The sequence below is a fragment of the Povalibacter uvarum genome (genome assembly GCF_014202975.1).
GTDB lineage: Bacteria > Pseudomonadota > Gammaproteobacteria > Steroidobacterales > Steroidobacteraceae > Steroidobacter > Steroidobacter uvarum.
This window is the reverse complement of sequence record NZ_JACHHZ010000001.1, coordinates 1,322,907-1,380,577: the sequence shown is the minus strand read 5'-3', so window position 1 is coordinate 1,380,577 and position 57,671 is coordinate 1,322,907. Positions and strand designations below refer to the sequence as shown.

Below are 57,671 nucleotides of genomic sequence, written 5' to 3'. Positions count from 1 at the left end.
GGCGTCAACGCCAGCGCGATCGACATCACGCTCGATCAGGGCGTGCTGACGATCACCGGTGAGCGTCCTGCGGAAGCCGTCGGCAACGATGTCGAGCGCAGCCGCCGCGAGCGTCCCAACGGCCGCTTCCATCGGCGCTTTACGCTGCCGGATACGGTCGATGCCGCTGCGGTGAATGCCAAGGGACGCGACGGCATTCTCGAAGTGACGATTCCGAAGCAGGCGAAGGCCAAGCCGCGTCGCATCGAAGTCGTGACGAACTGATTCGCGCCAGACAGGCGTGATGCGAGACAGGCCCGCCGGACGAGTGATCGTCCGACGGGCTTTTTTCATGGGCAATCCCTCATGACCCCTCCACGACCCTTCGTGGAGTTGGACCCGCAATCCCGGTACGATGCGCCGCAACTTTGCGAGCCCACGATCGACTTTAGGGGAGTGGTCATGAGCGAACCGACTGCCGGCTTCAAGCCGAAGAAATCCGTTGCTTTGTCGGGTGTGACGGCGGGGAACACCGCGCTGTGCACCGTAGGACGCAGCGGCAACGATCTTCACTACCGTGGCTACGACATCCTCGATATCGCCACGACTTCCGAGTTCGAGGAAATCGCCTTCCTTCTGATTCACGGCAAGCTGCCGAACCACGCCGAGCTGGCCGGGTACAAGGCGAAGCTCAAAGCATTGCGTTCGTTGCCGGCCGCGGTGAAAGCCGTGCTCGAGCAGCTACCGCCGGCGAGTCACCCGATGGATGTGATGCGAACGGGCGTATCCGCTCTCGGCTGCCTGCTGCCCGAAAAGGACGATCACAACATCGCCGGAGCGCGCGACATCGCCGACCGGCTGATCGCCAGCCTCGGTTCGATGCTCATCTACTGGTATCACTTCAGCCACGCCGGTCGTCGCATCGAGGTGGAAACCGACGACGATTCGATCGGCGGGCATTTCCTGCATCTGCTCCACCAGGAGCGGCCGTCGATGGACTGGGTGCATGCGATGCACACGTCGCTCATTCTTTACGCGGAGCATGAGTTCAACGCGTCGACGTTCACCGGGCGCGTGATCGCGGGCACAGGTTCGGATATCTACTCCGCGATCACAGGCGCGATCGGTGCGCTTCGCGGGCCGAAGCACGGCGGAGCCAACGAGGTCGCCTTCGACATCCAGCAGCGCTACGAGACGCCTGATGAAGCCGAGAAGGACATCCGCGCGCGCGTCGCGAACAAGGAAGTCGTGATCGGTTTCGGTCATCCCGTCTACACGATTTCCGATCCGCGCAACCAGGTCATCAAGGAAGTCGCCCGCAAGCTCGCGCAGGAAAGCGGCGACATGAAGATGTTCAGCATCGCCGAGCGCCTGGAAGCCGTGATGAAGGACGCGAAGAACATGTTCCCGAATCTCGACTGGTTCTCCGCGGTCTCGTACTACCAGATGGGGGTGCCGACCGCGATGTTCACGCCGCTGTTCGTGATTGCGCGAACCACCGGATGGTCGGCCCATGTGATCGAACAGCGCATCGACGGCAAGATCATCCGCCCGAGTGCAAATTACACGGGGCCGGAGAACCTGAAGTTCGTGCCGCTCGATCAGAGGAAGTGATGCGCTGATGTCCCACGACATCAAATCCGCTCATCGGCCGCCGCCCGACCAGGTGCTGGTCGATATCGCCGAGTACGCGCTGTCCTATCGCGTCGAGAGCGAGCTGGCCTACGAGACCGCGTTCTATTGCCTGATGGATACGCTCGCCTGCGGATTCCAGGCGTTGAAGTATCCGGCCTGCACGAAGTTGCTCGGCCCGGTGGTGCCCGGCGCGACCATGCCTGGCGGTGCGCGCGTGCCGGGGACTTCGTATGAGCTCGATCCCGTGCAGGCAGCGTTCAACATCGGCGCGATGGTCCGCTGGCTGGATTTCAACGATACGTGGCTGGCGGCGGAGTGGGGCCATCCTTCCGACAATCTCGGCGGCATTCTTTCGGTGGCCGACTACCTGTCGCGCCGCAACGTCACGCTCGGGCAGAAGTCGCTGACCGTGCGCGATCTCCTCACCGCGATGATCAAGGCACACGAGATCCAGGGCGTGACCGCGCTCGAGAACAGTTTCAATCGCGTCGGCCTGGATCATGTCCTGCTCGTGCGGGTCGCTTCGACCGCGGTAACGACAGCAATGCTGAGCGGCACGCGCGAGCAGATCATCAATGCGGTTTCCAATGCGTGGGTCGACGGTGGCGCGTTGCGGACCTATCGGCACGCGCCGAACACGGGGTCGCGCAAGAGCTGGGCAGCGGGCGATGCGACCAGCCGTGCCGTCCGCCATGCATTGATGGCGATGGCGGGCGAGATGGGTTATCCGTCCGCGCTGACTGCGAAGACCTGGGGATTTCAGGACGTTCTGTTCGATGGCAAGGCGCTGGCGTACCCGCAGCGGTTCGGCAGCTACGTGATGGAGAACATCCTGTTCAAGATCTCGTATCCGGCCGAGTTTCACGGACAGACCGCGGTCGAAGCGGCCATCGCGCTGCACCCTCTCGTCCAGGACCGGCTCGACCACATCGACCGGGTCGTCATCGAAACGCAGGAATCGGGCGTCCGCATCATCGACAAGACGGGTCCGCTCGCCAATCCGGCCGATCGCGACCATTGCATCCAGTACATGGTCGCAGTCGCGCTCCTCTTCGGCCGGCTCACAGCGGAGGACTACGAAGACTCTGTCGCGGCGGATCTGCGCATCGACGGTCTTCGCGTCAGGACTCAGGTGTTGGAAAACACCACGTTCACTCAGGAGTACTACGCACCGGACAAGCGGTATATCGGTAACGCCGTGCAGGTATTCTTCAACGACGGCTCATCGACGCCCCGCATCGCCATCGACTATCCGATCGGGCATAGCAAGCGGCGCGAGGAAGGAATTCCGGTCCTGCGGAAGAAATTCGAGCAGTCGGTCACCGCGCATTTCTCCCCGAAGCAGGCCGAATCGATCAAAACGCTCTTCGCCGACCGTGCAAGACTCGAATCTCTGCCCGTGCAGGAGTTTGTAGCCGGTCTGGTAAAGAATTAAGCTCTCTCCTCGCGACGGCGCAGAAGTCCACAAAGAAATGGATCGTCGCCGGTTGCGGGAGGTTGGATGCGAGGCTCCTTCAGAGCGTTGTTCGTCGGCGAGCGCGCCGAAAGCCATGCGCTCTTGATCCGAATGCTGGAAGGCTCCGACATCGTCATCGACGACGTCGTGTCTCCGGACCAGGTCATCGGCAGTGTTGCGGCGCGGATGCCCGACCTGATCGTGGTCGCGATCGACGGCGAGTCGAAAGCACTCGCCGACATGTGCCGCGGCCTCAAGGTCAACCCGGCCACGGTCTCCCTCCCGATCCTCGCGCTGTCCCGAACGTCGAAGTCGCGGCTCGCCGCCTTCGACGCCGGTGTCGACGACTTCCTCACCCAGCAGATCCGGCGTGACGAGTTCCTGGTTCGCGTCCATGGCTTGCTGCGCGCCGCAGCTTCCCGCAGGCAGCTGGCCGCGGAACAGCTCGCCGAAGAAGTGAAGCGGCGCGAAGCGATTCGTGCTGCGTTCCGCCGTTACATTTCCCCGAAGGTGGCGGACCGGATTCTGGAGAACCCGGATCTGCGCGATTCCATGCTGACGGGCGCGAACACGCGAAGCGCTGCTGCGGTCATGTTCGCCGACATGCGTGGGTTCACTGCGCTGTCCGAGCGCCTGGCGCCCACGGAAGTCGTCTCGCTCCTGAATGAATTCTTCAGCCTGCTGACGGACGTCGCGTTCGAGTACGACGGTACGATCTTCAGCATGGCGGGCGACAGCCTGCTGATCGGATTCGGCGTGCCGGTCGAACAGGCGGATGGGCCGCAGCGTGCGATCGCCGCCGCGCGCCAGATGCTGCTGCGCTTCGGCGAGCTGGCGGGTCGATGGAAAATATCGCACGACATCGAAACCGGTCTCGGGATCGGCATCAACGTCGGCGAAGTCATTGCCGGCAACGTCGGCTCGGCCTCCTACATGAACTACACGATCATCGGCGACACCGTGAACGTCGCCGCTCGTCTGGCGCAGCGGGCACGGGCAGGGGAGATGCTGTTCTCCGAAGCCGTGCTGCGTTCCCTGGACGGATCCGGCATCGATATCGTTCCGCTCGCCCTGCCGCCGATGATCCTGCGCGGCCGCTCGAGCCCGATCGATATCTTCTGCGTGCCAAGCGATCACCGGATCGATTTCAGGCATTGAGCGGGTGGCGGCCGCTTGCCTCGGCCCCCGGTTCCCCGCTACATTCAAGCCATGCTTTCCGGCACGCACACCTTTCGATTTACCGGCCCCCGGCCTGTTTCAGGCGTCGGGCGTTCCGGTGTGTGCGGATCTGTTCACTAATCCTTCACTGATCCTTCCCTGAACGACTGACCGCCTGATCCTGGTGCGGGGGTTCGCTTCGTCTGCTGCTCGCGCAGCGCGTTCCCGAACTTCAACCGAATCCGAGGTGTGTCATGTCTCTTCTTGATGCTGCTGCTTACCGCCGTGCGCTGGATGTGCGCGATCTCACCGATGCGGCGTGGGGGCCGCATGCGATGCAGATTCTGGTGCAAGGGGCCATCAGTGCGCTCACGGCCTTGTGGCAATCCACCGCGATCGTCTATCGAGCGCCGGCGCTCGTGCCCGTAGCCGCGAACTACGACGAACTTCAGTATCCGACGGACGGTGTGGCGCGCGATGCGCGCTATACGCGGTATCTCACCGACCAGTTGCTGCTGCGGACACAGACGTCAGCCATGATCCCGGGTGCCCTGAAGATGCTCGCCGCCGCTCAGTACGATGATGTCCTCATCGCGTGCCCTGGCCTTACGTATCGGCGCGATGCCATCGACAGGCTTCATGTCGGCGAGCCGCATCAGCTCGACCTGTGGCGAGTCACCCGCGGCAAGATGCGTCGTGAGGATCTCGAAGGAATGATTCTGGCGGTGACGGGGGCCATGTTGCCCGGCGCGCCGGTTCGCCTCGATCCGGCGGTGCATCCATACACTCAGGACGGGCTCGAAGTGCATGCGCAGGTGAACGGCCGCTGGGTCGAGATCCTCGAATGCGGACTGGCGGCGTCAGCGGTGCTCGACGCCGCTGGTCTGCAGGATCATTCCGGGCTTGCGATGGGCATCGGGCTCGACCGCATGCTCATGCTCCGCAAAGGCATCGACGATATCCGCGTGCTGCGTTCCGACGATCCGCGTATCACAAAGCAGATGCTCGATCTCGATCCGTGGCATCCCGTGTCGTCGCAGCCGGCGATCCAGCGTGATCTCTCCATCGCTGTCGCGTCGACGGCGACCGCGGAAGAGCTGGGAGACAAAGTTCGCGGCGTGCTGGGAAGCCGCAGCAATGCGCTCGAGGAGATCAGCGTGATGAGCGAAACGTCGTGGTGGGATCTCTCGTTGGCGGCGCGCCGCAGATTGGGAATGAGCGCGGACCAGAAGAACGTGCTCCTGCGCCTCGTCATCCGCGATCTCAGTCGAACACTGACATCGGTCCAGGCCAACGAGCTGCGCGATGAGATCTACGCCGCGCTTCATGAAGGCAGCGTGAGCACATGGGCCGCGCGCGAATCGTTGTGACGCGAGGTGGCGACGGGCAGGCAAGCGGCGCGATCGCAGGCATACTTCGACCCGTTCGACGATGAGAAGGAACGTTTCGAATGCCCCGGTTCGCGCCACGCCTGTTTTCGCTGATCGTCATTGCCTGCCTGCTGCAGGCGTGCGTCACGACGCCTCCTGAACCGCCACCGCCAGCCAAGCCGCAGGTTCGCTACGAGCCTGTGGAGTGGGGGAAGGTCGATGGCTGGAACGGCGACTCGGTCCAGGATGCGTGGACTGCCTTCGAACGCAGTTGCCGCGCGATCGGCAGCCGTGCGGAATGGCAGACCGTTTGCGCGGCGGCGCAATCGAACCCGTCGCCGCGCAGCTTCTTCGAAACCCATTTCACGCCGTACCGCGTCGTGCAGACGGCCGGCCTGCATCAGGTCGTCGATAGCGGACTGATCACGGGTTACTACGAACCGCTGCTTCGCGGATCGCGCAAGCCAAGTCAGGCTTTCGCAGTGCCGCTGTATGCGCCGCCGGACGATCTGCTGACCGTCGATCTCACGGAGCTGTTTCCCGAGCTGAAGGGCAAGCGCGTGCGGGGACGTGTCGTCGGGAAAAAGGTCGTGCCTTACTTCACCCGCGGAGAGACCAGCAGTGCGCCGTCGTTGAAGGGCAAGGAACTGATCTGGGTCGACAACGCGGTGGATGCATTCTTTCTGGAGGTTCAGGGCTCGGGTCGCGTGCAGCTCGGCGACGGCACGATGATTCGCATCGCCTACGCGGATCAGAACGGTCATCCCTATCGGTCGATCGGCCGCTATCTCGTCGACCAGGGCGAGATGACGCTCGATCAGGCGTCGGCGCAGGAGATTCGTCGCTGGGTCGCCAAGCATCCGGAGCGCAAGGATGAAGTCCTGAACGCCAACCCGAGCGTCGTGTTCTTCCGCGAAGAACGTATCGACGATCCCACGCTCGGTCCGAAGGGCGCATTGGGCGTACCGCTGACCGCGGGGCGCTCGCTTGCGGTCGATCCCCAGTTCATTCCACTCGGCGCGCCCGTGTTCCTCGCGACGACTCAGCCGAATTCGGATCAGCCGCTCAAACGGCTCATGATTGCTCAGGATACGGGCGGTGCGATTCGCGGGATCAATCGAGGGGACTTCTTCTGGGGCTTTGGTCCCGCGGCAACGGAGTCCGCGGGTCGCATGAAGCAGCAGGGAAAGATGTGGCTGCTGTGGCCGAAGGGGAGTGTGCCGCCGCCGGTGAAGTAGAAGGCTCCGGCTCCGTCACTCCCGCGCACGCGGGAGTCCATCTTCGTCCGGATGGATTCCCGCTTTCGCGGGAATGACAACTGCAGTCACTGCGGCGCACGCGGGAGTCCATCTGCCTCAAAACAACCCAAACAGCTTCTTCGTCACATTCCGCCGGCGCGGATCCACCAGATCGTTGACGCGGTGTTCCAGCAGCCGCGTGAGCAGCGTCTCCATTCCTTCGTCGGCCCGGAGCTTGAGCTCCTCGCGATACAGCGGAATTGCGGCGTAGAACTCGATGTGCCGGCGGTCAACGTCCAGCTGATAGAAATCCTTCGGGACCAGCAGCGACGGGGCAATGATCACACCACAGAGCGCGGTGCCTTTTGCGTACGGGATCGGCGGTTCGCCATTGGCAACTGTGTCCCCCCAGCCAAGCGCAGTGCCGCGACGCAGAGGCTCGCGCGCCAATTGAGCGAGCACGCGGATGGGCCAGTATTCGGGATCTGCGGCGCCGAGACTGTCAAGCTTCCAGGTCTCCGGCAGCGTCATCATCAGCTCGATGTGCTGCGGCGCGTTCCTGCGGCCGCCGGTATTCATCGCGCGATCGCTCATGCCGGCCGTGAACAGCATGTGCACCGGCCGATCGATCGCGGCGGGCACCGAGAGGATATCGACGGTCAGGAGCGAGTCCTGCTCGTGGAAGACTTTGCCTACCGGTCCGATGTGGCGTTCGATGTGCGCCCGGATGTCGGTACGCGCTCCTTCGCCCGATGGATCGGCAAAGGTGTTTGAGGAATCGCTGGTCAACTCCGCACTCCGTTCGTCGGAGTGCGGATTCTACGACGACTTACAGAAGCGCCACACCCTTGGTCGTACGCACCACGAGCGTTCCGGCGATCTTGTCGTGCCATGCCTGACGATCCTTGTCGAAGGCGATCCAGATGAAGCCGAGGCCGGCGACCACGAGCGAGAGGAAGCAGCTAAGGGCACGCACGATGGACGTAGGCCAGTCGACCGGGCGGCCATCGGCGCGCACGATCTTCAGGTTGAACAGGATGCCGCCGACAGTCGTGCCCTTCAGCTTCCACATGATCGCGCCGTAGGCGGCGAGCACCGGCAGAAATGCATCATCGCCCCGGAGCATGCTGAATACCACGCCGACCAGGATCATGTCGACCAGCAACGCGCCCATGCGGATCCAGAAGCCGGCGCGAGGCAATGCGGTTTCCGGAATTGCGGGCTCAGCCGCCGCCGCGCTCGCCGATGCGGCCGGCTGTGCTGCGGCAGCTGCGCCTGCGCCTGCGTCGGCGCTCGAGCCCGCTGCTGACATTTCGGGTGTTGCACCTGAAGTGTCGACGCTGACTGCCGAAGGAGCGAGCGGAGCAGGAGCCGCTGCTGCTGCGAGCGCTTCGGACTCCTGGCGCTTCGCCTGGGCGGCGAGCAGCAAGGTGTATGCGATCGTGCCCAACCCCAGGATGCCGATGACTTTGTAGGCGATGAACCCGACCACCGGCACCATGTAGAGACCCAGCACGATGAGTCCGCCGACGACAACCGCGATGGCGACGTCCCCCTGCGGTGAACCACTGCCGAACGCGCGGGTGAGGCGACGGCCGAGCGCTGCAAGGATGACTGTCTTGCCGAAGAGTCCCGCGACGAAGAGTCCCACCCAGAAGAAGGGAATCAGCACCGCGCCGATGACCGTGACGGCCAGCAGCACCGTCAAGATCGGGCTCGCGAGGACGGTGAGGATAGACGCGACCAGTGTCTGACCCGGACGGGTCTCGATGGTGGTCACGCACTTCTCGACGGCGTTCGAGAACATCAGCGCCAGCAGGACGTAGAGCGTCAGGAATCCGAACGCGAGCGTCCAGGCCCAGCCCAGACCCGGTTCGAGTGCGAGCGGACGGGCGTAGAGGAAGCAGTGCTTGATCCACGGACGAAGCCATTCGAAGCGGCCGAAGTCGAAGGGCAGCGTCACCTGCTGGACGCCGCGATCGACCGTTGCAGCGGGATCACGGACGAGCGATCCGCTGACCACGACGAGCTCGCCGCCGATGCGCGCTTCAGGGCCCAGTTCGACGTTGCCGAAGATGGCGGCGACGTCGCCGCGAACTCTGCTGTTCACGTAGACGTCGCCGAAGATGGCCACTGCGCCGTCGCCGACGGGTCCGGTCACTCTCGTGTTGCCGAAGATCGAAACGACTGCTTCGCGGACCGTGCCGGCAACCGTCGATGATCCGCCGATGGAGACGACCGCATCGACAGTTTCGTGCTCCGCGACGTTCGCGTCGTCGAATTTGACGATGACGCTGTGATCGTGCGATCGCCGGTTGAAGGCTTCGTCGAAGTCCTTGTCGAAATCGTCGACTTCGACTTCCACTTTCACGCCGGAGTCATCGGCCTGCGGTTGAGGTGTTTCCACTTCGACCGAGGGGGAGGGTGGAGAAGGCGGAGTTTCCTGCGCCGCCAGTGCGGGCAGGGCCAGCGAACCGACCAGTGCCAGCAATGCGCCGCGCATCAGGTCGCCAAAAGGGAAGCTACGCAGGTTCATGATGGGGGTATTGAGAGTATTCATTCAGCGATTCGCGTGAAGGGTGCGATAGGCGGCAGCGCCGATGCCGAACAGGGCGAGATACATGACTGCCATCAGCGCCAGCCCGCTGTAGATCCAGAAGCTGGGGATGCTGTCGGCAACCGAGTGGAAGATGTGGAAGGTCGTCTTCACCGACGACGCAGCGGGACTCAGATTGGATTCGATACCGGACAGGGCGCTCGACGATTCGCCGAACAGCCAGGTCGAGCCGCGAACGGCCAGTACGCCGGTCACGATGCTGGCCAGCACGAAGAGGATGCGAACGAGCGCCGGCCATTCCATGAAACTGGACTGCCACCAGGGCTTAGCAGCACGGCGTTCGATTTCCGCGAATACGCGCGCCTCCAGCGTCCGCGGCGCGCGGCGAGCGGGAAGCTCGCGCAGCACGGCAGCGGTGAGCTGCTCGAGACGATCGTTGGGGTTGGTGTGTGTCATTGCGATGTCAGGGGTTCCGCGTGAAGCTCGCTAAGCGCGAGTGACTTGGCGAGCGCGCGTCGCGCCCGCAGGATGTCGACCTTCACCTTCGCGAGGGAGATCTGCAGCTTCGCCGCGATCTCCTCGTAAGGCATCTCTTCGAAGTGATAGAGCACCAGGGGCAGCCGATGATGGTCGGGCAGCTTCTGCAATGCGCGTTCGATCACTTCGCGTCTTTGCTCCGCATCGAGCCCCGGCAACAGTTCCTCGGGAGCGGCGAAGTCGATTTCCGGCGCATCGTCGCCGTCGCTTTCGTCGCGCATCTCCGAGAAGAACCGCCAGCGCTTGCGGTAACGGGACAGGTGATTCAGCGTGAGATTCGTGGCTACCGTCTTCAGCCAGCCGCCCGCCGTCGGGCTCTCACGAAGCTGGTCGAAGTTCTCGTACGCCTTGAGAAAGACTTCCTGCGCAATGTCTTCGGCCTGCGCGTCGTTACCGGTCATCCGCGCGGCCGTCGAAAACACCATGTCCTGATATGCACGCATGAAGCCTGCAAAGTCTCCTGAACGCCCTTTGTCCCAAGTTGGTTTAGCCACTGTACTGTCGTCGTTTAAGACGAAAACCCAACCGGAGCGCGGAAAGTTACACGCGTGTGAAAGGGGCCGATTCGTTCAGGGCGAGGCCCTGATAAATCAGTGACTTGCGATGGTCTGTCCTGGCCCTTACACATGCCGGTGCATCCGTCGGCCAGCTCAGGGACGACCGTCCGGCGCCATCACGGTTGGCCGGCTTTGGCAAGTCTTGTTGGCCGCTGAGGGCTTCTGCATAGTTCGCGCCCCTTTATTCTGATTGTGATCCGCCGAAGCGTTCATGCTCCCGTCCATCGAATCGCGCATTGCCGCAGAGCTTGCAGTCAAACCCATCCAGGTCGCCGCCACCGTCGCTCTGATCGACGAGGGTGCCACGGTCCCCTTCATCGCGCGTTACCGCAAGGAGGCGACCGGCGGGCTCGACGACACTCAGCTTCGTACGCTGAGCGAGCGGCTCGTGTATCTGCGCGAGCTCGAAGAGCGTCGCACGGCCATTCTGAAGAGTATCGAGGAACAGAACAAACTGACGCCGGCGTTGCGGGCCAGCATCGAAGCGGCCGACAGCAAGCAGCGTCTGGAAGATCTGTACCTGCCGTACAAACCAAAGCGGCGCACCAAGGCGCAGATCGCTCGCGAGGCGGGTCTCGAACCGCTGGCGGACGCGTTGCTGGGCAATCCGACCCTGACGCCCGCCGTCGAAGCAGCGAAATACCTGCGCGAACCCTTCAAGACCGAGAATGGCGACAATCCGGGCGTGCCCGACGCGAAGGCCGCGCTGGATGGCGCCCGGCAGATCCTCACCGAGAAGTTCGCCGAGGACGCCGAACTGATCGGATCGCTGCGCACCTGGCTCCACGACAACGCCGTGATGGTTTCGGCGGTCGCTGAAGGCAAGGAAGAGGCGGGCGCGAAGTTCCGCGACTACTTCGATTACAAAGAGCCGATCAAGGCGATCCCGTCGCACCGCGCGCTGGCGCTCTTCCGCGGCCGCACGGAGGAAATGCTCAAGCTTGCGCTCAAGCTTCCCGAGGAACTCGTTCCGGCGGAGAAGGCCGCCTTGCCGCCGCTCAACGCCTGCGAGCTGAAGATAGCCGCGCGCTATTCAGTAGCCGACCAGGGTCGCCCCGGGGATGCCTGGCTGAAGGAAACGGTGCGCTGGACCTGGCAGGTGAAGGTTGCCTGGCAGCTCGAAGCCGAGCTGTTCACGGCGCTGCGTGAGCTGGCGGAAGAAGAGGCCATCCGCGTCTTCGGCAGCAACCTGAAGGATCTGTTGCTCGCTGCACCGGCCGGTGCACGAGTGACGATGGGCCTCGATCCCGGCATTCGCACCGGCGTCAAAGTGGCGCTCGTCGATCGCACGGGCAAAGTGCTGGACACCTCGACGGTCTATCCATTCCCGCCGCGCAACGATCTCGAAGGCACGCTGCATGCGCTTGCGGTGCTCGTGAAGAAGCACAAGGTCGAACTGATCGGCATCGGCAACGGGACGGCATCGCGCGAGACGGATCGGCTCACCGCTGAGCTCATCAAACGGCTCGGCGACGCGAAACTGACGAAGGTCGTCGTTTCCGAGGCCGGCGCATCCGTCTACTCAGCGTCCGAACTGGCATCGAAGGAACTGCCGGATCTCGATGTCAGCCTGCGTGGCGCCGTTTCGATTGCGCGTCGATTGCAGGACCCGCTGGCAGAGCTCGTGAAGATCGACCCTAAGTCGATCGGTGTCGGCCAGTACCAGCACGACGTGAATCAGTCGCGGCTCGCGCGTTCGCTCGATGGCATCGTCGAAGACTGCGTGAACGCCGTGGGCGTGGACGTAAACACAGCGTCGCCCGCATTGCTTGCCCGCGTGTCGGGCCTGACGACGACGCTGGCCGAGAACATCGTCAAGCACCGGAACGAGAACGGCGCCTTCGCCGACCGGTCGGCGCTGAAGAAGGTCACCCGTCTCGGACCGAAGGCTTTCGAACAGGCCGCCGGCTTCCTTCGGGTCGTCGAGGGAAGCAACCCTCTCGACAGCTCGGCGGTGCATCCGGAAGCGTATCCGGTCGTCGAGCGCATCCTCGCGGAGCTGAAGCGTCCGATCAAAGACGTGATGTCGGACTCATCGGCGCTGAAGCGTCTCGATCCGGGCCGGTTCACGGACGACACATTCGGCCTGCCGACCGTGAAAGACATCCTGCGCGAACTGGAGAAGCCCGGTCGCGATCCGCGCCCCGAGTTCAAGACAGCGGCATTCAAGGAAGGCGTCGAGGAGCTGAAGGACCTGCAGCCGGGAATGCTGCTCGAAGGCGTCGTGACCAACGTGACGAACTTCGGTGCGTTCGTCGACATCGGCGTCCACCAGGACGGCCTGGTGCACATCTCGATGATGTCGCACAAGTTCATCAAGGACCCGCGCGAGGTCGTCAAAGCGGGCGACGTGGTCAAAGTGAAAGTGCTGGAGGTCGACGTCGCGCGCAAGCGCATCGCCCTCACGATGAAGCTCGACGAGGCTGCTCCCCGCGGCAGTCGCCCTGCTGAGAATCAGAGTTCCGGACCACGGCGCGACTCGCGCCCACAGCGTGCACCGCAGCGCGAACCGGAACCGGTCGGCGGCGGCCTCATGGCTGAGGCGTTCGCGAAGGCGCTGAAGAAGTAGAGAAGACGCCGGAGTTTCACACGGAGTTCACGGAGATCACGGAGACAGGAAATTTCTGTGTCGGACTCCGTGCTCTCCGTGAACTCCGTGTGAAATCCGGTTCCTACTTCCGCCGGCGCCGGGCAGCACCCGGCTCGTCGATGTCGTAATCGTCGATGTCCGAAAGTTGCGCCGCGGTTTCCATTTCCTCGCGACGACGTTCCAGCCGGCGTAGTGCCGGTTCGCCGGTGCGCGGCGCGGGCTTCTTGCGCTTGTCGAAATCATCGAGCAGATGATCCAGGACGGGATCATCCGCATCTGCGACGGCGTCATCTTCATCGCCGTCGAAATCCTCTTCCGGCTTCTCGATCATTCCCGGTACCGATGCAGGTCGATGGGAGTGCGGTGAAACGAAAGTGAGCTGCTGGTTGCTTGCGGAAATATATAAAGGGATTGCCGCGCACCGCGCAAGAGTGATTTCAAAGCAACAAGACGCGGTTCACGACTGATGTGACGCGCGCAATCGCGACGCGCGAATTCGACGCGCCGGGGTGTCGCTACGCAATAAGCTGATTGAGCTGAAAAATCGGCAACAACATTGCCAGCACGATCAGCAGCACGAACCCGCCCATGACCAGGATCATCAGGGGGCCGAGGAGTCCCACGAATGTCCCGAGGATCGCATCCATTTCGCGTTCCTGATTCGTCGCAGCGCGATCCAGCATGGTCTCGAGCTCACCGCTGGTTTCGCCGCTCGAGATCAGGTGGATCATCATCGGTGGAAACATTTTCGTCGCGGCAAGCGATCGACCGATGGCGGCGCCTTCCCGCACGCGCGAAGCGGCTTCGTGCACCGCGTGGCGCATCGGCAGATTTGTTACGACTTCGCCCGAGATGCGCAGCGCCTCGAGCACCGGCACGGCGCTGGACGTCAGCGTTGCAAGCGTACGCGCGAATCGCGCCGTATTGGTGCCTCGTACGACTTTCCCTACGAGCGGCATGCGCAGGAGAAAGGCATGCCAGCGCTTGCGCGCTTCCGGATTGCGCAGCCAGCGTCGGAAAAGCCAGATGCCCAATCCCAGTGCGACGAGCACGAGCAGGCCCCAGTCGCGGGCGAAGTTCGAGATCGCGATCAGGATCTCGGTCAGCAGCGGCAGTGCGGTCTTCGAGTTCTCGAACTGCTTCACGATGCGCGGCACCACGAACGTCAGCAGCAGCGAGACGATGCCGCTGCACACGACGAACAGCAGAACCGGGTAGAGCATTGCGTTGAGTGTGCGGCTGCGAAGCTGCTCCCGGCTTTCCGTGTAGTCCGAGAGGCGCTCGAGGACCGTATCGAGATGTCCGGATTGTTCGCCCGCGGCGACGGTCGCCCGGTAGATCTCGGGGAAGACGCGCGGAAAGTCCGATAGGCCGTCGGCCAACGTGTGACCTTCCAGCACTTTTGCCCGGACGCCGAGCACGACGCTCTTGATGCGCGGCTTCTCGGTCTGTTCGGCGACGGCCTGCAACGCTTCATCCAGCGGCAGGCCTGAATGCACCAGCGTGGCCAGCTGCCGCGTCAGAAGAGACAGATCGGCGGCCGAGACGCCGCGGCGCACCGTTACGAGGGATGTGCTTCGCTGCTGCTTCTTTTCCTGTTGGGCAACCTCGTTGAGGCTGACGGGGAACAGATTCTGGTCGCGCAGCAACTGGCGGACCTGGCGGGCGGTATCACCCTCGAGGACGCCCTTGCGTTCGCGACCAGTAGCGTCGACGGCGGTGTATTCGAAGGCGCCCAGTCTCAGTCCTCCCTCGTAACCCGCAGCACTTCCTCGATCGTCGTCACGCCGGACGTGATCTTGGCGCGACCGTCGTCGCGAATGCTCGGGGTCAGGGTGCGGGCATGACGTTCCATTTCCTGCTCGCTGGCGCCGTCATGGATCATCGTGCGCATCGCATCGTCGATCACCACGAGCTCGTAAATGCCGGTGCGGCCCTTGAAGCCGTTGGCGGTTTCGACCCCGGGTCGATAGAGCTTTGGCGAAGGCGCATTCGGCGGAATGTTCAGCAGGCGCCGTTCGTACTCGCCGGCCTCATAGGCTTCCTTCGTCTCCGGGTTGAGAACGCGGACGAGTCGCTGAGCGAGCACGCCGACGAGACTGGAGGAAAGCAGGAAGGGTTCGACACCCATGTCACGCAGACGGGTAACTGCGCCGACGGCTGTGTTGGTGTGCAGCGTCGAGAGCACCAGGTGGCCGGTCAGCGATGCCTGGACGGCGATGTGAGCGGTTTCGAGGTCGCGGATTTCGCCGACCATCACCACGTCCGGATCCTGGCGCAGGATGGCGCGCAGGCCGCGGGCGAATGTCATTTCGACCTTGGTGTTGACCTGCGTCTGGCCGATGCCGTCGATGTAGTACTCGATCGGATCCTCGACCGTCATGATGTTGCGCGTGTTGTCGTTGATCCGTTCCAGCGACGAGTACAGCGTCGTCGTCTTGCCGGAGCCGGTCGGACCCGTGACGAGCAGAATTCCGTGCGGCTTGTGGATCAGCTCGTCCATCAGCTTCTGGGTGCGCGGATCCATGCCGAGCGAATTGAGCTCCAGGCGGCCCGCCTGCTTGTCGAGCAGACGCAGCACGACGCGTTCGCCGTGGCCGGCTGGGATCGTGGAGACGCGAACGTCGACTGCGCGCCCGGCGATACGCAGGGAAATGCGGCCGTCCTGCGGCAGGCGCTTCTCGGCGATGTCGAGCTTCGACATGACCTTGATACGCGACACGACCAGCGGCGCCACGGCACGACGCGACTGCAACGCTTCGCGCAACACGCCGTCGACGCGAAAACGTACGACGAGCCGGTTCTCGAACGGTTCGATGTGAATGTCGGACGCGTTGTCCTTCACGGCCTGCGTGAGGATCGCGTTGATCAGCTTGATGATCGGCGCGTGATCGTCGCTTTCGAGCAGGTCCGAAGGTTCGGGCAGATCCTGCGCAAGATGCGCGAGGTCGGTGCTGTCTTCAAAACCTTCGACCATCTGCATCGCGGTGTTCGTGCCGCCTTCGTAGTGGCGGCGCAGGAGCTCGTCGAACTGGTCGGTGTCGACCCGGCGCAATTGCAGCGGGATGCCGAGCACGCGGCGAACTTCAGCGATGCTCGAAGGCTGGGCGCCCGAGCGATAGACCGCTTCCGCGATGCCATCCTCGATGCGCTGGATGAGTACGCCGTGACGTTTGCAGAAGGCAAAAGACAATTGCGACGTGGCAGGGGCGGGAGCGGCGGGCGGCGGATCCGGCACCAGCGACAAAGCATCAGTGTCTGCTGCGCTCATGGATTTCTCCTAAGGCAGGGTCGCAGCGAGCCGCTTTACTGCGGCTGCTGCGGCGGGACTTCGCCCGTGGCAGGGGGCGGCGCCAGAGGCGGGCCCTGCGTGGTCTCGGGCGGTGGCGTCAGCGGAGCGGTTTGCACCGGTGGCGTGGATGTTTCGGTGTTCGGCGCGGGCGGTGCCGCTCCGGCGGTCGGATCGGCATAGCGCGACAGGTCTTCGATCGGCGGCAGGAGCGGCTGACGCTCGCCGGGCAGGAGGTTGACCTTGCCGTTGCGACGCTGCAGCTGCTGGTTGCGCATCAGGTTGTACTTTGCGTTCGTCTCGATCGCCGCCTGGACGCCATCGCGCAGGATCGTCGGGCGGATGAACACCATCAGGTTGCGCTTTTCCTTGCTGCCGCTGCGGGTCTTGAACAACTCGCCGATGATTGGGATCGAGCCGAGGATCGGCACCTTGTTCTCGCCCTCGATCGCAGCATCGCGGATGAGGCCGCCGAGCACGATGATGCCGCCGTCTTCCGCCATGACTTTGGTGCTGATCGTGCGCTTGTTCGTGATCAGGTCGACCGCGCCCGAGGCCGCGGTGGCGGAGGGCGCGAGATCCGAGGATTCCTGTTCGATCTTGAGCGTGATCGAATCGCTCTCGTTGATCTGCGGCGTGATCTTCAGGATCGTGCCGACTTCTTCGCGCTGGATGGTCTGGAACGGATTCACCGAACCGTTGTTGTTGTTGCTGCCCGTGCTGGTGAACTGGCCGGTCACGAACGGCACTTCCTGGGCGACCTTGATCTCGGCTTCTTCGTTGTCGAGCGTCGTCACCGAAGGCGTCTGCAGGATGTTCGAGTTGCCATCGGAGCGCAGCGCGCGCAGCAGGATGGCGAAGTTCGTCCCGTCGTCCAGGAATCGTCCGGCACCGAGCGTGAGGCCTGTCGGCAGGCCGGCGGTCGCCAGCAGGGCGGGGTTGTCGATCGCCGCTGCGATGCTGCCGATGCTCGCGTTGCCCACGGGCTGATTGAATGTGCCGATCGGCACCGTGCTGTCGGAGTCCGTGTTGCCGACGGCCCAGTTCACGCCCAGTTCCGAGGCCTTGGTGATGTTCATTTCCACCAGGATCGCTTCGATCAGCACCTGCGGGCGGCGAATATCGAGCTTGTCGACGACGGACATGATCGATCGCATCACCTTCGGCGGTGCGGTAACGATCAGTGCGTTGTTCTGGGTATCGGACCAGATCGTGACGCCACGATCGGCGCCAGAGCTGCCGCCGCCAGCGCCGCCCGGTGCCGGCGGTGCGCCTGGAGTTGCCTGGACGATGCCTGTGATCTGTTCTTTCAGCTTGCCTGCGAGTGTTTCCGCATCGGCGTAGCGCAGGTAGCGAACCTGAGTATCGCCACCGGCTTCGAGCGGCGTATCGAGATGGGCGATGAGTGCGCGCATCTGCAATCGCTTGTTCTTTTCACCCGACAGCAGCACGCTGTTGGTTCGATCATCAGCGACGACTTTCACGGCCGAAGTGGCCGCTTCCTGCTGTGCAGCCGGACCGGTGTACAGCGTGTTCACCACGCGGACGATTTCGGCGGCGCTCGCATTCTCGAGGCGGATGATCTCGACTTCCTCGTCACCGGCCTGGTCGATGCGCTCGATGATGCGCATCATGCGGTTCACGTTCGACGCGCGGTCCGACACGATCAGGGTGTTGGAGCTCTGGTGAGCCACGAAGTGAGCGCCCTGCGGCAGCAGCGGACGCAGCGCAGGCACCAGGTTCGCCGCGTTCACATTCTTGACGGCGATCACCTGGGTGACGATCTCGTCCGAAGACGAGCTCACTCGATTCGGCAGGTCGTTGCCCGGCATGTAGCGCGAGTTCTGGGCCGGCACGATCTTGATGATGTTGCCCGACGGCACGGCGACGAAGTCATGGACTTGCAGCACCGACAGGAACGCGTTGTAGAACGCATCCGCCGTCATCGGCGTGGACGAAAGGATTGTCACTTGCGCGCGCACGCGCGGATCGATGATGAACGTCTTGCCGGTGATGGACTGAACGGCCTGGATGACCAGCGCGAGGTCGGCATCCTTGAAGTTCGGCGTGATGGTCTGCTGTTGCTGCTGCTGCGTATGTCCGGCCGACCAGGTCAGCATCAGGACGAATGCGCCGAGCAACGGCCCGGCCTTGCGGCGACCACTGCCCGACCGGCTGCGCTTTGTTGTCATAGGAATCGTCATGCACAGTCCTTGCTGGTCATGCTGCGCTCATTGTGTATCGGGGCCGGCGGGCGGCACCTGCTGGTTCACGGCTCCGCGACCCATTCCGCCCTGTGGCTCGCCACCGGGTCCGGGAGGAGGATTCGCTTCGGGCAGCGACACCTGCGCGGTGTTCAACGTCAGATCCTGAGATTGCCCATTACGTTCAACTGTCACCGTGACGCGGTCCGAGGTCCCCATGGTATTGAAGATCTCCATGCCACGCGCCGGGTCGTCGAGCGCCGTGCCGTTGATGGCAAGCACCAGGTCGCCTGGCTGCAGGCCGAGCCGGGCGAACTGCTGTCGATTGCGTCCCGGATAGACGCGGTACCCACGCTGGACGCCGTTCGCGAAGACCGGTTGCGGACGCACGATTTCGGCGAACGCGCCCGGATTGGATTCCGCGATCCGGCGGAGGTTCTCCTGGAATTGAGATTGCTGGCGGGGCGCCGGCGCCCTCGACATCTGCACGCCTGCCAGGTTCTGGGTCGGAAGGGCCAGGGCTTCGAGGTTGCCACTGCGATCCAGGATCACGCGGTCCGCGTAAACAGCGTGAAGTGTCACGCCGGGTCGCACGGCCTGACCCACGGTATAGACATTCGCGGAGGCCGCCGACTCGCCGATGATCGCAAGCCCCTTCGACGGATCGTTCGTGGCGAAGACCGCCGACAGCACCAGGTTGGCCTGCGTCGGCGGCGCGTTCGCGGGGTCGACGGCGTTCTGGACTTCGACCGTACCGAACAGATGGGCGTCGGCAATTGCCTGAACGTCAGGACCGCGAGACTGCGACTGCGTCTGATTCATCGGCGGTGCAACGATGGGTGCGACGGCGGATTCGTCACGATCGAGCAGCAGCCACGTGAGCTGGACGAGCTGCCAGGCAATCGCAATGACGAGAACGACCGTCAGCGCCTGCGGCAACGTCCGCGACGCGCGGTCGAGCCACTGCTGTGGCGTCAGGTTCTCGAAGGCGCGCAGGCTGGCTGGAAGCGGCATCAGGTTTGAATCGTCGTTCTGCTCTTAAGACCCCACTCTGAGCGTGACCGGTCGTACTCGCGGTCGCACGTTACAGAGCGCGCCATCATACGTAGTCGCACTAGGGGGTCACAAGAGATTGTTCTCATTGATGAAAACTCCCTCGCGCTGTTTCCGTTCTGCGTCAGTCGCATGAAGAAGTTCCTCGCGGCCGGCGAGTTCCCCGCGAATTGCGTGAGCAGAGCCGTCGACTCGTCCCGCCGACGGGATGGTGCGTCGCGGGCGCCCGACATCGAATCCAATTCACGGGTATACGCTCCGGACACTTGTCTCGGGTGAAACAGCCTTCATTAACGTGAACTGGGTCTGCGTTTTCCGCGCCGATCGACGTAGAAAAGGCGGGCAGTTTCGCCTTCAGTATCGGGAACTTAGTTGCGTGGGATGCCGCCTTGTATTGTCGGACGTTCCACCCTATAAAGAGTCGTGCCCGCGGTTTTGCGCGCACGTTTTCGAATCGATCCGGATACATCTGTCGAAGCTGAATGAGTGAAGAGCGAACACAGCATGAACGTGGGCTGGTCACCGAAGAGGCCGAACCTCGCCTCAAGCGACCGCCACTGTTTCGCGTCATTCTGCTGAACGATGATTACACGCCGATGGAGTTCGTCGTGGAGGTGCTGGAGGGCATTTTCGGGATGGATCGAACGACCGCCACGCGCGTCATGCTGGAGGTACACACGCGAGGCAAGGGCGTCTGCGGCGTCTTCACTTTCGAGATCGCCGAGACGAAAGTTGCACAGGTCACTACGTATTCACAGCAGCACCAACATCCGTTGTTGTGCACGATGGAAGAGAACTGAGACACCGAAGTGTTAAGCAGCGAACTTGAAATCTGTCTCAACGAGGCTTTCCAGTCAGCCCGCGAAGCGCGTCATGAATTCATGACCGTCGAGCACCTGCTGCTGGCGATCGTCGACACCCCCAAGGTGAGAGAGATTCTTCGTGCGTGCGGCGCCGACGTCGTACGGTTGCGCAAGGACCTGAAGGATTTCATCGATCAGACCACGCCGCGCCTCAAGGACGACGACGACCGCGAAGTTCAGCCCACGCTCGGATTCCAGCGGGTGCTGCAGCGGGCGGTCTTCCACGTCCAGTCGAGCGGCAAGAAGGAAGTCACCACGGCCAACGTGCTCGTGGCGATCTTCAGCGAAAAGCATTCCCACGCGGCCTACCTGCTGTCGATGCAGGACGTGGCGCGCCTGGACGTCGTCAACTACATCGCCCATGGCCTCTCGAAGATCGCCGAGGACCGTCCCGAGAAGGACGAGTCGGTGGCGTCGCCCGAAGGTGAGCGCGAAGGCGAGGGCGGCACCGCTCTCGAGAAGTACACGACCAACCTGAACAAGCTGGCCCAGGAAGGTCGCATCGACCCGCTCATCGGCCGTCGCATCGAGATCGAACGGACCATCGAGATCCTGTGCCGCCGCCGCAAGAACAACCCGCTGTACGTGGGCGAGGCGGGCGTCGGCAAGACGGCCCTCGTCGAAGGGCTGGCGCGGCTGATCATCGAAGGCAAAGTCCCGGACGTGCTGGCCGACAGCACGGTGTTCTCGCTCGACATGGGCGCGCTCATCGCGGGCACGAAGTATCGCGGCGACTTCGAGAAGCGGCTGAAGAGCGTGCTCTCCGAGCTCAAGAAGACGCCCGGTTCGATTCTCTTCATCGACGAGATCCACACCGTCATCGGTGCAGGCGCTGCTTCCGGCGGCGTAATGGATGCGTCGAACCTGATCAAGCCCGCGCTCGCGAACGGCGAGCTGCGCTGCATCGGCTCGACGACTTACGCCGAATACCGCGGCATCTTCGAGAAAGATCACGCGCTGGCGCGTCGCTTCCAGAAGATCGACATCGTCGAGCCGTCGGTTGCTGAAACCATCGAGATCCTGCGCGGCCTGCGCACCCGCTTCGAGGAGCATCACGGCATCAAGTACGCCGATGACGCTCTGACCGCGGCGGCAGAGCTCGCCGCCCGGCACATCAACGACCGTCAGTTGCCGGACAAGGCCATCGACGTGATCGACGAAGCCGGTGCGCGCCTGCGCCTCAAGCCGCAGGAAGAGCGCGAAACACTGGTCACGACGCCGATGATCGAGGACGTAGTCGCTCGGATCGCGCGTATCCCGGCAAAGAACGTCTCCAAGACGGACCGCGATGTGCTGAAGAACCTCGAGCGCAACCTCAAGCTCGTGATTTACGGCCAGGATCCGGCGATCGAGACGCTCGCGGCCTCCATCAAGATGTCGCGCTCGGGTCTGGGCGACCAGCGCAAGCCGGTCGGTTCGTTCCTGTTCGCCGGTCCCACGGGCGTCGGCAAGACCGAAGTGACCCGTCAGCTGGCGATCGCGCTCGGTGTCGAGCTGATCCGCTTCGACATGTCCGAATACATGGAGCGCCACACGGTTTCGCGGCTCATCGGCGCGCCTCCGGGCTATGTCGGGTTCGACCAGGGTGGATTGCTGACCGAGGCGATCAACAAGCATCCGCACTCGGTGCTGTTGCTCGATGAGGTCGAGAAGGCGCACCCGGACGTCTTCAACCTGCTGCTGCAGGTGATGGACCACGGCACGCTCACAGACAACAACGGCCGCAAAGCGGACTTCCGCCACGTGGTCATCGTGATGACGACCAACGCTGGCGCGTTCGAAATGAACCGCCCGTCGATCGGCTTCACGCAGCAGGATCACGCCACGGACGGAATGGAAGCGATCCGTCGGCTGTTCTCGCCGGAGTTCCGGAACCGCCTCGATGCGATCATCCAGTTCAGCGGTCTCGACCCGCGCACCATTCAGCGCGTCGTCGACAAGATGCTGGTGGAAGTGGAAGCGCAGCTCGAACAGAAGGGCGTGCAGCTCCACGTCGACGATTCCGCCCGCGAATGGCTGACCCGCAAGGGCTACGATCCGAAGATGGGTGCGCGTCCGATGGCACGCGTGATCCAGGAAGGCATCAAGCGCCCGCTGGCCGAGGAGCTGCTGTTCGGCAAGCTCGTGGGCGGCGGCCATGCGTTCGTCACCATGGGCGACGACGACAAGCTGAAGGTGGAGGTCCGCGCGGACAGCGAACAGCCGCTGCTGGAAGGAAGCTGATAGAAAATTGACGGTTGACCGTCAGAAACGAAAAAGGCCGGCATTGCCGGCCTTTTTGTTTTCTGGTTCTGGCTTTACTTGCCGCGATAGACGATGCGGCCCTTGGTCAGGTCGTAGGGCGTGAGCTCTACCGTGACCTGGTCGCCCGTCAGGATACGGATGTAGTTCTTGCGCATCTTTCCCGAGATGTGCGCCGTCACCGTGTGGCCGTTCGTGAGCTGCACGCGAAAGGTCGTGTTGGGAAGCGTGTCGATGACACGACCTTCCATCTGAATTGCATCCTCTTTTGCCATGCACTCTCTTATGAAAATTACCCGGGGCTGGCCCGGAAGCGCGCGAATTGTGCATAAACGCTGATCCCATTGCAACGAAGCCACAGCGGCGGACTCGGTGCGGGGCAAGCGCCTACGAAGCGGGCTGGCGGGTATACCGGGTGTCGTTGCGCCGGCCCAACGACAATGTGGGCGCGGCGGCGTTTCTCAACTTCAGGCCCAGCGCACGGGCGCGGCACCGCCGACTGTGTGTTCAGAGAGTTGGCGGATGAAATGCGTGCGAGGGATGAGCTGTGCACCGAGACTCATCAGGTGGGGGGTGGCCATCTGGCAGTCGATCATGTGGAAATCGCGCTCCGCCAGCTCGCTGCACAGCCGGCTCAGCGCCACCTTGGAGGCGTCGCGCTCGGTGCTGAACATCGATTCGCCGAAGAAGACGCGTCCGATCGCGACTCCGTACAGGCCGCCCACCAAACGGCCCTCGTACCAGGTCTCCACCGAGTGCGCGTATCCCAGCTCGTGCATCGACTGGTAAGCGGCCTGCATTTCCGGTGACAGCCACGTGCCGCCCGGCCGGATGGCGCTGCTGCCGCAGGATTGGATGACCTGGGTGAAGTCGGAATCGAGCCGCGTCTCGAAGCCTTTGTTGCGCAGGGTCTTGGCGAGGCTCCGCGACAGCTTGAACTCAGCCGGGAACAGAACGGCTCGGGGATCGGGACACCACCAGAGGATCGGCTGGCCCTGCGAGTACCAGGGAAAGATGCCGCGCCGATAGGCGGCGATCAGGCGAGTGGGTGAAAGGTCACCGCCCGCGGCCAGCAGGCCGTCGGGCTCGCGCAAGGCATTGTCGACCGGCGGAAAGGTATCCGGCGAGTCCCGCTCCGAAAGCCATACGATGGAGCCTCTCACGATGAACTCCGTTCGGAAGCTGCTGTAGTGGGTTGAGTGTACACGGGAAGGCGAGGGGCAGTTGTCTCGTCACCCGCTTCGTCATCCCCGCGAAAGCGGGGATCCATCCTGTCCGGAAGCGGCGAGACATGGATTCCCGCGTTCGCGGGAATGACGCGAAGGGCCCGTCACTCCCTCCGGAACGGCACATGATCCCGAACGCTCTGCGCGTACTGATCGACCGCCGTCCGTTCCTGCGAGAGGTACTGATCGATTGCGCGCCGGAAGCGGCTGTCGGCAATCCAGTGCCCCGACCATGTCGTCTCGGGTTCGAATCCCCGGGCGACCTTGTGTTCACCCTGGGTTCCCGGTTCGAAATGCTGCAAGCCGTGCTCGATGCAGTACTCGATGCCCTGGAAGTAGCACGTCTCGAAATGCAGCGAATCGAAATTCGCGGCGGCGCCCCAGTAGCGGCCATAGAGCGTGTCGCGGCTCTTGAAGAAGATCGCGGCCGCGATCGGATGGTCCTGCAGCATCGCGAGCTTCACCATCACCGCATCCGGCAAAGAACGCGAAAGCTGCTTGAAGAACGCGACGTTCAGATAGTGCTCGTGGCCGTGCAGCGCGAACGTTCGGGCGGAGAAGGCGAATGCCACCTCCCACAGCTCATCTGTCATCTCGCGACCGGACAACGTGCGGTAGGTGACCCCACCTTCGCGCACACGACGGCGCTCCCGAAGGGCTTTCTTGCGCTTCTCGGCGCGGAAAGTCGCCAGGAAATCGTCGAACGTCGTGTAACCCCGGTTGTGCCAGTGAAACTGGCAGTCCTGGCGCCAGAGAAATCCGGCCTCGGTGAGCGATCGGCGATCGGTCTCGGCGATGAACAGCACGTGCACCGACGACAGCTTCTGGTCACGTGCCGTATCGAGAAGCCCACGAACCAGCCGATCGCGGACGGCTTGTTCGTCCGCTCCCGCCTTGACCAGCAAGTGAGGCGCGCCGGCGGGAGTGAAGGGCGTCATGCTGACGAGCTTCGGGTAGTAGTCCAGTCCGGCTTCGTTGTAAGCGCGTGCCCAGCTCCAGTCGAAAACGAACTCACCCCACGAATGAGTCTTCAGGTAGCCGGGCGCGGCGCCCAGCAACTGTCCGGCATCGTCTTCGATCAGCAGGTGGTGCGGCGACCAACCCGTCGCGGCGCCGACGCAATGCGCCGATTCCAGCGCCGCGATGAACTCGTGGCGCAGGAATGGGTGCTCGGTGGGATCGAGCGCGTTCCATTGCGCCGGTGAAACGCGGTCGATGGAATTCAGGAACCGCGTTCGCACGCCGCCTCAGTGCTTCGCTTTGGCGTCGACCTGGTCGAGATACTTGTCGGCGTCGAGCGCCGCCATGCAGCCCGTACCAGCGGAAGTAATCGCCTGCCGATAGACGTGATCGGCCACGTCGCCCGCCGCGAAGACGCCGGGAATGCTGGTCTGCGTCGCGTTGCCGCTCAGGCCGGACTGCACGATGAGATAGCCGTTCTTCGTCTCGAGCTGGTCGGCAAAGAGCTGCGTGTTCGGCGCATGGCCGACGGCAATGAAGACACCGGACACGTCGAGGTCATGCTTCAGCTGATTGTGGACATTCGCGATCCGCAGGCCGTTGACGCCCGTGTCGTCGCCGAGCACTTCATCGACCGAATGATTCCAGAGGATCTTCACCTTGCCCGCGCGTTCGCGTTCGAAGAGATGATCCTGAAGGATCTTTTCCGAGCGAAGCGAATCGCGGCGGTGAACCAGCGTTACGTGCGAAGCGATGTTCGAGAGGTACAGCGCTTCCTCGACCGCGGTGTTGCCGCCGCCGACGACGGCGACCTTCTGGTTCTTGAAGAAGAATCCGTCGCAGGTCGCGCAGGCAGATACACCGCGGCCGCGGAAGGCTTCTTCCGAAGGCAATCCCAGGTACTTCGCGGTTGCGCCGGTAGCGATGATCAGCGCGTCGCAGGTGTACACGCCACGATCGCCTTCCAGCCGGAACGGCCGCTGCTTGAGATCCACTTTGTTGATGTGATCGTTCACGACTTCAGTGTTGAAGCGCTCGGCATGCTTGCGCATGCGCTCCATCAGTCCCGGGCCCGTCAGGCCGTGCGGGTCACCCGGCCAGTTGTCGACCTCGGTGGTAGTCATGAGCTGGCCGCCTTCCTCCAGGCCTGTGATGAGCAGTGGCTTGCGGTTCGCGCGCGCTGCATAGACCGCAGCCGCGTAGCCCGCAGGGCCGGAGCCCAGGATCAGGACACGGGAGTGGCGGGGGGTGCTCATGTATCATCTACCTCGTTGAGTTCGAACGGCGCGAGGGACGCGACCGCAAGGAAGCAATGGTAAGGAATGGACTACTTGGCGGCAAAATAGACTGCTTCAATCAGAACGATCGGGCAGTTGCGGGCATCAGTGAAGTTCCACTGGCACCGAGCGCGGGAATTCCCTGACAGCGTCCGGCAGTTCTATAAGTATCAACCTGTTACCTGTATATTTCCTGGACGATTGGCGCGCTTGAAGCGCGCATGAGGTATCGAGGGTTTTGGCAAGTTCAGCACCAACTCGCGGGGGCAATGCGCGCAACGGCATGCGGCTCGGTTCGACGGTCATCCGGTCGTTGCGCGAAGGCGCGCTCTGGGTGTTCGGCGCGCTCGCGCTCATCGTCCTTGCGGCGCTCCTGAGCTACGACCGCAACGATCCTTCCTTTGCGACAACCGGTGAGCCGGGCCCGATCTCGAACGTCATCGGTCCCTTCGGTGCGCATCTGTCGGGCTTGCTGGTCATGCTGTTCGGCGCCCCGTCGTTCCTGTTCCCCATCATGATCGGCTTTGCCGGCTGGCTGCTCTACCAGGAGCGGGGCAAGGAAGACGCGCAGTCGCGGGCAACGCTCGCGTTTCGTATCAGCGGCTTCATCCTCACGCTCGTCACCAGCTGCGGCCTCGCCAGCCTGCATTTCAACGCGAATGACTATCCGAACTCGGCGGGAGGCGTGCTCGGTGAGTTCGCTGGCCGCGGACTCGAGCACAGCCTGAGCTTCCTCGGCGCAACGCTGCTGTTGCTCGCGCTGTGGCTTGCGGGTGTTTCGCTGTTCGCCGGCGTGTCCTGGATCGAGATCATGGATCGCACCGGTCGCGCGACCCTCAAGCTGATCGAATGGGCCACCGGCAAGATCACCACCGCGCGCGAGATCAAACAGGGCCGCGAAGTGAAGGAAGCGCGCTCCGAGGTGATCCGCGAAGAGCAGAAGCGCGTCGCCGCGCGTCCGCCGCCCAAGATCGAACCCGTCGTGCCGAAGGTCGAGAAGAGCGAGCGCGTCGAGAAGGAGCGCCAGGTTGCGCTCTTCGACAAGCCGACCTCGAAGGAACTACCGCCGCTGTCGCTGCTCGACGATCCGCCGCCGCAGATCGTCGGCTACTCGGCTGAAGCCCTCGAAGCGATGTCCCGCCTCGTCGAGCTCAAGCTGCGTGATTTCGGCGTCGAAGCGGAAGTGGTCGAGGTTCACCCCGGTCCGGTCATCACACGATTCGAGCTGCGTCTGGCGCCCGGCGTGAAGGTCAGCCAGATCAGCAATCTCGCGAAGGACCTTGCGCGCGCGCTGTCCGCGATCAGTGTGCGCGTGGTCGAAGTCATTCCGGGCAAGTCGACCGTCGGTCTCGAAATTCCGAATGAGAAGCGCGAGCTCGTGACACTCGGCGAGATCATCAAGTCGAAGACGTACGACGAAATGACGTCGTCGCTCGCGCTCGTGCTGGGCAAGGACATCGCCGGCTTGCCGGTTGTCGCGGACCTCGCCCGCATGCCGCACCTGCTGGTCGGGGGTACGACGGGTTCGGGTAAATCGACCGCGGTCAATGCGATGGTGCTGTCGCTGCTCTACAAAGCAACGGCCGAGCATGTCCGCATGATCATGATCGATCCGAAGATGCTGGAACTGTCGGTGTACGAAGGCATTCCGCATCTGCTCGCGCCGGTCGTGACGGACATGAAGGAAGCCGCCAACGCGCTGCGCTGGTGTGTGGCCGAGATGGAACGGCGTTATCAGCTGATGGCTGCGCTCGGCGTCCGTAACCTCGCGGGCTTCAATCGCAAGATCAAGGAAGAGCAGGAGGCCGGCCGGCCGATCCGCGATCCGTTGCTCATGAAGCATCTCGGCCCCGAGGGCAATCCGGAAGACATTCCGATGCTCGAGCCGCTGCCGTTCATCGTCGTGATCGTCGACGAGCTGGCCGACATGATGATGATCGTCGGCAAGAAGGTGGAAGAGTTGATCGCGCGTCTCGCGCAGAAGGCGCGTGCTTCGGGCATTCACCTGATCCTCGCGACGCAGCGTCCGTCGGTCGACGTGATCACGGGTCTCATCAAAGCCAACATCCCGACGCGAATCGCGTTCCAGGTGTCGGCGAAGGTCGACTCGCGCACGATTCTCGATCAGATGGGCGCGGAGCAGCTGCTGGGTCACGGCGACATGCTGTTCCTGCAGCCGGGTACTTCAGTGCCGGTTCGTGTTCACGGCGCATTCGTTTCTGACGCGGAAGTGCATCGCGTCGTCGGTGGCCTGAAGGGCTCGGGCCCGCCCGCCTACGTCCAGGAAATTCTCGATGGTCCGAGCACCCCGATTCCGGGTCTTCCCGGCGAATCCGAGGGTGGCGAAGGCGGCGAGGGTGGCGACGGCGAGCAGGATCCGCTCTACGACCAGGCGGTACGCATCGTGCTCGAGAGCCGCAAGGCGTCCATCTCGGGCGTCCAGCGCCGCCTGAAGATCGGCTACAACCGCGCGGCTCGCATGATCGAGACGATGGAAGCGGCCGGTCTCGTTGGTCCGCTGCAGTCGAACGGATCGCGCGAAGTGCTCGCGCCCGCACCGCCTGACGCCGAATAGGTACTCCATGAAGTTTCATACCGCCGCAAGGCGCGCAGCCGGCGCGCTGCTGCTGACTCTCGTTTCGTTCGGCGCGTTCGCAGCCGACAACGCCGAAGCGTATCAACGCGTCGAGAAGCTGCTCGGCAACCTGCAGAGTCTCGAAGCGCAGTTCAAGCAGACGCTCACGGACAGCAAGGGGCAGGTGACGGATCAGTCGAGCGGCATGCTGGCCATTCGCCGGCCGAACCGCTTTCGCTGGGATTACAAGGAACCGCACGAGCAGCTCATCGTCTCCGACGGCTCGCGCATCTGGCTCTACGATCCGGATCTCGAGCAGGTCACCGTTCGCCGTCTCACGGACTCGTTGTCGGCGACGCCGGCGATGCTTCTGAGCGGCGAAGGGAAACTCGCGGACAACTTCACGGTCACAAAAACTTCGCAGGACACGATGGCGCAGTGGGTCATGATGGAACCGAAGCGCAACGACACCGACTTCAAGTGGGTGCGGCTCGGTTTCTCCGGTGAGGTGCTGAAGTTCATGCAGCTGGCGGACAAGCTCGGTCAGATCACGACGCTCGAATTCAGCGACGTCGAGAAGAATGCGCCGCTCGACCCATCGCGCTTCACGTTCAAAGTGCCTCCCGGCGCCGACGTGATCGGCGATGCATCCGACGCTGCTGCTCCAGGAAAACCTTGATGCTGCCGGTCAGGCACCCGCGCTGGTGGCTCGTTTTCGGTTGGGCGTGGATCATCATCGCGATCGTGGTGTGTCTGTTGCCGGGCAAGAACCTGCCGGTTACCCACGTCAGCGATAAGATCGAGCACGCTGCGCTGTATGCATTTCTCATGATCTGGTTCGCAGGACTCTACCCACGCTCTCGCTACACGTTGATTGCGGTGGCGCTGCTGCTCTTGGGCGTAGCGATCGAGCTGGCGCAAGGAGCAATGCACCTCGGTCGCACTGCCGACGTTCGCGATGTCATCGCGAATTCGATCGGCGTCGGCATTGGTTTGACGCTTTCGCTGCTCGGCCTCGGCGGCTGGGCGCAATGGATCGATGGGTGGGCTCGTGGCCGCGCAGCTACCACCAGCGACTGATCCTCGACCGCTTGCCGACCGGATGCGGCCGGCGACGATCGATGAGTATGTCGGACAGGCGCATCTGCTCGGTCCGGGCAAGCCGTTGCGTCGCATGCTCGAAGGTGGGCACCTGCATTCGATGATCCTCTGGGGTCCGCCGGGAACGGGCAAGACGACGCTTGCGCGACTCGTTGCGCTTCGTTGCAGCGCGAACTTCATCGCGCTGTCCGCCGTCATGGCGGGCGTCAAGGACATCCGCGCCGCTGCCGAACAGGCCGCCGAAGCGCGACGCGAATCTGGCCGCAGAACCGTCCTGTTCCTCGACGAAGTCCATCGTTTCAACAAGGCCCAGCAGGATGCTTTTCTGCCATGGGTCGAGGACGGCACGCTCGTCTTCGTCGGTGCCACGACGGAGAACCCGTCGTTCGAGTTGAACAACGCATTGTTATCGCGCGCACGCGTGTACGTCCTTCGTTCGCTGACCGCGCAGGATCTGCGAGGCGTGCTCGATCGTGCGCTGAAGCTGCAGCAATCCGATCTCGCGGTCGATGAGAACGCGCTGCAGCTGATGGCGACCGCAGCGGACGGCGACGCAAGGCGCGCCCTGAACATGCTCGAGCTCGCGATCGATCTCGCGGGAGCAACCGAACCGCCGCACCTCACGGAAGCTATCGCCAACGAAGTCGCCGCAGGCGGGTTGCGCCGCTTCGACAAGCAGGGCGAAGCCTTCTACGACCAGATATCGGCGCTGCACAAATCAGTCCGCGGCTCCGATCCGGACGCAGCGTTGTACTGGCTGTGCCGCATGCTGGATGGCGGCTGCGATCCGCGTTACATCGCGCGACGCGTTCTTCGGATGGCATCCGAAGACATCGGCAACGCGGATCCCCGCACACTCACTATGGCGCTGGAAGCGTGCGAGGTTTACGAACGTCTCGGCAGTCCCGAGGGCGAGCTCGCGATCGCCCAGGCCGTCGTCTTCATGGCCTGTACGGCCAAGAGCAATGCCGTCTACGTCGCATTCGGCGAGGCCATGGAAGACGCGAAACGCCGCGGCTCCCTCGACGTGCCGCTGCATCTGCGCAACGCACCGACCCGGCTGATGAAAGAACTCGGCTACGGCAAGAACTACCGTTACGCCCATAACGAGCCCGACGCCTACGCAGCCGGCGAGAGGTACTTCCCGGACGAAATGGAACCGGCGCAATACTACCGCCCAGTCCCCCGCGGCCTAGAGATAAAGATCGCTGAAGCCCTGGAACGCCGCAGAAAGAAGGGCTCAACGGACTCCGGCCAGTGAATGGCGCCTGCCGGCTATCCCTGTCTCACGTCCGTCTCTTAAACTAACCGCCAACCGCCAACCGCCAGTCACTTCCTCTCTATGCTCGATCCCAAGCTCCTTCGTACCGATCCTGCTGCCATTGCCGCCAACCTCGCACGTCGTGGTTTTGTGCTGGACGTCGCGCGCCTGTCATCGCTCGAAGAGTCGCGTCGCAAGTGGCAGTTGCGCGTCGATGAGCTTCGCAACGAGCGCAATGTGAATGCGAAGTCGGTCGGCAAGGCGAAAGCACAGGGCCAGGACATCGCGCCGCTGCTCAAGCAGGTCGAAACGCTCGGCGAGGAGTTGACCAAGGCCGAGGGTGAGCTGGCTGCTGTGCAGGGCCAGCTCGATGACATCACGCTGGGCATCCCGAACACGCTGCAGGACAGCGTGCCGGAGGGCCGTGACGAAAGCGCCAACAAGGAGATCCGTCGCTGGGGTGATCCGCGCAAATTCGAGTTCAAGCCGCGCGACCATGTCGAGATCGGCGAGAAGCTCGGTCAGATCGATTTCGCAGCCGCGGGAAAGATCTCAGGCGCGCGCTTCGCCGTGCTGGGCGGACCGATTGCCCGACTGCAGCGGGCGCTGATCCAGTTCATGCTCGATCTGCATACGACGGAGCACGGCTACCGCGAAGTGTACGTGCCGTACCTCGTCAATCCGCAATCGCTGCTCGGCACGGGAAACCTGCCGAAGTTCGAAGCGGATCTGTTCGGCGTCACCGGCGAGCAGAAGCTGTATCTCATCCCGACCGCCGAAGTACCGGTCACGAACCTCGTTCGCGACACCATCGTCGAAGCGGCTGACCTGCCGTTGCGCTATACCGCGCACACTCCGTGCTTCCGCTCCGAAGCCGGTTCCTACGGCAAGGACACGCGCGGGTTGATTCGCCAGCACCAGTTCGAGAAGGTCGAGCTCGTTCACCTGGTCCGCCCGCAGGATTCGAACGCGGAGCACGAGCTGCTGACGCGCAACGCGGAAGAGGTGCTGAAGCGCCTCGAATTGCCTTATCGCGTCGTCGCTCTGTGCGCCGGTGACATCGGCTTCGGTTCCGCGAAGACCTACGACCTCGAGGTCTGGCTCCCGGGCCAGCAAGCGTACCGAGAGATTTCTTCGTGCTCGAACTTCGAGTCCTTCCAGGCTCGTCGCATGCAGGCCCGCTGGCGCAATCCCGAAACCGGCAAGCCCGAGCTGCTCCACACGTTGAACGGCTCAGGCGTAGCCGCTGGCCGCGCGCTCGTCGCGGTCATCGAGAACTATCAGCAGGAAGACGGCAGCGTCGCAGTGCCTACAGTCCTGCGGCCGTACATGGGCGGCCTTGAGAAGATCGCGAGGGGCTGACTCCGTTCTACCTGTGGGTCCGGCTTAGCCGGACCCACAACGAGACTCACAAAGAAAAAGGGCGCTGCGGAAGCAGCGCCCTTTTTGTTCTGGCCAGAAAGCCAGCTGACCGGTCAGTCAGCCAGCCCTTCTTTCACTTCAATCATCCGACGCCGCACCCAGCAGGTGCAGCAGGCTCGTGAACAGGTTGTAGATGCTCACGTACAGCGTCACGGTGGCCAGGATGTAGTTCGTCTCGCCGCCGTGGATGATCTGGCTGGTCTGATACAGGATCAGGCCGCTGCTCAGCAGGACGAAGAGACCGGACACCACCAGCGACAGCGTGGACAGCTCGAAGAAGAAGGCGACGAGACCGAGCACGAAGGCGCCGATCAGGCCGACCATCAGGAAGCCACCCATGAAGCTGAAGTCGCGCTCACTCTTCACTGCGTAAGCGGACAAGCCGAGGAACACCGCGGCCGTCGCACCGAGCGCGGTCATGATGATCTGCGAGCCGTTCGGCAGGAAGGTCAGATAGGCATTCAGGATCGGGCCGAGGGTCAGGCCCATGAAGCCGGTGAGGGCGAACACCCAGAAGATGCCCCAGGCGCTGTCCTGGGTCTTGTGGATCGCGAACAGGATGCCGAAGTAGGGCAGCAGCATCCACAGGCCCATGAACGGAACGTTCAACGCCATGGACACGCCAGCCATCAGCGCGCTGAACGCCAGCGTCGCACCGAGCAGCAAGTAGGTGTTTCGGAGAACCTTGTTGGTCGTCAGCGCCGAACCACGTGTCGTGGTACTGGCGGCATTGGCCGGATAAGTCTGCATCGCAACGTATCTCCTCTGATTGTCCGAACCGTTTCGACCGCGGCCACTGTCGCGAGTTCGCGTCAACGCCCACTTGGCGGCCATTCTAACAACAGCTTGCGGCCCACTGTCCACGCCTGTGGAAAATGGTGCTAACCGCCGGAAAATCAATGGCTACGGCTTGTCCTGCCGGTCAGGAATAGTGACAATGCGCGCCCGCCGCGGCCTGCTCGGCCCGCGGGCTTCGTCTGTCACTCCCGCGCAGGCGGGAGTCCATCTGGCGCCATCAGAGCGCCAGCACGGAATGCAGATCTCGGAAGGGTGGCAGAGCGGTTGAATGCACCGGTCTTGAAAACCGGCGTCCTCTCACGAGGACCGTGGGTTCGAATCCCACCCCTTCCGCCATATTCCCGTGCAACGAGATTGTCGCGATTCCCGGTCCGACTGCCGTCGGATCTGTCTTCTCGCAGCCGACTTTCAGCGGCACTTGAGTGCTAGCGAGACTGTTGCTTCGGGACGGCAGGTTGCCCGCTCATCCGGACTCTGAAAGCATCCTCGGCATGAAGCATCACACCTGCTGCCTCCTGCTGACTGCGTGCGCACTGGCCACTGGCGCTGGCATCGCCGTCGCTCAGGACCCCGCCCAATCGCAGCCCGACGCGGCCGCGCAAGCGGCGGCGCTCCCACGACGCTACGTCTCCGACAAACTCGTCCTGAACGTCTACGCTGAGCCTGACTCCGCCAGCGCGCGGGTTGCAACCATCGAGACAGGTGATGCGATCGGGGAGATCGAAACCAGCGGGACCTACGTGCGTGTACGACTGAGTGACGGGCGCGAAGGCTGGGTCGGCGCAAGTTATTTGACTGCTGAAATGCCGGCGGCTGCGCGATTGCGCGAGTTGCAGGGTGGGCAGAAGGCGGCGGTGGCGGCAGCGGAGAAGAAGGCTGCGGATGAAATTCTCCGGCTGAAGAGCGAGGCAGCGGCCTTGCAGGCGCAACTGACCGAACTGCGAGCAGCGCAAACAACGAGAGTTGCAGAACCGGCGCCGACCCAGGCGACGATTCCTCCCGACGTTGAGGAACATCAAGAGGAGCCTCGGCTCACTACGCAGCCTCTCACGAGCTCACGAAACGCGGCGTGGATCTGGCCACTCGCGCTCGTGGGAGCTGCTGGTGTGAGCTTCCTCGCCGGCTATCAGGCGCTCGCCCGGAGGATTCGCAAGCGTTACGGTGGCTTGAAGATCTACTAGTTCACGGCAGCGACCTCACTCCTTCGACCTTCACCTTCCACTTCCCATTCTCGGGAAACCCCGGTGTTGGCGATTCCTCTCCATCCCAGCCGGCAGCCATGAGCGCGACGGCGAGCAGCAGCCCGCCGTTGGATGGGAAATAGGTTTCGGCGACGCGCTGATACTTCACTGTGCCTGCGTTCGTTTCAAGATGAGCCCGTGGCGTCATGCCTGCCTGGCCAAACTGAAAGTTCGCAGAGTCTGTGAGGAGGAATTGCAGCGCCTTCTCCGGCTCGCGCAGACGAGTCGCGGTCATCGCCATCAGCGGATGATCCCATCCCCACGTCTGGCGTAAATCCCAGTCGGATTCGACGGTGCGCAGCGTTCGACGCATGACATCGCGATCCACGCTCGTGCCGGGCAGCAAACCCAGAGCGCCGAGAAAGGATGGGTGATCGCGGTTCAGGCATTGAGCATCAGTGCGACCAGTGGAGCAGCGTTGCGCGCGCGCCTCGCTCCAGAACTGCGGGGACGATTCTGTCGGGAGATACAAACCGTCTTGCTGCGGCAACGGTGAGAGCTTTGCCAGTACTTTGTCCCAGTGCGGCTCGCGTTGCGCGCCCAGCCGCTCACGCCAGCGTTGTGCGGTCTCGAGGCCGAAACGAAAGTACTCGAGCTCGAAAGCGGGATTGAATGTCGAGAGTGGCGGAAAGACTTCTTGTGCCGGAATGATCGGCGGACCCAGAACGTATCGATCGTGCTTCGTGTCCAGATGGACGGCGCTTGCAAGCATCTCCGCCGTCTCGAAGACCAGTTCGCGATAACGCTGCAGCGTCGCTGGCCTGTGTTGATCGCGATAGATCAGCTCCGCGAGAAAGATCGGATGCGGCTGCTGCCACATGATGAAAGGATTGATGGTGCTGGGGCTCTCCCGGCCCTCGGGCCCGACCATCTTCGGCCACCATGCGCCGCGGACGCCCATGTCACGCGCTCGTGCCTTTGCCGCCGGTAGTTGCTGCTGATACCAGCCCATGCTGCGTTCGAGGAGCTGCGAGCGTCCCCACGCGGCAAAGTGAGCCGCATGCCATAGATGCATCTCCAGGTGGAATTTCCCGTTCCAGCTGTTGGAGAACAATCCTTCCTCTTGCGGAGGCAAAGACCCGGAGGCGTTGACCGCCATGAGGTATTGCGACAGGACGATACGCCGCTCGAGTTCAGTAGCGCGAGGGTCCGTGCTCCCGCTCAGATCCACCATTCCACCGGCGCTCCAGTAGCGCTGCCAATGGTCGGTGACTGCGTTTCGAGCGTTCGCTGAGTCTGGTAAATCGGTCCGCGACGAGTCGGGCGAGAAAAGAATCATCACTGTCATGACATCCTGCCTTGCCGTCGGCAGGATGTCGTACGCATGTGGGCCGCGTTCGGTGAAGGTGACGTCGCAATCGGCGGCGGCGATCGCGTAGTAGCGCGTCGAGTCCACATTGCGTTCGAGCGATAGCGTGCGCGTGTCGCGATGCCTGATTGACGTTCGATGCCGCTTCGGGTGCGACCAATCCGCCGGGTCCGGATTGAGCTGTGTAGCGACCCCAGGAAATCTCAAGGTGACTCCGAGCCGCCCGGCCGCAATCGCGGCACCGCGCAGAGTCACGATCAGCATATCCAAGTCGGGATGCATTCGTGTTTCGACACGCACTTCTTCGTTCTCGAACTCGAAGCGGCTGAGCAGGGCGCCTCGCCACAAGTCGAGTGTCTGGCTCGTTCCCCGAAGCTGTTCGAAGCGCGCCTCTTCGCCATCAGCGGATCGCAGAAGCAGCGAGAGCCGGCCCAGCGAGAAGCGATGCGGGTTCTCGCGAAGCCATGCGATGTTGGGCCGGCTCGCTTGAGACCAATCGTGCAACCACGGGTACCGGAGGGTCGTGCCGCGAATATCGATCGGCACCAGGCTGCTCTCATAGGTATAGCCGCCAGGGTTCGGAAAGCTGTGCCAGGCCCACTGCGCCTGAGTCATCAACGGCACGAGCTGTGAGTACTGCTCCTGGAATGTCTGCAGGCCCGTGATGTCCGCGGTGAACGCAATGTTCCCGTTGCCCACCATGAATGGCGATGCGGGATCGATGCGTGTCAGCGTTGGATGATGTCGCGAGACGAGCGCATGGCGATCGATCGGTGCGGCGGGCGGCGAATCCTCCGCAAAGGCCGGCACGAGGAGCGAGAGGAGCGCCAGCGACAACAATGCTCGATGCATGGAGTCGAGTCTGCAGCGATTTCGATGACTCGGCAACGAGACGAAGAATCTTCCTCAGCGCACGCCGCAGTGGTAGCGTCGCGTGAGCGAACGAGAGTGGACAGTGAGGGAGAGCCGATGACCGAACTGACTTCAGACACGATCGACCGGCGGACGTTGCTCAAGTCCGCGGGCGTTGCGGCACTGGGGCTGGCGGCTCCTATATATGCAGCGACACAGGAGCGCCGGCGCTTTGCGGTGGTGGGGCTCGGTTCGCGGGCGAGGATGTTCACGGGTGCCATCACGGGCAGATTCAGTGAGGGAAATTCCATCGTGGGGTTGTGTGACACGAACGCCGGGCGTCTCGCGCTCGCAGCGAAAACGATCGCTGCAGCGACGGGAACGGCTCCGGCTGGATATGCCGCTGCTGACTTCGATCGCATGATCCGCGAAACGAAGCCTCATGCCGTCATCGTCACGACGCCTGACGCGTATCACGACGGGTACGTCGTGCGGGCGCTGGACGCGGGATGCGATGTCATCACCGAAAAGCCGATGACGACGACGTCGGAGAAGGCGCAGCGGATTCTGGATGCGTGCAAGCGCAACGGGCGGCATGTCCGAGTGACGTTCAACTATCGATATTCTCCGCCGCGAACGCAGGTCAAGGATCTGCTGATGAGCGGCGCCATCGGCGAGGTGCTGTCGGTGGATTTCCAATGGCTTCTCAACACCGTGCACGGCGCCGACTACTTCCGTCGCTGGCACAGCCACAAGGCGACTTCCGGCGGCCTGATGGTTCACAAGGCTACTCATCACTTCGATCTGGTGAACTGGTGGCTGAGCGCGCAGCCAGACACCGTGATGGCAGTGGGCAAGCGTGACTTCTACACACCGTCGATGGCGAAGCGGATGGGGCTCAAGGGTTCGCACGAGCGTTGCCGAACGTGTCCGGAGAAGGCGAGCTGCACGTTCTACTTCGATCTGGCCGCGGACACGGGATTGAAGGCCCTGTATCTCGACAACGAGCAATACGACGGCTACTTCCGCGACCAGTGCGTGTTCCGTCCCCAGATCGATATCGAAGACACGATGAGCGTCATCGTGCGCTACAACAGCGGCGCGACGCTCAACTACTCCCTGAACGCGTTCAACTCCTGGGAGGGCTACCGCATCGCGTTCAACGGCACGAAGGGACGCATCGAGCACGAGATCGTCGAGCAGGCCGGCGTTGCCGGCGCGAGCGCGGAGCAGAGCAGTTCAGATGCGGTTCGAACCCGCATCATCCCGCTGCGAGGTGCACCGAAGGATCTGCAGCCGTGGTCGGGCGAGGGGAGTCACGGGGGCGGCGACGACGTCATGCTCAACGAGATCTTCGGCGATGCGCCTGCCGACAAGTATCGACGCATGGCGGATGAGCGCAGCGGCGCGTGGTCGATTCTCATCGGTGCTGCCGCGAACATCAGCTTCGGGACTGGCAATGCAGTGCGCATCCCTGATCTGGTGACAGGGTTGACCGCGCCGGAAATGGCCGTGATGCCGGATCGTTCCATGCCCGTGCCGATGCCGCTGCGAGTGAAGATGCCTTGATGGCGATTTCGTGAAAAGGCATGGATTTCCGCTTTCGCGGGGGGGACAGACCTGAGCGCCTTCTCCCCGGCAGGAGCAGTCGAGCTGAAGCCGAACCGGTGCCGCAGTATCTCGCGGGAGATGCGGCGCCGGATCTGCTGATTGCTGGTGGCAGGGCCATCCGACCAGCCGTCAGCCTGCATCGCCTTCGCGGCGGCGACGAAGCGATCGACGACGGCGCCGAAGTCGGCGTCGGTGTAATCCAGGCTGAAGATGAGCCGGCCCGTCCCGACCCAGCTCAGTGCGAGTCCTTCGGCGCGAAGATAGAACTGGAACATCCAGTTGTAGCATGCAGGCTTCGTGTAGCAGATCGTCCAGATCGAAGACAGGTTGGCGATCCGTACCGGCACTGCCGATTGCTCCAGCCGGGCGTTGATGCGTCGGGCACGTTCATCCCAGGTTTCATCGAGCGTCGCATAGAGTGTCGCGACGTTGTCATCCGCGATCCGGTTCAGGAACTCGTGAGCGGCCGCCATGACATAGGGATGTGAGTTGAATGTGCCTCGGGCAAAGCAGATGTCGGCCGGGCGCTCGTCTCGGTAGCGCTTCATCAGGTGTGCACGACCGCACAGAGCGCCGATCGGCAGGCCGCCGCCCAGAGTCTTTCCGTACGTGACCATGTCCGCGCGAACGCCGAAGTATTCCTGGGCGCCTCCGCGTGCGAGCCGGAACCCGACGAACACTTCATCGAAGATGAGCACGATGCCAGCCCGAGTGCACACCCGACGCAGTTGCTCGAGCCAAACGGTGTACGCGACCCGATCGAAGTGCGCCTTGCGAGAACTGTCGACGAGCGTGGAATCGCTTGGCGCGGGAGTATTCGGGTGCAGCGCCTGAAGCGGGTTGACGAGAACGCACGCGATGTCTTTGCGTCGACGCAGGACCCGCAGCGTGGCCTCGCTCATCTCTGCGAGCGTGTAGGTCTGCCGCGCAGCGATCGGGTTGCCGACGCCAGGTTGCACATCGCCCCACCAACCGTGATACGCGCCGCAGAACGTCACGACATGCGTACGCCCTGTGTGATAGCGAGCGAGGCGCACTGCCTGCATCACTGCCTGGGTGCCGGACATGTGGAAAGAGACTTCGTCAAGCTGCGAGATCTCGCGCAGCCGTTGCGCGTTGAGCGCGACGAGCGGGTGGTAGGAGCCAAGAACGGGCCCGAGGTCCCGGGCGTGCTCCACGGCTCGTTCGATGCACTGCCGGTAGAAGTCGTAGCCGAAGAGATTCACGCCGTAGGAACCGGTCAGATCGAAGAACTGATTGCCGTCGAGGTCGGTGACCGTGACGCCGCTCGAGGACTGAAGGAACGACCCGGCGGTCAGTCCGCGCAGAAGGCGGCGGAACTGAAACGGCACGCGGTACTTGCCGGTGAAGCGAAGGTCGGAAACGCTGTTCTTCGTCTGCCGAGTCAGCGCGCGCGAACGATTGAAGCGTTCCGTGAACAAGGTCTCCAGTTTTCGCAGCCCCAGCCGGCGGCGCTCACTCACCTCGGGCGTCGCGCCGTCGACCGCCAGCACTTGCTCCTGGGGATATTCGTAGAACGGGATGAGCCGTGAGAGCCGTCGCGAGTTTCGGGGATGACCGGCGAGGGAACGATGCTTGGCGAGCGACAGCTCCAGGCGCAGCTGCGCCTTGTAGAGCAACCACACCACGGCCACTGCACCGAGAACGTAATAAATGAACGGGATGATGGGTGCGCCGGATAAAGAAACCTCGGCGGAAAATACGCAGGAATTCTTACAGATCCATGAAGACGCGAACCCAGAGCGTGAGATCCCGGATCTTCGACCAGGAAGACATCAACTTTGCTCTGACCAACCTGGTCCCGCGACGATGGCTGACCCGTATGATCGGTCGCCTCAGCCGGATCGAAAACCCGCTCGTCGCACGCACGAGTATCGGGATATGGAGAATGTTCTCCGATCTGGATCTGAGCGAGGCACGTGCAACGAGCTTCCGGAGCATGCGCGACTGCTTCACGCGGGAGTTGAAGGAAGGTGCTCGCCCGATCGACCCTGATCCGCAAACCTTCACGTCGCCGAGCGACGGCATGGTCGCCGCGTGCGGCAGGATCACCAATGGTCTGTTGCTCCAGGCCAAGGGCCTGAAGTACGAGCTGGCGGAGTTGCTGGGCGATGACGGTCTTGCCGACAGATTCCGGGGAGGCAGCTTTGCCACGCTGCGCCTCAAGTCGAGCATGTATCACCGCTTCCATGCTCCCTACGATTGCCAGGTGCATAGCGTGACGCACTTTCACGGCGATACATGGAATGTGAACCCAGCGACGCTGAAGCGAGTGCCTCGCGTGTACTGCCGCAATGAGCGGGCCGTCGTGCTCGTTCGCTTGCGGCCGAGCGGCCACGTGATCGCCCTCGTACCGATCGGTGCGATCCTGGTCGCGAGCATCCGATTGCATTTCCTGGATACGACGCTGCACATGAAGCGCGCCGGCCCCAGTGTTCACCAGGTCAGCGCGCGCCTGTCGAAGGGTCAGGAGATGGGTTGGTTCGAGCAGGGCTCGACCATCGTTGTCGTGGCTCCGCGTGGGCTGGAGCTGGCCGATGCAGTGAAGGAGGGCGAGCTCATCCGCATGGGGCGGCCGCTCATGCGGCTCACGCGTTCCATGGGCTGAGTTCGAAGCAGGCGATGTGCCCGCACGATGGACAGGGTCGCGTATTTCGGCTGTCATACGCTCATGAACCATGCTATCGCCCATGAAGAGATCGAACGCCGCGGCGCCTTCTTCATCGAAGAGAACGGCCGCCGCCTGGCGCAGATGACTTACAGCCGTGCGAACGACACCCTGGTCATCATCGATCACACCGAGGTCGACGACAGCCTCGCTGGACAGGGAGTAGGCCGGCGCCTGTTCGACGCCACCGTGGAATGGGCTCGTGCGACGCAGACCAAGCTGCTTGCAACATGTCCGTTCGCGAGCGCGCAGTTCGCCAGGAATCCGTCGAGTCGTGACGTGCTTGCCGGATGATCGCGACTCGCTTTGCAAGCATCGGCGTCGTGCTGTGCTTGCTTGGATGCATTTCGGTCCAGGCTGCAAGCTTCGATTGCACACAGGCACGATCGAGGACCGAGAAGCTGATCTGCGGCGACACGGAGTTGTCGGATCTCGATGCCCGGCTCGGTGAGGCCTACACCGTCTCGAAGCAGGGGTTGGCACCGGCGGAAGTCGAGCGGCTGACCCGCGAGCAGCTTCAATGGTTGCGTGATGTGCGCAATCGTTGCACCGACGCCGCGTGCCTGAAGGAGAAGTACAAGACAAGGATCGACGAGCTCGATCCCTTGGCCGACAAGTTCGTTACTTGCGAAGACATGCAGCGCTGGCCTCGCCGGATCTTTCGCGATGGCATTGATCTCGGCAGCGGGCATGGTTCACCGACAGATGTGAACTATCGATGCCCCGGCAGCCTGAATGAGCGCGACTTCATGAGAGTGCTGCTCGGCCTGGCCGAAGCAATCCGAAATGAGGACAGCTCCGAATGCACGGGCTCCATCGTTCACGCGCACTGGCGGTACTACCACCTGCGTCTGGCGGAAGGAGGCATCTCGCCGAGGACGTTGCCGGCGTGGCCGACGACGGCAGGGAGTGCGGACTGGACAGCGTTCGCTCAGGAGGATGATTCCGGTACGGCCACCTACTTCCGGCAATGGTCCGAGCGCAGCCTCGTCAATCGAGCGATGCATGAAGAGTTCGCGCGCGAGTTCGACAAGGCCGCAGCACAACTGGTGAACGTGTACAGGAGCGAGTTTGGGCTGTCGCAGGCGGAGGCTGGCGCAGCCGCAAAGCGCGCGTTGGGCACGGTAGTGAACAGAGCGGCGGGCAGCGCACCTGACACCGCAAAGCACAAGGAGCGCGCAGTGTTCGACGTGCTGCGTGCCGGGCCAATCGATCCGGCACAGGTCCGTGACGCCTTGAAGGGTCTCAACACGGCGGACGTCGAACAGGCGCTGCGAATCGCGTTGATCCACGATCAACCTGTCAGCGTCGTGGCCGCGATCGAGGAGCAGTTGCCGCGAGAACAGCCGACGCGGCGAGGCGCGGTTCCGGAACCATTGCTTTCGCTGGCGCTGAACGAACTGCCCAACGTCGAATATCTTCTCGGCAAGCAATATCCCGTCGATGCTGCGAATGAGTTCGGCAAGACGGCGTTGTTCTACGCCATTGGCGAGGGGAATCACGCGGCGGTGGAGTTGCTCATCCGTCATGGAGCGGATGTGCGCCACACTTACAAATCCGCAACGGAATTGAGACCGGACGACGACGCGTGCGTCTACGCTGAGTTGCGGCACACCCGCCGCTCAACGCTGATGCATGCCGCGCAGAATAGCGACGAGCGCATGCTCAAAATCCTGCTGGGTGCGGGCGCACCCGTCGACGCGCGGGATGACCTCGGATTCAACGCGTACGACTACGCGGTCATGGGCGAGCGCCAGGACAATGTCCGGTACTTGGCTTCGCTCGGGCAGGGCGCCGCTGCGCCGATGTATTCCAGTGATCCCGATGAGTCGGTGCGTGATCATGGCCTCTCGTCGACGCTGAAGATCGACGGTTACGTGGAAAGGCTTGCAACGCCACGCGGCCGCAGCGATCTGCTGGTTGCCGTCGTCACACCGTGGAAAGGCCCCAGTGGGCCGACCACCGGTCTGCATCTGATTTCGATCGCGACGCCGGATCAGCCCCGGGTCGTCGGTGTGGTCCCGGGTGTTCGTGTCGCTGATCTCGCGCTGAGCCCGGACGGCAAGCGCATTTACTTCATCGAGCTGGCGAACCAGGCGTCCGCGCGAGACAGGAAGTACGGGCTCAGCGTGCTGGATGTTTCCAACGCGGCTGAACCTTCGCTGCTGACGCAGGTCGAGGGGGATTTCACGACGATGCATCTAGCTGCGGACGGGCGCACGCTCTATCTGCAGGAGCGTCAATCGCGGACTGGTCTTTCCCGAGGGCTCCTCGTCTATGACGTGGGCTCTGATGCTCCGGCAATGAAGTGCAGCAACTCGTTCGGTCAGACGAGGTACGGCAGGCCCGTTTCCGCCGCGGGCTTCGCCTCCTTTCCGGATGAACCGCTGCTCGCACTCGCCGATGACGTCAGGGACGTGACGCTGTTCGATGTGCGAGATCCGTGCAGGCCGAAAAAGGTCATGCAGACCCGATTGAATGAAGGCTTCAATCCCGCGTCGATGCTGGGCGGTGCCGCGCGCACGCTGACTACATCCGGCCCGAAAACGTACCGGTTGACTGATTCGCGGGAGCTGCAGGCCAGCTATCGGGGGAATCGGGAGGGCAGTTTCCACGTGAATGCCGCTACCGGATTGACTGTTGCTGTCTTCGATAACGATCTCGCCGTGCTCCGGACCCGGCCCACGGGCACGTACGTCCTGACAGATCGCTTTCCACGCGTGCCAGACTACCCCGGCGGCGTGGTTTCAACGGACGCAGGTTATGTCTACGTCGGCTGGAACGGTGGATTGGGCGTAGGGGCAGTCCCGCTTCGATCGCGATCTGTCCAGCCCTGACAAATCCTCACCACCGCAGCCCGGTGCCAAGGCGACCGGACTCGCTAGAATCGCCGCACACAATTCCAACTCGAACGCCCTCATGACTGACAATGCCCCGCTGTTTCGCCCGTTCCGCCTGCGAGGGATGGAACTGAAGAATCGTATCGTCATGGCACCGATGACCCGTTCGCGGTCGCCCGGAGGATTCCCGAACAACGACAACGTCGCGTACTACGAGAGGCGCGCCGCTGCGGAAGTCGGGCTGATTCTCTCCGAGGGCACGCTGACGCGACGTCGGGGCGCTTCGAATGACGCGAACATTCCGTTGTTCTGGGGTGATCAGGCGCTCACAGGTTGGAAGAGCGTGATCGATGCAGTCCATGCCGCGGGCGGCAAGATGGGACCGCAGATCTGGCACCAGGGAATGAGCCGCAAGCCTGGCACGGGACATTTTCCGGATGCGCCTTGCGATGGCCCGTCGGGCATCACGCTGCAGGGAAAGAAGGTCGACGAGGAACCGACCGAGGCCGAGGTTCTCGACATGGCGCAGGCGTACGCCGACGCTGCCGCCGATGCCAAGCGGCTCGGCTTCGATTGCGTCGAGCTGCACGGTGCTCATGCGTACCTGATCGACGAGTTCTTCTGGGAGCGCACCAACCAGCGCACGGATCGCTTCGGTGGTTCAATCGAGAAGCGTGCGGAGTTTGCTGCCGAGGCGATTCGTCGTTGCCGTGTTGCTGTCGGCGACCTGCCGGTCATCATCCGCATCTCGCAGTGGAAGTCGGTCGACTACGGCGCAAAGGTTGCGATCACGCCGGCGGAGCTCGAGCGCTGGATACGCGTCCTCGTCGATGCAGGTGTCGATGCGATTCACTGCTCGCAGCGACGCATTCTCGAACCCGAGTTCCCGCAGGTCGATGGGCCGAAGGGTCTCAATCTCGCGGGATGGGTCAAGAAGCTGTCGGGCCTTCCCACGATCAGCGTGGGCTCTGTCGGCCTTACGTCTGAATTCACCGGTGCGTTCCGCGGCGAAGGGTCGAGCGCCGGCAAGCTCGACGAAGTCGTCGAGCGCCTGGATCGCGGCGAGTTCGATCTCGTCGCTGTGGGTCGCGCGTTGCTGCAGGACCCGGAGTGGGCGGTCAAGGTGAAGGCGGAGCGTCACGCTGAGCTGCGCGACTACGACGCGAAGGCGCTGCAGACCTACTTCTGAAGCGTCGCGCCGATGACGTTCATCCCGCTGCGGATGACGTTCGCCCCATGCGCTTCCGTCGCGGCCGGAAAGGGTCCAGAGTGCCGGCCATGGGCGGCCGCCTGTTCAACGAGCGCTGGGGCAGATGGGTACTGTTCATCTTCGGGTGGGCGGCGCTGTCGTTGCTGTTTGCGCCCGAGGCGTACCTGACTTTTTACCTGCGCAACGCGCCGATCTCCTGGCGCGAGACCTTGCAGCTCACGGTCGTCAATTCCGCCATCGCCCTGCTGTTCATTCCCGCCATCGTGGTTCTCACGCGGCGGTTTCCGTTCGAACGCCGTCGATGGCAGACGGCATTGCTCGCGCACATTCCGGCCTGCCTTGCGTTCTCAGTGGGTCATTCGATGCTCTATGCAGTCGTCTGCCACGCATGGAACGACGTCGGCGGGCCGCTTTTCTACCGCTTTCATCCGAACCTGCTGACCTACTGGGCGGTGGTCGGTTTCACGCAGGCCTTCGACTATTTTCGCAAGTATCAGGAGCGAGAGCGTCAGGTTGCCCAGTTGCAGCTCGAAGTGCTCAAGTCGCAGCTGCAGCCGCACTTCCTGTTCAACACGCTCCATACCATCTCGGCGATGATGCACGAGGACACGAAGAGCGCCGATCGCATGATCAGTCGCCTGAGCGAGTTGCTCCGTCTCACGCTGGCCAACATCGGCCGGCACGAGGTCCGGCTCGCCGAGGAGCTCGATTTCGTACGCGCTTACCTGGAGATCGAGCGCGTGCGTTTTGGTGAAAGGCTTGCCACCGAGATCGTGGTTGCACCCGAGGCGCTCGATGCGCTCGTACCAGCGCTCTTCCTGCAGCCGCTGGTGGAGAACTGCGTGAAGCATGGGCTCGCGCCTCCTCGCAAGAACGGCGTCATCACGATCTCCGCGCAGCGCGTCGACGATCGGCTGATCCTCGTCGTGAGCGACGACGGCTGTGGTCTGCCGCCTGTGCAGGCACGCCGCGAGGGCGTCGGCATCACCAATTCTCGCAAGCGCCTGGACCAGCTTTATCCGCGCAACCACGCGTTCCGTCTCGAATCGCGCGTTCCGGCTGGCGTCACCGTAACCGCGGATATTCCCTTCCAAAGTGCCGGCAGCCCGGCACCGGAGGTTGCAGAGGTCGCTCATGAAGATTCGAACGGTGATCATCGACGACGAGCCGTGGGCCAGGAAGCGGATCGCGACGCTGCTTGGCACCGAAGCGGATTTCGAGATCCTGCGGGCGTGCTCGACCGGCGATGAGGCGATCGAAGCCATCTCGACGCTGTCGCCCGATGTCGCTTTCCTCGATGTGCAGATGTCCGGTCTCGACGGATTCGATGTCATCGAGGCGATCGGTGTCGATGCGATGCCGATCGTCGTGTTCGCAACCGCGCACCAGGAGTACGCACTCAGGGCCTTCGACGCGCAGGCACTCGACTATCTCCTGAAGCCGTTCGATGAAGATCGGTTTCGTCGTGCCCTCGACCGCGTGCGCAGGGAGTTGGAGAAGCCGGCGCAGGCACGGGCGGACCTGCAGGAGGTGATGCGTGCGGTGCGTCCGGAACGCAGGAGATTCCTGCAACGCGTCGTCGTCACCACGGCGGGACGTCTCGTGTTCCTCAAGGCGACCGAGATCGACTGGCTCGAAGCGTCGGGCAACTACGTCACGCTGCACGTCGGACGCGAGACTTACTTGTTGCGCGAAACACTGACCGCCTTCGACGAGAAACTCGATCCAGAGCAATTCGTGCGACTGCATCGCTCAGCCATCGTCAACGTCGAGCGCATCAGACAGCTGTTGCCGTGGTCGCGAGGCGAGCAGATGGCCGTATTGCACGATGGCACGCAACTTACCATCGGTCGCGCGTTCCGGCCACGGCTGCTCGGCATGATGAGCAACGCAATCGCTGGACAATGACGTTCGTCCGCGCGCGGATGAGGCTCGTCCCATACTCCTTTCTGGAAGCGCGAAGGAGACCTATCTAGTTATCCCGTAACGTCACATGCGGGGTGCGAGATATGAATGCCGGATTCGATCGACGGATTCTGTTCCGATTCGCAGTGCTGCTTCCCATGCTCGGTGGCTGCAATCCAGCCCTGCAGTGGCGCGAGCCGCCACAAGTGGCGCATACGAAGTACGTCTGCAGTGCCCGGGGTCTGTCCAAGAGCTGTATTCGATTGACTGAGGCGGAATTTCGCGATGTGACGCGGCGGTTGCAGCCGCAGACCTAGCATTCAGGGGAACGCGCGACAATTGGTTCGCGTGTCCGCAACCCTCCCGGGGGTTCGCGCGTCAGAATCGCCTCCATGGTCCTGCGATCGAGGCGACAAAGAGATGCGAACCGTTGTTCTGCTGTTGGCGACCGGCATTGCTTTCCCGATTCACGCCAGCGAGGTCGCGCCCGGTGCGCGATGTCAGTCCGGCGCCTACGAGCTTGCGGATGGCGCCAGGTTCGTGATTCAGCCGAGCAATGAACAGAACCTGCGCTATCGCTTCCTCGATGGCACATCCGGCAAGCTTTATCCGGTTGCCGGCGGATATGAGTCGGGTGAGGGATGGTCGGTTCGCGAGCCCGTCACGCTGCGCGTCAGGTGCGACGGCGAGAAGGTCCGATTTCAGCGGCACGACGCTCCGGCGCTGACGGGAAAGAAGATCGCGCTGCCGACGACGCCGGTTACCTTCAAAAGTGGCGATGCGAATCTCTACGGAGAACTCGTCGCGCCGTTGAGGAAGAAGCCTCGTGCGGTCGTGGTCCTGCAGTACGGGAGCGGTCGCGATTCGGCAGTGACCGACAACTTCGTCCAGCACTTGCTGCCGCTCGAGGACATTGCGGTCTTCGTGTTCGACAAGGCCGGTACCGGCCGCTCGACCGGGCAGTTCAGCATGCACATCGGAATGCTCGCCGACGATCTGGCGGCGGCGGTGAATGCCGTGCGTGCCCAGCCCGGCATGAAGGGCGTGCCCGTGGGCGTCATGGGCGAAAGTCAGGGAGGATGGGTCGCGCCGGTGGCCGCGACGAAAGCGCCTGTCGACTTCGTGGTGGTGAGTTATGGGCTGGCTGTCCCGATGTCCGGTGAAGACCAGGAGGAGATGGCGCAGTCGTTGAAGGGGAAGGGCTACGGCGCGGACGTTCTCGCCAAGGGCGAGGAGATTCATCGTGCGACGACGCGCGTCATGGTATCCCGCTTCACGGAAGGATTCGACGAACTCGAGCGCCTCAAGGCGGCGTACGGCAAGGAGCCCTGGTTCAAGGATATCGGCGGCGACTACTCATCGGCGCTGATGGCAACGCCCAGGGAGGAGATGGGCAAGTGGAAGGAGTACTTCGATCATCCTTACGACATCGAGTACGACACGCTGCCCGCGATCGCGAGCATCAAGGTCCCGCAGTTGTGGATACTGGCCGGTGACGACACCGAAGCGCCCATCGATGGAACGCTCGCGCGTCTGCGGGAACTGCAAGCGAGCGGCGTTCCTCTGGAGATCAACGTGTTTCCAAATGCCGATCACGGAATGATCGCAGTGAAGAACGGCCCGGGCGGCCTGCAGCCGATCGGTCGCACGGCGGAGGGCTATTTCGAACTGCTTGGGAGCTGGATCGGGAAACGGACGGTGGCGGTATCGAATGCAGCCGTCATTCGTCCTTGAACTCATCCGGATGAGGTACGCGCGGCGGCGGTTGAGTGTCTCTCTGGAGTCCGTATCGCGCCGCGGGTGTCGTGATCTGAAAATCGGCCTCTCCCTGCAGCGCCGCCATGAGCCGCTTCACGGAGGCGTCCAGACGCAGAACGACTTCCGGGTCGGCGGGGTAGGGCCCGCGGATCTGCAGTACTGGTGCTTCCAGCACATTCAGCTCAATTGAAGGGCCTGGGGAATTCGTAGCGATCAGGTAGATGCCTCCCACATCCATGCGCAGGCCGCCGCACATGGAATTCAGGTACCGCAGCTCCGTAAAGCGAGCTGATCCCCGGTAATGCTTCAGGACGCGGATCTTGCCGCGAACATGGTGCCAGTCGGGAAGGTGCTCCGCCTCGAGCACCAGTGCTTCGACCTGAACGGCAATGATGTCGCTCGCGGTGGGTGCCACTTTGTCAAACGCTGTCTCGTCCGACCCACGCTGGCACGCGTAGCCAGGTCCAAAGGGCAGGCCGCACAAGGCGGCCAGGATCAGCGCGCTCAGACGATGCATGGTCCCTCCTGTTCGCCTTCCAGTCTCATTCTGCCGCAGTGGCTCGCATCAACGCCGCTCTCGCCAGCAAGTGCCGATGGTGCCATAAGTCATTTGACGCAGTCGGATTGCCGAGACGGACGTCGTATCATCCTGTCGTCCCGGTGCTGGAGAGGGCGATGGCGAATAGCGATGTTCTGCGCGTAGGTGTCGGTGGTCCAGTCGGATCGGGCAAGACGGCGCTCGTCGATTCGCTGTGCAAGCGGATGCGCGATGACTTCAACATCGCAGTGGTGACGAATGACATCTACACCCGTGAAGACTGCGAATTCCTGATCCGCAGCCAGGCGTTGCCCGCCGAACGCATCCGTGGCGTCGAGACCGGCGGCTGTCCGCATACGGCCATTCGCGAAGACGCGTCCATGAATCTGGCCGCGATCGATCAGCTGATGAAGGATTTCAGCGGCCTCGACATGATCATTGTCGAAAGCGGCGGAGACAATCTCGCGGCTACCTTCAGTCCGGAGCTCTCGGACCTGACCCTCTACGTGATCGATGTCGCCGCAGGCGACAAGATCCCGCGCAAGGGCGGGCCCGGGATCATGCGATCCGATCTTCTGATCATCAACAAGATCGATCTCGCGCCCCACGTAGGCGCCTCTCTCGAAGTCATGGACCGCGACGCCCGCAAGATGCGCGGCGACAAGCCGTTCGTATTCACGAACCTGAAGACGGGCCAGGGACTGGACCAGGTGACGGCGTTTATTGAGAGGCAGGGGATGTTGAAGAGAGCCAGCTAGCCAGAGAAGAGAGAGACCCGTCATCCCCGCGAAAGCGGGGATCCATGTCTTGGCGAAGATGGATTCCCGCTTTCGCGGGAATGACCGCGTCAGTGCGAGATCCGGAGCGCAAGCGACTCTGGGTACCTGCTAGCTGGCTAGCCTGCTTCCCAACGTCTTCACCGCCCGCGCCGCCGCCGACGCCCGGTTCTCCACGCCGAGCTTCACGAATACCTGCTCCAGGTGTTTGTTGACTGTGCGCGGACTGATGGTCAGGATCTCACCGATTTCGCGGTTCGACTTGCCGCGGCTGATCCAGAGCAGGACCTCGGATTCGCGCGAGGTCAGTGACAACGATTGCTGGAGGACCTGTTCTTCGCTGCCGGTCACGAGTTCGGTCAGGCGAAACAGGAGCTCATCCGGGCCGAGTGAGCTGAGCATCGAGATTTCCAGTCTTCGGCCGCCGACCGCAAGATGCGATCGCGTGCTGGGCTTCGCACCGTCCTGGCGCAACTGCATCAGTTGCGTGATGAGTTCCGGTGGCAGGGTGGCGTTCTGGTCGCCTTGCGCGGGAAACAGCTCCGAGAGGAGTTGCCGCGCCTTCGGAGTACACCAGAGCAGGCGACCGCGTCGGTCGGTGGCGAGGAGAAAGCGGCCCGTCGCATCGAGCGCGGCGTGTGTTCCATGGGCGATGCGGGCGTTCGCGAGGTGCACGCGAATGCGCGCCAGCAATTCATCGACAACGATCGGCTTGGTCACGTAGTCGACACCGCCCGCGGCCAGTCCTTCGACGACATGCTCCGTCTGGCTCAGGCCCGTCATGAAGATGACGGGGAGCTGTGCGAGCAGCTTCTCGCGCTTGAGCCGGCGACAGGCTTCGAAACCGTTCATGCCTGGCATCACCGCATCCATCAGAACGAGATCCGGTGTGATCTGATCGACCAGGTCGAGCGCGGCTTCGCCGTCGGTCGCGATGAGCACGGTGAAGCCTGCGTGATCGAGCGTGTCGGTCAGAAAGCCGAGCGTTTCGGGCGTGTCGTCGACGACGAGAACCGTATCGCGGCGCAGTGCTTCGTTAGCCATGATTGCGCATCGCCTCCACAACGTTCATGTATCGCTTGAGATCGAAATTGGCCACCAGGCCTCGCAGCTGCTTGGCGACAGGGGCGTTCGCCGTGTCCTCTTCCTCCATCTGGCGCAGCTTCGCCTGGATGCCGCGCACATGGCCGATGCGGCCGAGCTGGTAGAGGTCGTCGAGGTGATGGCGTGAATGCTGCGGCAGAAGATTCGTTGCGGCCTCTGCCGTGGCGGGCAGGTGCGGAGCGTCGTAGGTCCACTTCAAGCCCATCACCTTGCCGATGCATTCGAGCATTGCCCGCATGTCGATCGGCTTCATGACGAACGCATCGTGTACCGCGCCTTCGCCACCGCCCGGGTGGTACTCGTGCGCATTCGCGGAGACCATGACGATGCGTGTCCGTGTGTTCGCGGTTCGCAGCAATTCGGCGATCTCCCAGCCAGTCATGTCGGGGAGCGAGATGTCGACCATCGCGAGGTTCGGGCCATGCTCCGCAGCGAGCCGCAGGCCGGTTGCGCCGTCCGGCGCAGTCAGTATGCGAAAGCGAAGCGGTTGGAGCAGCGTCCGCATCATGTCGAGATGCTGCGGATCGTCATCGATGAGCAACACGGTGAGTTGCGGACCGTCGTGGTCGCTGACGGGGCCGGGGACGGTGTCGTCCTTCACGCCATGCATGGCCTCTGACAGCAGCAGTCGCACCGTGAATGTCGTGCCGACGCCAGGTGTGCTTCGCGGCAGGATTTCGCCGCCCATGATCTGAGTGAGCAGCTTGGTAATCGTGAGGCCGAGTCCCGTACCCGGAATCGCGCGCACACGTGGTGCGTTGCCGCGCTCGAACGGTTCGAACACGCGTTCGAGGTCCTCGGCCGGAATGCCGATGCCGGTATCGGAGATCTCGAACTCCGCGACCTGGTTGCGATACCGAACGACGAGGCTCGCGTGTCCCTGCTCGGTGTATTTGATCGCGTTCGACAGGAGGTTGATCAGGATCTGCCGTAGCCGCTTCTGGTCGGTGTGTACGTAGGCCGGCAGGTGAGGCGGGCGTTGGTAGCGGAAGTCGATGCCCTTCGCGGCTGCCTGGAGCCTGAACATGTCGACGATCTGGTCGAGGAACTCGACCAGCTTTACCTGATCCCGATTGAGTCGCAGCATGCCGTTCTCGATCTTCGAGACATCGAGGAGGCCGTCGATCAGGTTCGTCAGGTGTTCCGCGCTGCGCCGGATCACACGCACTGCGTTGTCGGAGGGGCCGGCGATCCCGCGTTCGAGCAACTGCGCGTAACCGAAGATGGAGTTGAGCGGCGTGCGGATCTCATGACTCACCCCGACGATGTAACGCGTCTTCGCGAGATTCGCCGCCTCCGCAACTTCCTTCGCCTTCTGCAGCGCCTTGTCGGTTCGCTTGTGTGCCTCGATTTCGTCCATGAGCATGCTGGTCTGGCGTGCCGATTCGGTTTCGGCAGCCCGCCGGCTTTCGTGCGCCAGCACGATGATCCACGCTGCGATGCCGGAGAGCACGAGCAGACTGAGGAAGACGACCCAGAGCGTCGTGCCGATGATCTCGCGTTCCGCCGCTGAGTTGCCCGACTGGTGATAGATCAGCGCCAGCATCGTGCCGATGGCGAGATTGAACAGCAGCAGCAGCCCGACGAACTGGCCGCCGCGTGTATTGAGCGCAGTCGCCGCTCGGGCGGGCAACGCAGTAGCGAGGAAGCGGCGTAGTTGCTCGTTGAAGCGGCTTTCGGTCTTGCACATGTCGCGGCAACGTGCCTCGAGCGTGCAGCACAGCGAACAGATCGGGCCGGAGTACGCAGGACACATGGCGACGTCGGCCCGCTCGAATGTGTTCTCGCAGATCGTGCATCGCAACTCGGCGCCATCGGGCAAGCCCGACGGGGAACGGGCGATGTAGTACCGGCCGCGTGTCGCCCACGCGATCAGCGGTGCTGTGATGAAGCCGCTGAAGAGGGCGACGAAAGGCGAGAGGATCTGCGCGACGTTGCCGAAAGTGCCGATGAACGACAGTGTCGACAGCACGACAGAGATGAACAACGCGCCGACGCCGACCGGGTTGATGTCGTAGAGGTGTGCGCGTTTGAACTCGATATGCTTCGGGCTGAATCCGAGGGGCTTGTTGATGACGAGGTCGGCGGTGAGCGCGCCGATCCATCCGGCGGCGAAGTTCGCATAGATGAGCAGGATGCTCTCGATCACACTGAAGATGCCGGTCTGCATCAGCAGCAGCGCAACGAGGACATTGAACACGAGCCAGACGACCCGGCCCGGATGACTGTGGGTCAGGCGGGAGAAGAAATTCGACCAGGCGATCGATCCCGCGTAGGCGTTCGTCACGTTGATCTTGAGCTGGCAGACGATGACGAATATCCCCATGAGGATCAATGCAACGGTCGGCGACTGCACCGTTTCACGGAAGGCGACGAAGTACATCTCCGTCGGTTCGTCGGCCTGTTCGACCGCGACACCGTGTTTGATGGCCAGAAACGCGAGGAACGACCCCGCGAGGAGCTTGAACGCTCCCATGAGAATCCAGCCTGGCCCCGTCGTGAGCAGCGCAGTCCACCAGCCGGCGCGATTCTCCTTCGTTCGCTTCGGCATGAATCGCAGGTAATCGACCTGCTCGCCGATCTGTGGCAGCAGCGAAAGCAGGACTGAAGCCGCCATGCCGAAGAGCAGGAAGTCCACCGAGCCGTCGGGCGCTCCTTCGCGTCCGGCGTAGCCGGTCCACTGGCCGACCTCCGCTGAATGATTCCAGGCCAGGTAGATCAACGGCAGGAACTGCAGGATCAACCAGATCGGCTGCGTCAGGATCTGCATCTTGCTGATGAGGCTGATGCCGTAGATCGCAATCGGGATCACCACGAGCGAACTGATGATGTGGGCCACCCAGAGCGGGATGTCGAACATCATGGTCAGGGCCATGGACAGGATGCTGGCTTCGAACGCAAACAGTAGGAACGTGAACGACGCATAGATGAGCGACGTGATGGTCGAGCCCATGTAGCCGAAGCCGGCGCCGCGTGTGAGGAGATCGAGGTCCACGCCATCCTTCGCGGCGTAGTAAGCGATGGGCAGTCCGATCAGGAACATGAGAATCGAGAAGGCGGCGATGGCCCACGCGGCATTCGCGAATCCGTAGGCGAGGGTGATGCCGCCGCCGATCGCCTCGCAGGCAAGGAACGCGATCGGCCCCAACGCGGTGTTGCCGACGCTGAACGTCGAGCGCCGAGCGCGCTCGGCTGTGTAGCGCAGCGCGTAGTCCTCGAGTGTCTGGCTGGCAACCCACTGGTTGTACTGCCGGCGTTCGCGAACGATTCGTTGTCTGGCCGTCATTTGTTGGTCTCAGCCGTTCGCTCTGCGGTTCTGAGTGCTCGGCTCGAGGCTTGAGACTTGAGGCGCGAACTCTTCCGCTGAGAGCACGCCTCACCCTGTGTTCATCTTGTTAGCAAAGCGTGTGCCAGCGTGCGACAGACCTCTGCGCTCGCATCGCGCGTTCTTTTTCTCTGGCTCGAGCCTCGAGCCTCGCGCCTCGCGCCCTCTTCATGCTGCCTTCCGGTGCGTCTCGAAACGCGGCTGCACCTTACTAGATCACCGCGATGGCCAACAGCGCGCCTACGTCAAATGGCCCATGCGCGTACGTCAAATGCCCCGTACCCGCGATGGGGGCTCACCCGTAGCGTTCGAGCCGAGGAACGACCTGGCACGAGCCGAACGCTCGCAAACAACATCGCAAAGGAATCCACGTTCATGCGTCAGCAATCAGCAAACCGTTTCACGAGGCCCGGAGCCGCTGCGCTCTCGCTCGGTGCCGCACTTCTCGCGTCGCCGCTTCCCGCTGTGATGGCGGCGGACATCAATCTGCCACCGATCTCGGTCGGCGCCGGTGTGCGCACGAATTTCTCATCGATTGATATCGACGGGGCCGACGAGACCATCGACGACTTCGAGCTCGACAGTGCGCGCATCTACATCAGCGGCAAAGCGACCGACACGATCAGCGTGATGTTCAACACGGAGTACAACGGCGAGGAAGTCGACGTCATCGACGCCGCGATCCAGTTCGCGTTCTCCGATCAGTTCAACATCTGGGCCGGCCGCTTCCTGCCCCCGAGCGATCGCGCGAACCTCTACGGCCCTTACTACGCGAGCAACTGGGGCGTCTATCGCGATGGCGTTCAGGACGGCTACCTCTTCGAGACGACCGGTCGCGATGATGGCGTCATGTACTGGGGCCAGTTCGGGATGGCCAAGGTGTCGTTCGGCGCGTTCGACGTGCCGCAGACGCGCGGCGATTCAGATGTCCTCTATGCCGGTCGCGTCCAACTCGATTTCTGGGATCCGGAGGGCGGGTACTACCTCAATGGTTCGTACTACGGCGAGAAGGATCTGCTGGCAGTCGGCCTCGCTGCGCAGAAGGTCGGAACCAGTCTCGGCTACACCGGCGACTTCCTGCTCGAGAAGAAGCTTGGCGGTGGCGGTGTCGTCACAGTCGAAGCGCAGTACGCCGACTACGAGGCGCCGCAGGGATATGTAGGCGGCTTCGATGCGGATAGCGACGGCTACTACCTGCTCGGCGCTTACATGTTCCCGCAGGTCGTGGGGATCGGGCGATTCCAGGTGCTCGCGAAGTACGGCGAAACTACCTACGGATTCGTCGACGGCGACGCCGACCTGGAGACGCTGGAACTCAACCTGAACTACATCATCAAGGGCCAGAACGCGCGCGTGCATCTCTTCTACATCGATCAGGACCTGGAAGGTGAGGGCGGCGGCACGGAGATCGGGCTGGGGTTGCAGGTTCAGATCTAAGACGAGGCTCCGTCATTCCCGCGCAAGCGGGAATCCATCCGAGCAAAGGCATGGACTCCCGCTTTCGCGGGAGTGACGACGCGGTTGGCTTTCATCAACGAGGAATCGAATCATGAACAATCGACGCAGGGTGCGCGGCCTGGCAGGACTCGCGGCTGCAATTTCATTCATCGCCGCGAGCGCGGCGCAGGCGGCGGACACCATCAAGGTGGGCGTGCTTCATTCGCTGTCGGGAACGATGGCGATCTCCGAGACGACGCTCAAAGACACCGTGCTGATGATGATCGAGCAGCAGAACAAGAAAGGCGGCGTGCTGGGCAAGAAGCTCGAAGCGGTCGTCGTCGATCCGGCGTCGAACTGGCCGCTCTTCGCCGAGAAGGCGGAACAGTTGCTGGTGAAGGACAAGGTGGCCGTCGTCTTCGGGTGCTGGACGTCGGTGTCACGCAAGTCCGTGCTGCCGGTGTTCGAGAAGAACAATGGTTTGCTGTTCTACCCGGTGCAGTACGAAGGCGAGGAATCGTCGAAGAACGTCTTCTACACCGGCGCGGCACCGAACCAGCAGGCGATTCCCGCCGTCGACTACCTGATGAAGGACATCGGCGTGAAGCGCTGGGTGCTCGCCGGCACGGACTACGTCTATCCGCGCACGACCAACAAGATCCTCGAGGCCTATCTCAAGGCGAAGGGCGTGAAGCAGGAAGACATCCTGATCAACTACACGCCGTTCGGTCACTCCGACTGGCAGAGCATCGTGGCGGACATCAAGAAATTCGGCTCAGCGGGGAAGAAGACGGCCGTCGTCTCGACGATCAACGGTGACGCGAACGTGCCGTTCTACAAGGAGCTCGGCAATCAGAAGATCTCGGCGGAGGACATTCCGGTCGTGGCCTTCTCGGTCGGTGAAGAGGAGCTCTCGGGCATCGACACGAAGCCTCTGGTCGGCCACCTGGCCGCCTGGAACTACTTCGAGAGCATCAGCACACCGGTCAACAAGTCGTTCATCAAGGAATGGCACGCCTACACCAAGAATCCGAAGCGCGTGACCAACGATCCGATGGAAGCGCACGTCATCGGCTTCAACATGTGGGTGAAGGCCGTCGAGAAGGCCAAGACCATCGACGTGGCCAAGGTCACCGACGCAATGATCGGCATCGAAGTGCCCAACATGACCGGCGGCACCGCGAAGATGCTCGCGAATCATCACCTGACAAAGCCCGTGTTCATCGGTGAGATCCGTGCCGACGGGCAGTTCGATGTGGTGTGGAAGACCGAGGGTCTCGTCCCGGGCGACGCCTGGTCCGACTACCTGCCGGGCAGCAAGGACATCGAAGCCGACTGGGTCACGCTCAAGTGCGGCAACTACAACACGAAGACGAAGAAGTGCTCGGGGCAGAACTACGAGTGATGAGGAAGCCGGCTAGCTGGATAGTCAGCTAGCCGGCTAGCCATCGTCATCCCCGCGTACGCGAGATCCATCCGGAAGAAAGGCATGGATTCCCGCTTCCGCGGGAATGACGACTTCTGGAACAGATCGTGCAGCCCGATGGCAACCCAACGATGGAGCCGTCCTTTGACGAGACCGGATCGACAGACCTCAGTGCGGAGCCGCTTCGTTCTGGCATTCATGACGATGCTGGCGCTGTTGCCTTCGATCGCGAGTGCCGCCGATGCCAATGAAACGTTTGCGCAAGCACTGAAGCCGCTGGCCACCGCCAGCTTTCAGGAGAAG

Annotated in this window: 45 protein-coding genes, 1 tRNA gene and 1 pseudogene (2 of these 47 cut by a window edge); 28 read left to right on the top strand and 19 right to left on the bottom strand. The window is 62.8% G+C overall.

The window, feature by feature from the left end; all coding sequences use genetic code 11:
* The 6 genes from HNQ60_RS05965 to mltA form a co-directional block, all read left to right on the top strand.
* Window positions 1-264: the 3' portion of an Hsp20/alpha crystallin family protein gene (locus HNQ60_RS05965; RefSeq protein WP_184330057.1), read on the top strand. Its footprint begins 183 nt before the window's first position; the window shows 264 of its 447 coding nt (coding positions 184-447); the start codon falls outside the window, past its left edge; it ends in the stop codon at window positions 262-264.
* A 177-nt stretch (window positions 265-441) separates the two neighbouring features.
* Window positions 442-1,593, top strand: coding sequence for a bifunctional 2-methylcitrate synthase/citrate synthase (gene prpC / locus HNQ60_RS05960; RefSeq protein WP_184330056.1), 1,152 nt, complete (start codon window positions 442-444; stop codon window positions 1,591-1,593).
* 7 nt (window positions 1,594-1,600) lie between these two features.
* Window positions 1,601-3,049, top strand: a complete 1,449-nt coding sequence (locus HNQ60_RS05955; RefSeq protein ID WP_184330055.1) for a bifunctional 2-methylcitrate dehydratase/aconitate hydratase — start codon at window positions 1,601-1,603, stop codon at window positions 3,047-3,049.
* Window positions 3,050-3,115: 66 nt separating this feature from the next.
* Window positions 3,116-4,228 (top strand): adenylate/guanylate cyclase domain-containing protein, encoded by a 1,113-nt coding sequence (locus HNQ60_RS05950; RefSeq protein WP_184330054.1) that lies wholly within the window; start codon window positions 3,116-3,118, stop codon window positions 4,226-4,228.
* 254 nt (window positions 4,229-4,482) lie between these two features.
* Window positions 4,483-5,598 (top strand): PheS-related mystery ligase SrmL, encoded by a 1,116-nt coding sequence (gene srmL, locus HNQ60_RS05945; protein WP_184330053.1) that lies wholly within the window; start codon window positions 4,483-4,485, stop codon window positions 5,596-5,598.
* Between the two features lie 80 nt (window positions 5,599-5,678).
* A complete protein-coding gene (gene mltA / locus HNQ60_RS05940; protein WP_184330052.1) occupies window positions 5,679-6,836 on the top strand; it encodes a murein transglycosylase A in 1,158 nt (385 codons plus the stop codon).
* Window positions 6,837-6,953: 117 nt separating this feature from the next.
* Here the strand turns inward: mltA and HNQ60_RS05935 are convergent, their stop codons facing one another.
* From HNQ60_RS05935 to HNQ60_RS05920, 4 genes are read right to left on the bottom strand one after another with little or no spacing between them, the layout of a single operon-like run.
* A complete protein-coding gene (locus HNQ60_RS05935) occupies window positions 6,954-7,625 on the bottom strand; it encodes a suppressor of fused domain protein (protein ID WP_281382656.1) in 672 nt (223 codons plus the stop codon).
* Window positions 7,626-7,665: 40 nt separating this feature from the next.
* The gene (locus HNQ60_RS05930; RefSeq protein ID WP_184330050.1) at window positions 7,666-9,396 is read right to left on the bottom strand and encodes an RDD family protein; all 1,731 of its coding nucleotides are present in this window, start codon (window positions 9,394-9,396) and stop codon (window positions 7,666-7,668) included.
* Entirely contained in the window at window positions 9,397-9,849 is a 453-nt protein-coding gene (locus tag HNQ60_RS05925; RefSeq protein WP_184330049.1) for a hypothetical protein, read from the bottom strand.
* Window positions 9,846-10,373, bottom strand: a complete 528-nt coding sequence (locus HNQ60_RS05920) for an RNA polymerase sigma factor (RefSeq protein WP_184330048.1) — start codon at window positions 10,371-10,373, stop codon at window positions 9,846-9,848. The genes HNQ60_RS05925 and HNQ60_RS05920 overlap by 4 nt, the downstream gene beginning before the upstream one ends.
* A 325-nt stretch (window positions 10,374-10,698) precedes the next feature.
* On the opposite strand from HNQ60_RS05920, the gene HNQ60_RS05915 reads away from it, so the two are divergent.
* Entirely contained in the window at window positions 10,699-13,056 is a 2,358-nt protein-coding gene (locus HNQ60_RS05915; RefSeq protein ID WP_184330047.1) for a Tex family protein, read from the top strand.
* A 103-nt stretch (window positions 13,057-13,159) separates the two neighbouring features.
* Here HNQ60_RS05915 and HNQ60_RS05910 read toward each other — a convergent pair whose 3' ends face one another.
* From HNQ60_RS05910 to gspC, 5 genes are all read right to left on the bottom strand, one after another.
* Entirely contained in the window at window positions 13,160-13,408 is a 249-nt protein-coding gene (locus tag HNQ60_RS05910) for a hypothetical protein (protein WP_184330046.1), read from the bottom strand.
* A 184-nt stretch (window positions 13,409-13,592) separates the two neighbouring features.
* Window positions 13,593-14,816: a type II secretion system inner membrane protein GspF gene (gene gspF, locus HNQ60_RS05905; protein WP_184330210.1), complete on the bottom strand. Its 1,224-nt coding sequence runs from the start codon at window positions 14,814-14,816 to the stop codon at window positions 13,593-13,595.
* 2 nt (window positions 14,817-14,818) lie between these two features.
* Window positions 14,819-16,348, bottom strand: a complete 1,530-nt coding sequence (gspE, locus tag HNQ60_RS05900; protein ID WP_184330045.1) for a type II secretion system ATPase GspE — start codon at window positions 16,346-16,348, stop codon at window positions 14,819-14,821.
* A 35-nt stretch (window positions 16,349-16,383) separates the two neighbouring features.
* Window positions 16,384-18,570: a type II secretion system secretin GspD gene (gspD, locus tag HNQ60_RS05895; protein ID WP_184330044.1), complete on the bottom strand. Its 2,187-nt coding sequence runs from the start codon at window positions 18,568-18,570 to the stop codon at window positions 16,384-16,386.
* A 27-nt stretch (window positions 18,571-18,597) separates the two neighbouring features.
* Window positions 18,598-19,584, bottom strand: coding sequence for a type II secretion system protein GspC (gene gspC, locus HNQ60_RS05890; RefSeq protein ID WP_184330043.1), 987 nt, complete (start codon window positions 19,582-19,584; stop codon window positions 18,598-18,600).
* A 521-nt stretch (window positions 19,585-20,105) separates the two neighbouring features.
* Between gspC and clpS the strand changes: the two genes are divergently transcribed.
* Window positions 20,106-20,423, top strand: coding sequence for an ATP-dependent Clp protease adapter ClpS (gene clpS, locus HNQ60_RS05885; protein WP_184330042.1), 318 nt, complete (start codon window positions 20,106-20,108; stop codon window positions 20,421-20,423).
* 9 nt (window positions 20,424-20,432) lie between these two features.
* Window positions 20,433-22,709, top strand: a complete 2,277-nt coding sequence (gene clpA, locus HNQ60_RS05880; protein WP_184330041.1) for an ATP-dependent Clp protease ATP-binding subunit ClpA — start codon at window positions 20,433-20,435, stop codon at window positions 22,707-22,709.
* A gap of 74 nt (window positions 22,710-22,783) precedes the next feature.
* Here the strand turns inward: clpA and infA are convergent, their stop codons facing one another.
* The 4 genes from infA to trxB all read right to left on the bottom strand — a co-directional run bounded on the left by infA (window position 22,784) and on the right by trxB (window position 26,169).
* Window positions 22,784-23,002, bottom strand: a complete 219-nt coding sequence (gene infA / locus HNQ60_RS05875) for a translation initiation factor IF-1 (protein WP_184330040.1) — start codon at window positions 23,000-23,002, stop codon at window positions 22,784-22,786.
* 192 nt (window positions 23,003-23,194) lie between these two features.
* Window positions 23,195-23,890, bottom strand: coding sequence for a leucyl/phenylalanyl-tRNA--protein transferase (gene aat, locus HNQ60_RS05870; protein WP_221304033.1), 696 nt, complete (start codon window positions 23,888-23,890; stop codon window positions 23,195-23,197).
* Between the two features lie 167 nt (window positions 23,891-24,057).
* Window positions 24,058-25,194, bottom strand: a complete 1,137-nt coding sequence (locus tag HNQ60_RS05865; protein WP_184330039.1) for a GNAT family N-acetyltransferase — start codon at window positions 25,192-25,194, stop codon at window positions 24,058-24,060.
* Between the two features lie 6 nt (window positions 25,195-25,200).
* Window positions 25,201-26,169, bottom strand: a complete 969-nt coding sequence (gene trxB, locus HNQ60_RS05860) for a thioredoxin-disulfide reductase (RefSeq protein WP_184330038.1) — start codon at window positions 26,167-26,169, stop codon at window positions 25,201-25,203.
* 304 nt (window positions 26,170-26,473) lie between these two features.
* Between trxB and HNQ60_RS05855 the strand changes: the two genes are divergently transcribed.
* From HNQ60_RS05855 to serS, 5 genes are all read left to right on the top strand, one after another.
* On the top strand, window positions 26,474-28,765 hold the full coding sequence (locus tag HNQ60_RS05855; RefSeq protein WP_184330037.1) for a DNA translocase FtsK: 2,292 nt from the start codon (window positions 26,474-26,476) through the stop codon (window positions 28,763-28,765).
* 7 nt (window positions 28,766-28,772) lie between these two features.
* Window positions 28,773-29,444 carry an outer membrane lipoprotein chaperone LolA gene (gene lolA / locus HNQ60_RS05850; protein ID WP_184330036.1) on the top strand — a complete coding sequence of 224 codons (672 nt, stop codon included), beginning with the start codon at window positions 28,773-28,775 and terminating at the stop codon, window positions 29,442-29,444.
* Window positions 29,444-29,845, top strand: a complete 402-nt coding sequence (locus HNQ60_RS05845) for a VanZ family protein (protein ID WP_184330035.1) — start codon at window positions 29,444-29,446, stop codon at window positions 29,843-29,845. Before lolA ends, HNQ60_RS05845 begins: the two co-directional genes overlap by 1 nt.
* Entirely contained in the window at window positions 29,805-31,127 is a 1,323-nt protein-coding gene (locus HNQ60_RS05840; protein WP_184330034.1) for a replication-associated recombination protein A, read from the top strand. The genes HNQ60_RS05845 and HNQ60_RS05840 overlap by 41 nt, the downstream gene beginning before the upstream one ends.
* Window positions 31,128-31,208: 81 nt before the next feature.
* A complete protein-coding gene (gene serS, locus HNQ60_RS05835) occupies window positions 31,209-32,489 on the top strand; it encodes a serine--tRNA ligase (RefSeq protein WP_184330033.1) in 1,281 nt (426 codons plus the stop codon).
* A 138-nt stretch (window positions 32,490-32,627) separates the two neighbouring features.
* On the opposite strand, the gene HNQ60_RS05830 is transcribed toward serS, so the two are convergent.
* Window positions 32,628-33,299, bottom strand: coding sequence for a Bax inhibitor-1/YccA family protein (locus tag HNQ60_RS05830; RefSeq protein ID WP_184330032.1), 672 nt, complete (start codon window positions 33,297-33,299; stop codon window positions 32,628-32,630).
* 294 nt (window positions 33,300-33,593) lie between these two features.
* Here HNQ60_RS05830 and HNQ60_RS05825 point away from each other — a divergent pair.
* Both HNQ60_RS05825 and HNQ60_RS05820 read left to right on the top strand, forming a co-directional pair.
* Window positions 33,594-33,683 (top strand) — tRNA-Ser (locus tag HNQ60_RS05825).
* 155 nt (window positions 33,684-33,838) lie between these two features.
* Window positions 33,839-34,528 (top strand): SH3 domain-containing protein, encoded by a 690-nt coding sequence (locus HNQ60_RS05820; protein WP_184330031.1) that lies wholly within the window; start codon window positions 33,839-33,841, stop codon window positions 34,526-34,528.
* A gap of 1 nt (window position 34,529) precedes the next feature.
* Here HNQ60_RS05820 and HNQ60_RS05815 read toward each other — a convergent pair whose 3' ends face one another.
* Window positions 34,530-36,749, bottom strand: coding sequence for a hypothetical protein (locus HNQ60_RS05815; protein WP_184330030.1), 2,220 nt, complete (start codon window positions 36,747-36,749; stop codon window positions 34,530-34,532).
* A gap of 117 nt (window positions 36,750-36,866) precedes the next feature.
* Here HNQ60_RS05815 and HNQ60_RS05810 point away from each other — a divergent pair, with 117 nt between their 5' ends.
* Window positions 36,867-38,318: a Gfo/Idh/MocA family protein gene (locus HNQ60_RS05810; RefSeq protein WP_184330029.1), complete on the top strand. Its 1,452-nt coding sequence runs from the start codon at window positions 36,867-36,869 to the stop codon at window positions 38,316-38,318.
* 92 nt (window positions 38,319-38,410) lie between these two features.
* Here the strand turns inward: HNQ60_RS05810 and HNQ60_RS27390 are convergent.
* Window positions 38,411-40,048: pseudogene (locus HNQ60_RS27390) on the bottom strand (aminotransferase class III-fold pyridoxal phosphate-dependent enzyme); the annotation flags it as partial.
* Window positions 40,049-40,104: 56 nt separating this feature from the next.
* Here HNQ60_RS27390 and asd point away from each other — a divergent pair.
* The 7 genes from asd to HNQ60_RS05770 all read left to right on the top strand — a co-directional run bounded on the left by asd (window position 40,105) and on the right by HNQ60_RS05770 (window position 48,738).
* Window positions 40,105-40,989, top strand: coding sequence for an archaetidylserine decarboxylase (gene asd, locus HNQ60_RS05800; protein WP_184330028.1), 885 nt, complete (start codon window positions 40,105-40,107; stop codon window positions 40,987-40,989).
* Between the two features lie 63 nt (window positions 40,990-41,052).
* Entirely contained in the window at window positions 41,053-41,343 is a 291-nt protein-coding gene (locus HNQ60_RS05795; protein WP_184330027.1) for a GNAT family N-acetyltransferase, read from the top strand.
* The gene (locus HNQ60_RS05790; protein WP_184330026.1) at window positions 41,340-43,886 is read left to right on the top strand and encodes an ankyrin repeat domain-containing protein; all 2,547 of its coding nucleotides are present in this window, start codon (window positions 41,340-41,342) and stop codon (window positions 43,884-43,886) included. The genes HNQ60_RS05795 and HNQ60_RS05790 overlap by 4 nt, the downstream gene beginning before the upstream one ends.
* Before the next feature lie 82 nt (window positions 43,887-43,968).
* A complete protein-coding gene (locus HNQ60_RS05785; protein ID WP_184330025.1) occupies window positions 43,969-45,078 on the top strand; it encodes an NADH:flavin oxidoreductase in 1,110 nt (369 codons plus the stop codon).
* A gap of 89 nt (window positions 45,079-45,167) precedes the next feature.
* The gene (locus HNQ60_RS05780) at window positions 45,168-46,349 is read left to right on the top strand and encodes a sensor histidine kinase (protein ID WP_184330024.1); all 1,182 of its coding nucleotides are present in this window, start codon (window positions 45,168-45,170) and stop codon (window positions 46,347-46,349) included.
* The gene (locus tag HNQ60_RS05775) at window positions 46,234-47,007 is read left to right on the top strand and encodes a LytR/AlgR family response regulator transcription factor (RefSeq protein ID WP_184330023.1); all 774 of its coding nucleotides are present in this window, start codon (window positions 46,234-46,236) and stop codon (window positions 47,005-47,007) included. The genes HNQ60_RS05780 and HNQ60_RS05775 overlap by 116 nt, the downstream gene beginning before the upstream one ends.
* 417 nt (window positions 47,008-47,424) lie before the next feature.
* Window positions 47,425-48,738, top strand: a complete 1,314-nt coding sequence (locus HNQ60_RS05770; RefSeq protein WP_184330022.1) for an alpha/beta hydrolase family protein — start codon at window positions 47,425-47,427, stop codon at window positions 48,736-48,738.
* On the opposite strand, the gene HNQ60_RS05765 is transcribed toward HNQ60_RS05770, so the two are convergent.
* Window positions 48,725-49,279 carry a hypothetical protein gene (locus tag HNQ60_RS05765; RefSeq protein ID WP_184330021.1) on the bottom strand — a complete coding sequence of 185 codons (555 nt, stop codon included), beginning with the start codon at window positions 49,277-49,279 and terminating at the stop codon, window positions 48,725-48,727. The two genes, HNQ60_RS05770 and HNQ60_RS05765, sit on opposite strands and share 14 nt — an antisense overlap.
* 146 nt (window positions 49,280-49,425) lie before the next feature.
* Here HNQ60_RS05765 and ureG point away from each other — a divergent pair, with 146 nt between their 5' ends.
* On the top strand, window positions 49,426-50,058 hold the full coding sequence (gene ureG, locus HNQ60_RS05760; RefSeq protein WP_407676437.1) for an urease accessory protein UreG: 633 nt from the start codon (window positions 49,426-49,428) through the stop codon (window positions 50,056-50,058).
* Between the two features lie 129 nt (window positions 50,059-50,187).
* On the opposite strand, the gene HNQ60_RS05755 is transcribed toward ureG, so the two are convergent.
* Both HNQ60_RS05755 and HNQ60_RS05750 read right to left on the bottom strand, forming a co-directional pair.
* Window positions 50,188-51,120, bottom strand: coding sequence for a response regulator transcription factor (locus tag HNQ60_RS05755; RefSeq protein ID WP_184330019.1), 933 nt, complete (start codon window positions 51,118-51,120; stop codon window positions 50,188-50,190).
* The gene (locus tag HNQ60_RS05750) at window positions 51,113-54,466 is read right to left on the bottom strand and encodes a hybrid sensor histidine kinase/response regulator (RefSeq protein ID WP_184330018.1); all 3,354 of its coding nucleotides are present in this window, start codon (window positions 54,464-54,466) and stop codon (window positions 51,113-51,115) included. The genes HNQ60_RS05755 and HNQ60_RS05750 overlap by 8 nt, the downstream gene beginning before the upstream one ends.
* Before the next feature lie 414 nt (window positions 54,467-54,880).
* Between HNQ60_RS05750 and HNQ60_RS05745 the strand changes: the two genes are divergently transcribed.
* From HNQ60_RS05745 to urtB, 3 genes are all read left to right on the top strand, one after another.
* A complete protein-coding gene (locus tag HNQ60_RS05745; RefSeq protein ID WP_184330017.1) occupies window positions 54,881-55,942 on the top strand; it encodes a porin in 1,062 nt (353 codons plus the stop codon).
* A gap of 112 nt (window positions 55,943-56,054) precedes the next feature.
* Entirely contained in the window at window positions 56,055-57,347 is a 1,293-nt protein-coding gene (gene urtA / locus HNQ60_RS05740) for an urea ABC transporter substrate-binding protein (protein ID WP_184330016.1), read from the top strand.
* A gap of 225 nt (window positions 57,348-57,572) precedes the next feature.
* Window positions 57,573-57,671, top strand: partial view of an urea ABC transporter permease subunit UrtB gene (gene urtB / locus HNQ60_RS05735; RefSeq protein WP_407676436.1) — the start only. The gene runs 1,497 nt beyond the window's last position; only the first 99 of its 1,596 coding nucleotides appear in the window; the start codon lies at window positions 57,573-57,575; its stop codon lies beyond the right edge, outside the window.

Bases quoted from the DNA above. Each gene is read 5' to 3' on its own strand.
- prpC (WP_184330056.1), top strand. From the start codon at position 442: ATGAGCGAACCGACTGCCGGCTTCAAGCCGAAGAAATCCGTTGCTTTG.
- HNQ60_RS05955 (WP_184330055.1), top strand. From the start codon at position 1,601: ATGTCCCACGACATCAAATCCGCTCATCGGCCGCCGCCCGACCAGGTG.
- HNQ60_RS05950 (WP_184330054.1), top strand. From the start codon at position 3,116: ATGCGAGGCTCCTTCAGAGCGTTGTTCGTCGGCGAGCGCGCCGAAAGC.
- srmL (WP_184330053.1), top strand. From the start codon at position 4,483: ATGTCTCTTCTTGATGCTGCTGCTTACCGCCGTGCGCTGGATGTGCGC.
- mltA (WP_184330052.1), top strand. From the start codon at position 5,679: ATGCCCCGGTTCGCGCCACGCCTGTTTTCGCTGATCGTCATTGCCTGC.
- HNQ60_RS05930 (WP_184330050.1), bottom strand. From the start codon at position 9,396: ATGAATACTCTCAATACCCCCATCATGAACCTGCGTAGCTTCCCTTTT.
- HNQ60_RS05925 (WP_184330049.1), bottom strand. From the start codon at position 9,849: ATGACACACACCAACCCCAACGATCGTCTCGAGCAGCTCACCGCTGCC.
- HNQ60_RS05920 (WP_184330048.1), bottom strand. From the start codon at position 10,373: ATGCGTGCATATCAGGACATGGTGTTTTCGACGGCCGCGCGGATGACC.
- HNQ60_RS05915 (WP_184330047.1), top strand. From the start codon at position 10,699: ATGCTCCCGTCCATCGAATCGCGCATTGCCGCAGAGCTTGCAGTCAAA.
- HNQ60_RS05910 (WP_184330046.1), bottom strand. From the start codon at position 13,408: ATGATCGAGAAGCCGGAAGAGGATTTCGACGGCGATGAAGATGACGCC.
- gspE (WP_184330045.1), bottom strand. From the start codon at position 16,348: ATGAGCGCAGCAGACACTGATGCTTTGTCGCTGGTGCCGGATCCGCCG.
- gspD (WP_184330044.1), bottom strand. From the start codon at position 18,570: ATGACGATTCCTATGACAACAAAGCGCAGCCGGTCGGGCAGTGGTCGC.
- gspC (WP_184330043.1), bottom strand. From the start codon at position 19,584: ATGCCGCTTCCAGCCAGCCTGCGCGCCTTCGAGAACCTGACGCCACAG.
- clpS (WP_184330042.1), top strand. From the start codon at position 20,106: ATGAGTGAAGAGCGAACACAGCATGAACGTGGGCTGGTCACCGAAGAG.
- infA (WP_184330040.1), bottom strand. From the start codon at position 23,002: ATGGCAAAAGAGGATGCAATTCAGATGGAAGGTCGTGTCATCGACACG.
- trxB (WP_184330038.1), bottom strand. From the start codon at position 26,169: ATGAGCACCCCCCGCCACTCCCGTGTCCTGATCCTGGGCTCCGGCCCT.
- HNQ60_RS05855 (WP_184330037.1), top strand. From the start codon at position 26,474: ATGCGGCTCGGTTCGACGGTCATCCGGTCGTTGCGCGAAGGCGCGCTC.
- lolA (WP_184330036.1), top strand. From the start codon at position 28,773: ATGAAGTTTCATACCGCCGCAAGGCGCGCAGCCGGCGCGCTGCTGCTG.
- HNQ60_RS05845 (WP_184330035.1), top strand. From the start codon at position 29,444: ATGCTGCCGGTCAGGCACCCGCGCTGGTGGCTCGTTTTCGGTTGGGCG.
- HNQ60_RS05840 (WP_184330034.1), top strand. From the start codon at position 29,805: ATGGGTGGGCTCGTGGCCGCGCAGCTACCACCAGCGACTGATCCTCGA.
- serS (WP_184330033.1), top strand. From the start codon at position 31,209: ATGCTCGATCCCAAGCTCCTTCGTACCGATCCTGCTGCCATTGCCGCC.
- HNQ60_RS05830 (WP_184330032.1), bottom strand. From the start codon at position 33,299: ATGCAGACTTATCCGGCCAATGCCGCCAGTACCACGACACGTGGTTCG.
- HNQ60_RS05820 (WP_184330031.1), top strand. From the start codon at position 33,839: ATGAAGCATCACACCTGCTGCCTCCTGCTGACTGCGTGCGCACTGGCC.
- HNQ60_RS05815 (WP_184330030.1), bottom strand. From the start codon at position 36,749: ATGCATCGAGCATTGTTGTCGCTGGCGCTCCTCTCGCTCCTCGTGCCG.
- HNQ60_RS05810 (WP_184330029.1), top strand. From the start codon at position 36,867: ATGACCGAACTGACTTCAGACACGATCGACCGGCGGACGTTGCTCAAG.
- asd (WP_184330028.1), top strand. From the start codon at position 40,105: ATGAAGACGCGAACCCAGAGCGTGAGATCCCGGATCTTCGACCAGGAA.
- HNQ60_RS05795 (WP_184330027.1), top strand. From the start codon at position 41,053: ATGAACCATGCTATCGCCCATGAAGAGATCGAACGCCGCGGCGCCTTC.
- HNQ60_RS05790 (WP_184330026.1), top strand. From the start codon at position 41,340: ATGATCGCGACTCGCTTTGCAAGCATCGGCGTCGTGCTGTGCTTGCTT.
- HNQ60_RS05785 (WP_184330025.1), top strand. From the start codon at position 43,969: ATGACTGACAATGCCCCGCTGTTTCGCCCGTTCCGCCTGCGAGGGATG.
- HNQ60_RS05780 (WP_184330024.1), top strand. From the start codon at position 45,168: ATGGGCGGCCGCCTGTTCAACGAGCGCTGGGGCAGATGGGTACTGTTC.
- HNQ60_RS05775 (WP_184330023.1), top strand. From the start codon at position 46,234: ATGAAGATTCGAACGGTGATCATCGACGACGAGCCGTGGGCCAGGAAG.
- HNQ60_RS05770 (WP_184330022.1), top strand. From the start codon at position 47,425: ATGCGAACCGTTGTTCTGCTGTTGGCGACCGGCATTGCTTTCCCGATT.
- HNQ60_RS05765 (WP_184330021.1), bottom strand. From the start codon at position 49,279: ATGCATCGTCTGAGCGCGCTGATCCTGGCCGCCTTGTGCGGCCTGCCC.
- HNQ60_RS05755 (WP_184330019.1), bottom strand. From the start codon at position 51,120: ATGGCTAACGAAGCACTGCGCCGCGATACGGTTCTCGTCGTCGACGAC.
- HNQ60_RS05750 (WP_184330018.1), bottom strand. From the start codon at position 54,466: ATGACGGCCAGACAACGAATCGTTCGCGAACGCCGGCAGTACAACCAG.
- HNQ60_RS05745 (WP_184330017.1), top strand. From the start codon at position 54,881: ATGCGTCAGCAATCAGCAAACCGTTTCACGAGGCCCGGAGCCGCTGCG.
- urtA (WP_184330016.1), top strand. From the start codon at position 56,055: ATGAACAATCGACGCAGGGTGCGCGGCCTGGCAGGACTCGCGGCTGCA.